The organism is Kitasatospora sp. NPDC051984, assembly GCF_044593455.1.
Taxonomy (GTDB): domain Bacteria; phylum Actinomycetota; class Actinomycetes; order Streptomycetales; family Streptomycetaceae; genus Kitasatospora.
This window is the reverse complement of sequence record NZ_JBIUCB010000010.1, coordinates 1-56,254: the sequence shown is the minus strand read 5'-3', so window position 1 is coordinate 56,254 and position 56,254 is coordinate 1. Positions and strand designations below refer to the sequence as shown.

The 56,254-nt window shown below is 71.8% G+C and carries 50 protein-coding genes, 1 tRNA gene and 2 pseudogenes (1 of these 53 cut by a window edge); 30 read left to right on the top strand and 23 right to left on the bottom strand.

Features of this window, described 5'->3' with window-relative positions; genetic code table 11:
• Positions 1–528: the 3' portion of a phosphoglyceromutase gene (locus ACIHEI_RS20875; protein WP_387643964.1), read on the top strand. Its footprint begins 231 nt before the window's first position; only the last 528 of its 759 coding nucleotides appear in the window; the start codon falls outside the window, past its left edge; the stop codon is at positions 526–528.
• Positions 529–795: 267 nt separating this feature from the next.
• Positions 796–1,383, top strand: a complete 588-nt coding sequence (locus tag ACIHEI_RS20870) for a lytic polysaccharide monooxygenase (protein WP_396607643.1) — start codon at positions 796–798, stop codon at positions 1,381–1,383.
• Positions 1,384–1,446: 63 nt separating this feature from the next.
• On the opposite strand, the gene ACIHEI_RS20865 is transcribed toward ACIHEI_RS20870, so the two are convergent.
• Together ACIHEI_RS20865 and phoU are read right to left on the bottom strand one after the other, a co-directional pair.
• The gene (locus ACIHEI_RS20865; RefSeq protein WP_387643969.1) at positions 1,447–1,629 is read right to left on the bottom strand and encodes a hypothetical protein; all 183 of its coding nucleotides are present in this window, start codon (positions 1,627–1,629) and stop codon (positions 1,447–1,449) included.
• Positions 1,630–1,782: 153 nt separating this feature from the next.
• Positions 1,783–2,457 carry a phosphate signaling complex protein PhoU gene (gene phoU / locus ACIHEI_RS20860; RefSeq protein ID WP_387643972.1) on the bottom strand — a complete coding sequence of 225 codons (675 nt, stop codon included), beginning with the start codon at positions 2,455–2,457 and terminating at the stop codon, positions 1,783–1,785.
• Between the two features lie 288 nt (positions 2,458–2,745).
• Between phoU and ACIHEI_RS20855 the strand changes: the two genes are divergently transcribed.
• The gene (locus ACIHEI_RS20855; RefSeq protein ID WP_387643975.1) at positions 2,746–4,011 is read left to right on the top strand and encodes a sensor histidine kinase; all 1,266 of its coding nucleotides are present in this window, start codon (positions 2,746–2,748) and stop codon (positions 4,009–4,011) included.
• Positions 4,008–4,700 (top strand): response regulator, encoded by a 693-nt coding sequence (locus ACIHEI_RS20850; RefSeq protein WP_380363657.1) that lies wholly within the window; start codon positions 4,008–4,010, stop codon positions 4,698–4,700. Before ACIHEI_RS20855 ends, ACIHEI_RS20850 begins: the two co-directional genes overlap by 4 nt.
• Before the next feature lie 66 nt (positions 4,701–4,766).
• Here the strand turns inward: ACIHEI_RS20850 and ACIHEI_RS20845 are convergent, their stop codons facing one another.
• The gene (locus ACIHEI_RS20845) at positions 4,767–5,411 is read right to left on the bottom strand and encodes a DUF461 domain-containing protein (RefSeq protein WP_396607642.1); all 645 of its coding nucleotides are present in this window, start codon (positions 5,409–5,411) and stop codon (positions 4,767–4,769) included.
• 374 nt (positions 5,412–5,785) lie between these two features.
• On the opposite strand from ACIHEI_RS20845, the gene ACIHEI_RS20840 reads away from it, so the two are divergent.
• The 7 genes from ACIHEI_RS20840 (at position 5,786) to ACIHEI_RS20810 (ending at position 12,539) form a co-directional block, all read left to right on the top strand.
• A complete protein-coding gene (locus ACIHEI_RS20840) occupies positions 5,786–6,268 on the top strand; it encodes a CarD family transcriptional regulator (RefSeq protein ID WP_014136563.1) in 483 nt (160 codons plus the stop codon).
• A gap of 221 nt (positions 6,269–6,489) precedes the next feature.
• Positions 6,490–7,251, top strand: coding sequence for a 2-C-methyl-D-erythritol 4-phosphate cytidylyltransferase (ispD, locus tag ACIHEI_RS20835; protein WP_387644963.1), 762 nt, complete (start codon positions 6,490–6,492; stop codon positions 7,249–7,251).
• Positions 7,241–7,747 carry a 2-C-methyl-D-erythritol 2,4-cyclodiphosphate synthase gene (gene ispF, locus ACIHEI_RS20830; protein ID WP_396607641.1) on the top strand — a complete coding sequence of 169 codons (507 nt, stop codon included), beginning with the start codon at positions 7,241–7,243 and terminating at the stop codon, positions 7,745–7,747. The genes ispD and ispF overlap by 11 nt, the downstream gene beginning before the upstream one ends.
• A 42-nt stretch (positions 7,748–7,789) precedes the next feature.
• A complete protein-coding gene (locus tag ACIHEI_RS20825; RefSeq protein ID WP_392949844.1) occupies positions 7,790–8,182 on the top strand; it encodes a PPOX class F420-dependent oxidoreductase in 393 nt (130 codons plus the stop codon).
• Between the two features lie 64 nt (positions 8,183–8,246).
• Entirely contained in the window at positions 8,247–9,641 is a 1,395-nt protein-coding gene (cysS, locus tag ACIHEI_RS20820; RefSeq protein ID WP_392949841.1) for a cysteine--tRNA ligase, read from the top strand.
• Between the two features lie 83 nt (positions 9,642–9,724).
• On the top strand, positions 9,725–10,714 hold the full coding sequence (gene rlmB, locus ACIHEI_RS20815) for a 23S rRNA (guanosine(2251)-2'-O)-methyltransferase RlmB (RefSeq protein ID WP_392949838.1): 990 nt from the start codon (positions 9,725–9,727) through the stop codon (positions 10,712–10,714).
• Between the two features lie 331 nt (positions 10,715–11,045).
• The gene (locus ACIHEI_RS20810) at positions 11,046–12,539 is read left to right on the top strand and encodes a DoxX family protein (RefSeq protein WP_396607640.1); all 1,494 of its coding nucleotides are present in this window, start codon (positions 11,046–11,048) and stop codon (positions 12,537–12,539) included.
• A 223-nt stretch (positions 12,540–12,762) separates the two neighbouring features.
• On the opposite strand, the gene ACIHEI_RS20805 is transcribed toward ACIHEI_RS20810, so the two are convergent.
• Complete coding sequence (locus ACIHEI_RS20805; RefSeq protein WP_387643995.1) at positions 12,763–13,200, bottom strand: hypothetical protein; 438 nt, start codon at positions 13,198–13,200, stop codon at positions 12,763–12,765.
• A 204-nt stretch (positions 13,201–13,404) separates the two neighbouring features.
• Positions 13,405–14,493 (bottom strand): ABC transporter ATP-binding protein, encoded by a 1,089-nt coding sequence (locus tag ACIHEI_RS20800; protein WP_387643998.1) that lies wholly within the window; start codon positions 14,491–14,493, stop codon positions 13,405–13,407.
• 279 nt (positions 14,494–14,772) lie between these two features.
• Here ACIHEI_RS20800 and ACIHEI_RS20795 point away from each other — a divergent pair.
• A tRNA-Thr gene (locus ACIHEI_RS20795) sits at positions 14,773–14,846 on the top strand.
• Positions 14,847–15,121: 275 nt separating this feature from the next.
• Here the strand turns inward: ACIHEI_RS20795 and ACIHEI_RS20790 are convergent.
• Positions 15,122–15,313, bottom strand: a pseudogene (locus ACIHEI_RS20790) (site-specific integrase); the annotation flags it as partial.
• 244 nt (positions 15,314–15,557) lie between these two features.
• Here ACIHEI_RS20790 and ACIHEI_RS20785 point away from each other — a divergent pair.
• The 3 genes from ACIHEI_RS20785 (at position 15,558) to ACIHEI_RS20775 (ending at position 17,074) form a co-directional block, all read left to right on the top strand.
• Positions 15,558–15,863, top strand: coding sequence for a transposase (locus tag ACIHEI_RS20785; RefSeq protein WP_387640897.1), 306 nt, complete (start codon positions 15,558–15,560; stop codon positions 15,861–15,863).
• A 5-nt stretch (positions 15,864–15,868) separates the two neighbouring features.
• Positions 15,869–16,771 (top strand): IS3 family transposase, encoded by a 903-nt coding sequence (locus ACIHEI_RS20780; RefSeq protein ID WP_396607748.1) that lies wholly within the window; start codon positions 15,869–15,871, stop codon positions 16,769–16,771.
• Between the two features lie 78 nt (positions 16,772–16,849).
• Positions 16,850–17,074 carry a DUF429 domain-containing protein gene (locus tag ACIHEI_RS20775; RefSeq protein ID WP_396607639.1) on the top strand — a complete coding sequence of 75 codons (225 nt, stop codon included), beginning with the start codon at positions 16,850–16,852 and terminating at the stop codon, positions 17,072–17,074.
• A 52-nt stretch (positions 17,075–17,126) separates the two neighbouring features.
• Here ACIHEI_RS20775 and ACIHEI_RS20770 read toward each other — a convergent pair whose 3' ends face one another.
• From ACIHEI_RS20770 to ACIHEI_RS20750, 5 genes and pseudogenes are all read right to left on the bottom strand, one after another.
• Positions 17,127–17,951 carry a hypothetical protein gene (locus tag ACIHEI_RS20770; protein WP_396607638.1) on the bottom strand — a complete coding sequence of 275 codons (825 nt, stop codon included), beginning with the start codon at positions 17,949–17,951 and terminating at the stop codon, positions 17,127–17,129.
• A gap of 19 nt (positions 17,952–17,970) precedes the next feature.
• Positions 17,971–18,867: an aldo/keto reductase gene (locus ACIHEI_RS20765; RefSeq protein ID WP_396607637.1), complete on the bottom strand. Its 897-nt coding sequence runs from the start codon at positions 18,865–18,867 to the stop codon at positions 17,971–17,973.
• Positions 18,864–20,052 (bottom strand): annotated as a pseudogene (locus ACIHEI_RS20760) (cupin domain-containing protein). The gene ACIHEI_RS20765 and the pseudogene ACIHEI_RS20760 overlap by 4 nt, the downstream one beginning before the upstream one ends.
• A gap of 13 nt (positions 20,053–20,065) precedes the next feature.
• Positions 20,066–20,206, bottom strand: coding sequence for a hypothetical protein (locus tag ACIHEI_RS20755; RefSeq protein WP_167574070.1), 141 nt, complete (start codon positions 20,204–20,206; stop codon positions 20,066–20,068).
• A 181-nt stretch (positions 20,207–20,387) separates the two neighbouring features.
• Positions 20,388–20,882: an ATP-binding protein gene (locus ACIHEI_RS20750; protein ID WP_396607636.1), complete on the bottom strand. Its 495-nt coding sequence runs from the start codon at positions 20,880–20,882 to the stop codon at positions 20,388–20,390.
• 203 nt (positions 20,883–21,085) lie between these two features.
• Between ACIHEI_RS20750 and ACIHEI_RS20745 the strand changes: the two genes are divergently transcribed.
• From ACIHEI_RS20745 to ACIHEI_RS20735, 3 genes are all read left to right on the top strand, one after another.
• Positions 21,086–22,399 carry a helix-turn-helix transcriptional regulator gene (locus tag ACIHEI_RS20745; protein ID WP_396607635.1) on the top strand — a complete coding sequence of 438 codons (1,314 nt, stop codon included), beginning with the start codon at positions 21,086–21,088 and terminating at the stop codon, positions 22,397–22,399.
• Positions 22,396–23,214, top strand: coding sequence for a class I SAM-dependent methyltransferase (locus ACIHEI_RS20740; protein ID WP_396607634.1), 819 nt, complete (start codon positions 22,396–22,398; stop codon positions 23,212–23,214). The genes ACIHEI_RS20745 and ACIHEI_RS20740 overlap by 4 nt, the downstream gene beginning before the upstream one ends.
• A 129-nt stretch (positions 23,215–23,343) precedes the next feature.
• On the top strand, positions 23,344–25,539 hold the full coding sequence (locus ACIHEI_RS20735; protein ID WP_396607633.1) for a hypothetical protein: 2,196 nt from the start codon (positions 23,344–23,346) through the stop codon (positions 25,537–25,539).
• Positions 25,540–25,859: 320 nt separating this feature from the next.
• Here the strand turns inward: ACIHEI_RS20735 and ACIHEI_RS20730 are convergent, their stop codons facing one another.
• The 5 genes from ACIHEI_RS20730 to ACIHEI_RS20710 form a co-directional block, all read right to left on the bottom strand.
• Entirely contained in the window at positions 25,860–28,763 is a 2,904-nt protein-coding gene (locus ACIHEI_RS20730; RefSeq protein WP_396607632.1) for a BTAD domain-containing putative transcriptional regulator, read from the bottom strand.
• 420 nt (positions 28,764–29,183) lie between these two features.
• Positions 29,184–30,530 carry a lanthionine synthetase C family protein gene (locus ACIHEI_RS20725; protein WP_387644004.1) on the bottom strand — a complete coding sequence of 449 codons (1,347 nt, stop codon included), beginning with the start codon at positions 30,528–30,530 and terminating at the stop codon, positions 29,184–29,186.
• 196 nt (positions 30,531–30,726) lie between these two features.
• Entirely contained in the window at positions 30,727–33,792 is a 3,066-nt protein-coding gene (locus tag ACIHEI_RS20720) for a lantibiotic dehydratase (protein ID WP_396607747.1), read from the bottom strand.
• A 171-nt stretch (positions 33,793–33,963) separates the two neighbouring features.
• The gene (gene lanA / locus ACIHEI_RS20715) at positions 33,964–34,116 is read right to left on the bottom strand and encodes an SCO0268 family class II lanthipeptide (protein WP_392949824.1); all 153 of its coding nucleotides are present in this window, start codon (positions 34,114–34,116) and stop codon (positions 33,964–33,966) included.
• 427 nt (positions 34,117–34,543) lie between these two features.
• On the bottom strand, positions 34,544–35,875 hold the full coding sequence (locus ACIHEI_RS20710) for a chloride channel protein (protein WP_396607631.1): 1,332 nt from the start codon (positions 35,873–35,875) through the stop codon (positions 34,544–34,546).
• Positions 35,876–36,051: 176 nt separating this feature from the next.
• On the opposite strand from ACIHEI_RS20710, the gene ACIHEI_RS20705 reads away from it, so the two are divergent.
• Both ACIHEI_RS20705 and ACIHEI_RS20700 read left to right on the top strand, forming a co-directional pair.
• The gene (locus tag ACIHEI_RS20705) at positions 36,052–36,276 is read left to right on the top strand and encodes a hypothetical protein (RefSeq protein ID WP_392949819.1); all 225 of its coding nucleotides are present in this window, start codon (positions 36,052–36,054) and stop codon (positions 36,274–36,276) included.
• 207 nt (positions 36,277–36,483) lie between these two features.
• Positions 36,484–37,035, top strand: a complete 552-nt coding sequence (locus ACIHEI_RS20700) for a methylated-DNA--[protein]-cysteine S-methyltransferase (RefSeq protein WP_387644015.1) — start codon at positions 36,484–36,486, stop codon at positions 37,033–37,035.
• A gap of 13 nt (positions 37,036–37,048) precedes the next feature.
• Here ACIHEI_RS20700 and ACIHEI_RS20695 read toward each other — a convergent pair whose 3' ends face one another.
• Entirely contained in the window at positions 37,049–38,119 is a 1,071-nt protein-coding gene (locus ACIHEI_RS20695; protein ID WP_396607630.1) for an ATP-grasp domain-containing protein, read from the bottom strand.
• A gap of 360 nt (positions 38,120–38,479) precedes the next feature.
• On the opposite strand from ACIHEI_RS20695, the gene ACIHEI_RS20690 reads away from it, so the two are divergent.
• On the top strand, positions 38,480–39,886 hold the full coding sequence (locus ACIHEI_RS20690; RefSeq protein WP_396607629.1) for a family 2B encapsulin nanocompartment shell protein: 1,407 nt from the start codon (positions 38,480–38,482) through the stop codon (positions 39,884–39,886).
• Between the two features lie 123 nt (positions 39,887–40,009).
• Entirely contained in the window at positions 40,010–41,092 is a 1,083-nt protein-coding gene (locus tag ACIHEI_RS20685) for a family 2 encapsulin nanocompartment cargo protein polyprenyl transferase (RefSeq protein ID WP_387644023.1), read from the top strand.
• A 65-nt stretch (positions 41,093–41,157) separates the two neighbouring features.
• Here ACIHEI_RS20685 and ACIHEI_RS20680 read toward each other — a convergent pair whose 3' ends face one another.
• Positions 41,158–42,153 (bottom strand): NAD-dependent epimerase/dehydratase family protein, encoded by a 996-nt coding sequence (locus ACIHEI_RS20680; RefSeq protein ID WP_396607628.1) that lies wholly within the window; start codon positions 42,151–42,153, stop codon positions 41,158–41,160.
• Between the two features lie 196 nt (positions 42,154–42,349).
• On the opposite strand from ACIHEI_RS20680, the gene ACIHEI_RS20675 reads away from it, so the two are divergent.
• Both ACIHEI_RS20675 and ACIHEI_RS20670 read left to right on the top strand, forming a co-directional pair.
• Positions 42,350–43,645 (top strand): DUF1254 domain-containing protein, encoded by a 1,296-nt coding sequence (locus ACIHEI_RS20675; RefSeq protein ID WP_396607746.1) that lies wholly within the window; start codon positions 42,350–42,352, stop codon positions 43,643–43,645.
• A gap of 28 nt (positions 43,646–43,673) precedes the next feature.
• On the top strand, positions 43,674–45,005 hold the full coding sequence (locus ACIHEI_RS20670) for a DUF1254 domain-containing protein (RefSeq protein ID WP_396607627.1): 1,332 nt from the start codon (positions 43,674–43,676) through the stop codon (positions 45,003–45,005).
• A 168-nt stretch (positions 45,006–45,173) separates the two neighbouring features.
• On the opposite strand, the gene ACIHEI_RS20665 is transcribed toward ACIHEI_RS20670, so the two are convergent.
• On the bottom strand, positions 45,174–46,745 hold the full coding sequence (locus tag ACIHEI_RS20665; RefSeq protein ID WP_396607626.1) for a hypothetical protein: 1,572 nt from the start codon (positions 46,743–46,745) through the stop codon (positions 45,174–45,176).
• A gap of 228 nt (positions 46,746–46,973) precedes the next feature.
• Here ACIHEI_RS20665 and radA point away from each other — a divergent pair, with 228 nt between their 5' ends.
• Entirely contained in the window at positions 46,974–48,494 is a 1,521-nt protein-coding gene (gene radA / locus ACIHEI_RS20660; RefSeq protein WP_387644037.1) for a DNA repair protein RadA, read from the top strand.
• A gap of 122 nt (positions 48,495–48,616) precedes the next feature.
• The gene (gene disA / locus ACIHEI_RS20655; RefSeq protein ID WP_380484244.1) at positions 48,617–49,723 is read left to right on the top strand and encodes a DNA integrity scanning diadenylate cyclase DisA; all 1,107 of its coding nucleotides are present in this window, start codon (positions 48,617–48,619) and stop codon (positions 49,721–49,723) included.
• A 7-nt stretch (positions 49,724–49,730) separates the two neighbouring features.
• Here disA and ACIHEI_RS20650 read toward each other — a convergent pair whose 3' ends face one another.
• Complete coding sequence (locus ACIHEI_RS20650) at positions 49,731–50,336, bottom strand: ArsR/SmtB family transcription factor (protein WP_396607625.1); 606 nt, start codon at positions 50,334–50,336, stop codon at positions 49,731–49,733.
• An 83-nt stretch (positions 50,337–50,419) separates the two neighbouring features.
• On the opposite strand from ACIHEI_RS20650, the gene ACIHEI_RS20645 reads away from it, so the two are divergent.
• Positions 50,420–51,688 (top strand): MFS transporter, encoded by a 1,269-nt coding sequence (locus ACIHEI_RS20645; protein WP_396607624.1) that lies wholly within the window; start codon positions 50,420–50,422, stop codon positions 51,686–51,688.
• Positions 51,689–51,734: 46 nt separating this feature from the next.
• On the opposite strand, the gene ACIHEI_RS20640 is transcribed toward ACIHEI_RS20645, so the two are convergent.
• Positions 51,735–52,439 (bottom strand): NAD(P)-dependent oxidoreductase, encoded by a 705-nt coding sequence (locus ACIHEI_RS20640; protein ID WP_396607623.1) that lies wholly within the window; start codon positions 52,437–52,439, stop codon positions 51,735–51,737.
• 126 nt (positions 52,440–52,565) lie between these two features.
• Between ACIHEI_RS20640 and ACIHEI_RS20635 the strand changes: the two genes are divergently transcribed.
• Positions 52,566–53,276, top strand: coding sequence for a TetR/AcrR family transcriptional regulator (locus ACIHEI_RS20635; RefSeq protein ID WP_387644047.1), 711 nt, complete (start codon positions 52,566–52,568; stop codon positions 53,274–53,276).
• Between the two features lie 4 nt (positions 53,277–53,280).
• Here ACIHEI_RS20635 and ACIHEI_RS20630 read toward each other — a convergent pair whose 3' ends face one another.
• Positions 53,281–54,144: a hypothetical protein gene (locus ACIHEI_RS20630; RefSeq protein ID WP_396607622.1), complete on the bottom strand. Its 864-nt coding sequence runs from the start codon at positions 54,142–54,144 to the stop codon at positions 53,281–53,283.
• Between the two features lie 133 nt (positions 54,145–54,277).
• On the opposite strand from ACIHEI_RS20630, the gene ACIHEI_RS20625 reads away from it, so the two are divergent.
• Positions 54,278–54,997: a rhomboid family intramembrane serine protease gene (locus tag ACIHEI_RS20625; RefSeq protein ID WP_396607621.1), complete on the top strand. Its 720-nt coding sequence runs from the start codon at positions 54,278–54,280 to the stop codon at positions 54,995–54,997.
• Between the two features lie 35 nt (positions 54,998–55,032).
• Positions 55,033–55,938 (top strand): A/G-specific adenine glycosylase, encoded by a 906-nt coding sequence (locus ACIHEI_RS20620; RefSeq protein ID WP_396607620.1) that lies wholly within the window; start codon positions 55,033–55,035, stop codon positions 55,936–55,938.
• A 65-nt stretch (positions 55,939–56,003) separates the two neighbouring features.
• On the opposite strand, the gene ACIHEI_RS20615 is transcribed toward ACIHEI_RS20620, so the two are convergent.
• The coding region (locus ACIHEI_RS20615; protein ID WP_396607619.1) for an IS30 family transposase at positions 56,004–56,254 on the bottom strand (251 nt) is incomplete at its 5' end.

Below are 56,254 nucleotides of genomic sequence, written 5' to 3'. Positions count from 1 at the left end.
CGCCACTGGATCCCGGTCCGCCGCAGCTGGCGCCTGAACGAGCGCCACTACGGCGCCCTGCAGGGCAAGGACAAGGCCCAGACCCTCGCCGAGTTCGGCGAGGAGCAGTTCCAGCTCTGGCGCCGCTCCTACGACACCCCGCCGCCGGCCCTGTCCGACGACTCCGAGTACTCCCAGGCCGGCGACGCGCGCTACGCGGAGATCCCGTCCGAGCTGCGCCCGCGCACCGAGTGCCTGCAGGACGTCGTCCGCCGCATGCTCCCCTACTGGTACGACGCCATCGTGCCGGACCTCGCCGCCGGCAACACCGTCCTGGTCACCGCCCACGGCAACAGCCTGCGCGCCCTGGTCAAGCACCTCGACGGCATCTCCGACGAGGCCATCGCCGGCCTCAACATCCCCACCGGCATCCCGCTCGTCTACGAGCTCGACGCCGACTTCAAGCCGGTCACCCCCGGTGGCCGCTACCTCGACCCCGAGGCCGCCGCCGCCGCGATCGAGGCCGTCAAGAACCAGGGCAAGAAGTAAGACCTCCTTTCCCGCTCAGCCCCCTGCCCGGTGCGACGAAGCTCCGGCCCAGGGGGCTGTTCCGTGTCCGGGTGCCGGGGCGTCAGCCGGTGGGTGGCGGCGGGTGGTTCAGACCACTCGGGGTGGTTCAGACCATTGACGGCGGTCGGTCGGGCTTCTAGCGTGGGGGCCAATGTCGGCGCGGGCATGCCAATGCTGGCCGCACCCCCACGCGGCCCCGCGCGTGCCCGCGCTCATGTACTCCATCCACCCCCACGGAGGAGCACCATGCGCAAGCGCAACATCCTGGCGGTCGGCTTCGCGGCCGCCGCGGCAGTCCTGGCGACGGCGATCCCCGCCAGCTCGCACGGATACATCACCACCCCGCCGAGCCGGGCCGGCCTGTGCGGGGCGGGCGTGGTGAAGAAGTGCGGCCAGATCCAGTGGGAGCCGCAGAGCGTCGAGGGCCCGAAGGGCTTCCCGGCGGCCGGGCCGGCCGACGGCACGCTGTGCCCGGGCGCGGACCCGCGCTGGGCGCCGCTCGACGACCCGCGGGCCGGCGCCTGGCCGACCACCAAGGTCACGGCCGGCCAGCAGCTGACGCTGACCTGGAGCATCGAGGCGCGGCACGCCACCACGTCGTTCCGGTACTTCATCACCAAGCCGGGCTACGACGCCACCACGAAGATCACCCGGGCGAACCTCAACCCGACCCCGTTCCTGACCGTGCCGATGGGCGGCAAGCAGCCCCCGGCCATGCTCAGCCACACCGCGACGCTGCCCTCCGGCCTGACCGGCCACCAGGTGATCCTGGCGGTCTGGGACATCGCGGACACCGGCAACGCGTTCTACCAGTGCATGGACGTCACCTTCTGAACCATCTGAGGCGCCGTACGACGAGGGCCGGGCACCATCGGTGCCCGGCCCTCGCTCATGCTGTCAGTGGCCGCCCCCGCAGCAGCCGCCGGTCGCGCCGCCGCACTGGCACGGCGCGCCGGACTGGCAGCCGCAACCGCAGCCCGGGCCGCAGCCGCAGCCCGCGGCGAGGACCGGCAGCAGCTTCGCCGCGGCCGGGGCGAGTGGGCTCGGCGGGGGAGTGGTCGGGTTGCCGGTCGTCTTCATCGCGCTGAAGCCTCCTCGTCCGGGCGGAGCCGGGCAGCCCGGTGGACGCCCGTCCCTTCGAGTGAAACGCCGTCCTGACGCGCCGTCAACGGGCGTGCGGAGGTGGGAGGTTCACGCGGCGTGCGCCCCCGGAGGGGCGCACTGCGAAAACGTTTACTCGGCCGAGTCCGCGGTGGCCATGAACTCGTCCACGTGCTCGCCGGTGACCAGGAACACCACGCGCTTGGCGACCGAGACCGCGTGGTCGGCGAAGCGCTCGTAGTAGCGGCCGACCAGGGTGACGTCCACCGCGGTCTCGATGCCGTGGTGCCAGCGGTCGTCCAGCAGGTGCGAGAACAGTTCGCGGTGCAGCGCGTCGATCGCGTCGTCGTCCGCCTCCAGCTCCAGCGCCTTGTCCACGTCCTTGGTGGCGATCACCAGGCCGGCCTTGGCCACCAGGCGCTGCGCGAGCTGCCCCATCTCCAGCACGATCGGGTGCAGGTCGTTCGGGACGGCGGTCTCCGGGTAGCGCAGCCGGGCCACCTTGGCGACGTGCCGGGCCAGGTCGCCGCAGCGCTCCAGGTCGGAGCTCATCCGCAGCGAGGTGACCACGATCCGCAGGTCGGTGGCGACCGGCTGCTGGCGGGCCAGCAGGTCGATGGCCCGGTTCTCCAGGTCGTGGTGCAGGTTGTTGACCTTCTCGTCGGCGGCGATCACGCTCTCCGCCAGCTCCAGATCCGCGTCCAGCAGTGCGGTGGTGGCCCGTCCCATCGCCGAGCCGACCAGGCGGGCCATCTCGACCAGACCGTCGCTGATCGAGTCGAGTTCCTCGTGGTACGCGTCGCGCATTGCTGTTCTCCTCCAGTACCGGTGTCGGTGGCGGTGCCGACCGGACGCCCCGTACCGGGCGGCCCGGTGCGGGGCCGACCGAACGGACGGCCGCTGCTGGTGGCGCGAATGGTAGCCGCGTCACCGCCCACACGGGCTTGCACGGCCCACACTGATCCGTTCGGGCGACCCCCCGCGGCATCAGCGGTGAATCGGCAGCATCGTGAAGGTGAATTCTCGGCAACGCCCGGCCGATGCCTTGATCGCACCCTTACGGAGCGCGCCCGGCCACCATTTACGCTGGCAAGCATGGACGTGAACGTGGCCGCCGCCGCTGCCAGCGCCATAGCCGGGCTCGGCGTCGGTCTCACCGCATCCATCGCCTTCCGCTGGAGCGAGCGCGAGCAGGGCCGGAGCAAGGGCAGCAGCAGTAGCGGCGGCAAGAAACCGGGGCCGGAACCCCTCCAGGAACCGGCCCTGCCGCCCGGCGTGGACACCGTGCTCTCGGTGCTGCGCTCCTGCGCGATCGTGCTCGGCGACGGGGACGAGGTGGTCAAGGCCTCCTCCGCCGCCTACTCGATGGGCCTGGTCCGCGGCGGCCGGGTGGCGGTGGACCCGATGCTCGCGCTGGCCCGCTCCACCCGCCGGGACGGCGAGATCCGGCAGATCGAACTGGAACTCACCCGCCCCGGGGCCGTCGCCCGGGCCGCCGAACCGCTGGCGGTCTCGGTCCGGGTCGCCCCGCTGGGCTCCCGGCTGGTGCTGGTGCTGGTCGAGGACCGCACCGAGCGCCGCCGGATCGAGGCGATCCGCCGCGACTTCGTGGCCAACGTCTCGCACGAGCTGAAGACCCCGGTCGGCGCGCTCTCGCTGCTCTCCGAGGCGGTCGCGGACGCCTCCGACGACCCCGAGGCGGTGCAGCGCTTCGCCGGCCGGATGCAGGTCGAGGCCACCCGGCTGGCCAGCCTGGTCCAGGAGATCATCGACCTCTCCCGGGTCCAGGACGACCAGCTGAAGGTCGACCCGGAGCCGGTCGCGGTGGACGAACTGATCGCCGAGGCGATCGACCGCTGCCGGCAGACCGCCGCCGCCAAGCAGATCGTCATCGCGGCGGGCGGCACCACCGGCCTGTACCTGGTCGGCAACCGCGGCCAACTGGCCGCCGCACTCGGCAACCTGGTGGAGAACGCGGTGAACTACAGCCCACCGCGCACCAGGGTGGCGATCGCCACCCGCCGGATCTCCAGCGCCGCAGCGCTGGGCGAGGCGGACGGCGAACTGATCGAGATCTCGGTGACCGACCAGGGCATCGGCATCTCGGAGAAGGACCGCGAGCGGATCTTCGAACGCTTCTACCGGGTGGACCCCGCCCGCTCCCGCCTCACCGGTGGCACCGGCCTCGGCCTGTCCATCGTCAAGCACGTCGCCGCCTCGCACCGCGGGACCGTGTCGGTGTGGAGCGTCGAGGGCCAGGGTTCCACCTTCACACTGCGACTCCCCGCCGGGCAGGCCCCGGTCGAGGACCGCGCATCCTCAGCAGCACCCACACTTCCTGCCCCGGAGGCCCGATCGTGACCCGTGTACTGGTGGTCGAGGACGAGGAGTCGTTCAGCGACGCCCTGTCGTACATGCTCCGCAAGGAAGGCTTCGAGGTGGCGGTCGCCGCCACCGGGCCCGACGCGCTGGAGCAGTTCGAGCGCAACGGAGCCGACCTCGTCCTGCTCGACCTGATGCTGCCCGGCCTGCCCGGAACCGAGGTCTGCCGCCAGCTGCGCGTCCGCTCCAACGTCCCGGTGATCATGGTCACCGCCAAGGACAGCGAGATCGACAAGGTCGTCGGGCTGGAGATAGGAGCCGACGACTACGTCACCAAGCCCTACTCCACCCGCGAGCTGGTCGCCCGGATCCGCGCGGTGCTCCGCCGCCGCGGCGAGGACGCGAACGGCGACGGCGCCGCCGCCCCCGGTGCGCTGGAGGCCGGCCCGGTCCGGATGGACGTCGACCGGCACGTGGTGACGGTGGACGGCGCCAAGGTCGACCTGCCGCTCAAGGAGTTCGACCTGCTGGAGATGCTGCTGCGCAACGCCGGCCGGGTGCTCACCCGGATGCAGCTGATCGACCGGGTGTGGGGCGCGGACTACGTCGGCGACACCAAGACCCTGGACGTCCACGTCAAGCGCCTGCGGGCGAAGATCGAGCCCGACCCGGGCGCGCCGCGCTACCTGGTCACCGTGCGTGGCCTGGGCTACAAGTTCGAGCCGTAAACCGCAGGTACGACAGACCGACGAAGGGGCCCCGCCGCGGCGGGGCCCCTTCGTGTGTGACTGGTGTCAGTGCGTGGCGGGAGCCGACGGGCTGCCGGCCGGGGCGCTCGGCGAACCGCTCGCGCTGGCGCCGGCGGCCGGCGAGGAGGCCGCACCCGGGGAGGCGGTGACGCCCGCCGACGGCGTGGCCTTGGCCGCCGGGCCGAAGCCCTGGTAGTAGCCGACGGCCGGCTGCACGTTGGCGTTGGCGGAGACGTCGCCGGCGCTCTTGAACGTGAAGGTGGTGTCGTTGTAGCCGCCGACCGTGACCTTGGCGTTCGGCACCTGGGCCAGCGCGGCGCCGCCCTTGCCGCCGATCAGCACCGACTCACCGGCGTGGATGACGATCTGCGAGACCTGCGCGCCGTTCTCGTCGGTCAGCGTCGCGGCGGAGCCACCGACCTTGACCCCGGTCAGCACCAGGTCGTCCTTCGGCGCGGTGTTGGCGATGTTCGCGGTGACGGCGACCGGGCCCGTGTACTCGCCGGCCGAACCCGCGGGGGCGACCACGACGATGTTGTTGAGCTTGACCGAGTTGTCGATCGAGGTCGCCGCGTTGTCCGGCTTGATCTGCAGCGTGTCGGCGTCGTTGCCTGCCGCGCAGGCGGACAGCGGGACGATCGCGGCGAGGACGAGGGCGGCGGCAGCGCCGCGTCGAAGGCTCCGGCTCACGGCGGCGACTTCTCCTTGGAGGGGACGATCCCACGGAAAAGGGATCACGGTCGGTGGTCGAGGGCCACACTACCGACCACACATATCCGGGAATCACGGGGTGGCCCCGTGTCGCAGTCCGATCACGATCCCGGCCGCTCGGCGAGTCGGAGGCAAAAACTCAAGATCCAACCATGGTTTCGGGAGCGTGACCAGAGGTTTCGCCGCCCAGGTCAGACCGCCTCCGACCTGCGAGAAGCCCCCGTCGAACACCGGTCGCAGCATGCGACGGGGGTGGTTGTCAAGCCCTGGAACCCGCCCTGACCTGCGAAAACGCCCTTCGGGTCAGCCGAAAAGCGTGTTATTCTGGAAAGCCACGGAAGGGGTCCTGTCACATGACGTTCAAGGTTGGCGACACGGTGGTCTACCCCCATCACGGGGCTGCGCTGATCGAGGCCATCGAAACTCGCCAGATCAAGGGTGTGGACAAGACCTACCTGGTGCTGAAGGTGCAGCAGGGAGATCTGACCCTCCGCGTTCCGGCGGAGAACGCCGAGTTCGTCGGTGTCCGCGATGTGGTGGGCCAGGAAGGCCTGGACCGCGTCTTCGAGGTGCTTCGCGCGCCCTACACCGAAGAACCCACCAACTGGTCGCGCCGTTACAAGGCAAACCTGGAGAAGCTCGCCTCCGGCGACGTGATCAAGGTCGCCGAGGTGGTCCGCGACCTGTGGCGCCGCGAGCGTGAGCGCGGCCTGTCGGCCGGCGAGAAGCGCATGCTCGCAAAGGCCCGCCAGATCCTGGTGAGCGAGCTCGCGCTCGCCGAGAACACCAACGAGGACAAGGCCGAGACGCTGCTCGACGAGGTCCTCGCCTCCTGAGGCAGGACAGCGCCCGGCTTGGCTTGACGTAGCGCCCGATGGTGCCCGAAAGGGCGCCTCGGGCGCTTCGCCATGCTCGGACGCAGGGCGGTACAGCGCGCCGTGAACGTGCCTGGAAGGGAGAGGCACGGTTGGGCGATGGCGGAAGGGGCGGCGCGGTTCCACTAACGTGCAGTCAGGAAGGGGGCCTGCCCGCTCGCGAATCCGCGTTCGGCACGGCCATACCCATCGCGACCAAGGAGCCAAACCTGAACGCCTCAGCACAGCTCGCGGCAGCGGTCGTCCCGGCTGCCGGCCGCGGCGAGCGACTCGGCCCCGGCGCGCCCAAGGCGCTGCGCGAACTCGGCGGCGTCCCGCTGCTGGTGCACGCGGTCCGGGCGCTGGCCCGCAGCCGGGCGGTCGGCCTGGTGGTGGTGTGCGCGCCGCCGGACGGCGTGGCGGAGGTCGTCGCGCTGCTGGACAGCCACGGCCTGGACGGCAAGGACGTCCGGGTGGTGCCCGGCGGCGCCAGCCGGCAGGAGTCGGTGCGGCTCGGCCTGGCCGCGATCCCGGCCGGCACCCCGGTGGTGCTGGTGCACGACGCGGCCCGCCCGCTGGTGCCCGTCGAGGTGGTGGACGCGGTGGCCGCCGCCGTCCGGGCCGGCGCCGAGGCGGTGGTGCCGGCGGTGCCGCTGGCCGACACCGTCAAGCGGGTCGAGCCGCAGCCGTCCGGCCCCGAGCCGGTGCTGGACACCCCCGACCGCTCCACGCTGCGCGCCGTGCAGACCCCGCAGGGCTTCGACCTGGCGGGCCTGGCCGCGGCGCACGAGAAGGCCGTCGCCGAGGGCATCGAGGTGACCGACGACGCCGGGCTGATCGAGCGCTTCGGCGGCCGGGTCGTCGTGGTGCCCGGCCACGAGGAGGCGTTCAAGGTCACCCGCCCGCTGGACCTCGTGCTCGCCGAGGCCGTACTCGCCCGCCGGAGGGCCACCGATGCCTACTGAGACCACCAGCAGCCCGGTCCTGCCGCGGATCGGCATCGGCACCGACGTGCACGCCTTCGAGGACGGCCGGCCGCTGCGGGTGGCCGGGCTGGACTGGCCGGGCGAGACCGGCCTGGCCGGTCACTCGGACGCCGACGTGGCCGCGCACGCCGCCTGCGACGCGCTGTTCTCCGCCGCCGGGATCGGCGACCTGGGCGCGCACTTCGGCACCGACCGCCCCGAGTGGGCGGGCGCGGCCGGCGTGGCACTGCTCGGCGAGGCCGCCCGGCTGGTGCGGGAGGCCGGGTTCGAGATCGGCAACGTGGCGATCCAGGTGATCGGCGTCCGCCCGAAGATCGGCAAGCGCCGCACCGAGGCGCAGGCCGCGCTGTCCGCGGCGGTCGGCGCGCCGGTGTCGGTCTCCGGCACCACCACCGACGGCCTGGGCCTGACCGGCCGGGCCGAAGGACTCGCCGCGATCGCCACGGCGCTGGTCTGGGAACGGCCCGCCCCCTAGCCTGACATGACAGGCAGTCAATTCTCTGGTGCGGGAGGAAACATGGGCGTCGAACTCGACGACAACGTGCGGAAGCTGCTGGACGAGAAGAGCTTCGCGGTGGTGTCCACCGTGCAGCCCGACGGCAGCCCGCAGTCCTCGGTGGTGTGGATCAAGCGGGACGGCGACGACATCCTGTTCTCCACCGTGCAGGGGCGGCGCAAGCACCTGAACCTGGTGCGGGATCCGCGGATCAGCGTGCTGATCAACCCGGCGGAGAGCCCGTACCAGTACTTCGAGGCGCGCGGCGAGGTCACCATGACCACCGAGGGCGGCCGGGAGCTGATCGACGAGCTGTCCCGCAAGTACCGCGGCCAGGACTACGCGTGGGACGGTCCGGACGCGGTGCGGGTGGTGGTGCGGCTCAGCCCGCGCAAGGTGGTCGCCAACTTCTGAGTGGGGCGCGCCAAGTGGCCGGAAGGTGGCGGGGCACCCCCCGCCGCCCACTACTCTGGACGCTGTGAGCCTTCGCCTGTACGACACCATGACCCGCCAGGTACGCGACTTCGTCCCGCTGGTGCCGGGCTGTGTCTCGATCTACCTGTGTGGTGCCACCGTTCAGGCGCCCCCGCACATCGGGCACATCCGGTCCGGACTCAACTTCGACGTGATGCAGCGGTGGTTCCGCTACCGCGGCTACGAGGTCACCTTCGTCCGCAATGTCACCGACATCGACGACAAGGTGATCGCCAAGGGGCGCGAGCAGTCCATCGAGTGGTGGAAGATCGCGCACGCCAACGAGCGTGCGTTCAACGAGGGTTACGACGCCCTCGGCTGCCTGCCGCCGAGCGCGGAGCCGCGGGCCACCGGCCACGTGCCGGAGATGATCGAGATGATGCAGGGGCTGATCGAGCGCGGCCACGCGTACGAGGCCGACGGCAACGTCTACTTCGCGGTCACCACCTACCCCGACTACCTGGCGCTCTCCAACCAGGAGTTGGAGAACCTGCGGCAGCCCTCGGGCGACAACGAGACCGGCAAGCGCGACGCACGCGACTTCGCGATGTGGAAGGCCGCCAAGCCGGGCGAGCCGAGCTGGGACACCCCGTGGGGCCGCGGCCGCCCGGGCTGGCACCTGGAGTGCTCGGCGATGGTGCACAAGTACCTGGGCAGCTCGTTCGACATCCACGGCGGCGGGCTGGACCTGATCTTCCCGCACCACGAGAACGAGATCGCCCAGTCCAAGGCGTACGGCGACGACTTCGCCAACTTCTGGGTGCACAACGCCTGGGTCACCATGAGCGGCGAGAAGATGTCCAAGTCGCTGGGCAACTCGGTGCTGGTCTCCGAGATGGTGCAGCGCTGGCGGCCGATCGTGCTGCGCTACTACCTGGCCGGCCCGCACTACCGCTCGATGATCGAGTACAGCGAGGAGTCGCTGCGCGACGCCGAGACGGCGTTCGCCCGGATCGAGGGCTTCATCGAGCGCGCCGTCGAGCGCTGCGGCATGGTCGACGCGGCGCCCGAGGTGCCGCTGGCCTTCGCCGAGGCGATGGACGACGACCTGGGCGTGCCGCAGGCGCTGGCCGTGGTGCACACCGCCGTCCGGCAGGGCAACAGCGCGCTCGGCGCGGACGACAAGGAGTCCACCGCGGCCCGCCTCGCCGAGGTCCGGGCGATGCTCGGCGTGCTCGGCCTGGACCCGCTGGACGACTTCTGGGCCGGCGGCCGCAGCCAGGGCGAGGAACTCACCGGCGTGGTCGACTCGCTGGTCAAGCTGGTGCTGGAGCAGCGCCAGGCGGCCCGCACCCGCAAGGACTTCGCCACCGCGGACGCCATCCGCGACCAGCTCGGCCAGGCCGGGCTGGCGATCGAGGACACCCCGTCCGGCCCGCGCTGGACGATCAACCAGTAGCCCTTCGGGGCGCATGGGGGCCGTACCTTTGTATGGGTGCGGCCCCCACGCACGAAGCAGACGCAGAGACAGGAAGTACAGCCATGGCCGGCAACAGCCAGCGCAGGAACCGCCGCAACCCCGGGTCGAAGAAGGGCGCGAGTGTCGGTACCGGCGGCCACAGCCGGAAGGCGCTCCAGGGCAAGGGCCCGACGCCGCGCGGCGAGGAGCGCAAGGGACACCCCAAGCAGCGCGCCGCCAACGCGGCGCTGAAGCGTGAGCGCGACGCCAAGTCCCGGGCCGGCATGCGCCGGTCCGGCGGCCCGCGCAGCGGCCGCGGTGGCGCGGGCGCGGCCGAGCTGGTGGTGGGCCGCAACTCGGTGGTCGAGGCGCTGCAGGGCGGCGTGCCGGCGAACACGCTGTACGTTCAGCAGTTCATCGACACCGACGACCGCGTCCGCGAGGCCTTCCAGGCCGCCAACGAGCGCGGCGTCCCGCTGATGGAGGCCCCGCGCGCCCAGCTGGACCAGATGACCGGCGGCCTGAACCACCAGGGCCTGGTGCTCCAGGTCCCGCCGTACGAGTACGCGCACCCCGACGACCTGCTGGAGGAGGCCGCCAACAGCGGTCAGGACGCGCTGATCATGGCGCTGGACGGCGTCACCGACTCCCGCAACCTGGGTGCCGTGGTCCGTTCCGCCGCCGCGTTCGGCGCGCACGGCGTGGTGATCCCCGAGCGCCGCGCGGCCGGTATGACCGCCGGTGCCTGGAAGACCTCCTCCGGTGCGGCCGCCCGGCTGCCCGTGGCCCGCGCCACCAACCTGACCCGCGCGCTGGAGGCCTACCAGAAGGCCGGCCTGATGGTGGTCGGCCTGGCCGCCGACGGCGAGGCCGAGATCGGCGACCTCGACGCGCTGAACGGCCCCGTGGTGATCGTGGCCGGCTCCGAGGGCAAGGGCCTGTCCCGCCTGGTGTCGGAGACCTGCGACCTGCGGGTGCGGATCCCGATGCCCGGCCACACCGAGTCGCTGAACGCCGGTGTCGCCGCCGGCATCGTGCTGTACGAAGCGGCCCGCATGCGCGCCAAGCGCTGACCGCCTGGGCGTAAGGCGCCCACTGTGGCACTGACGCACCGTCACGACATGTGACGGTGCGTCGTTTTTGCGCGTCAACCGGTCGGGTCCGGTCGGGCCCGATCGGATTTCTCATGATCACTTCAAAGCCCCGCCCGGAATCCACCCGGGAGAGTGTCCTCCGGGCCCGTCACCCGGTTAGAGGGGTGTGGACACCAGAACACCTCGGCGTTTCGGGCAGCGCTCCGCGGGGATAGACGACGGCCCGGGCCTCAACACGGTCCGGGTTCCGTCCGACCCGGCGAAGCTCAGCAGCACCCAGGCCAGTTTCCGGGTCAGGCTCTCCGGCCCGGTGACCGCATTGATCGACCGCCCCACCGGTGCCGCCTTCGGCGACCCCTACAACCTGCAGCACGGCACCCGCCCGCTGGTCACCCCGCAGGTCGTGGTGCCCGCAGCGACGGTGCCCACGCTCGCCGGGATCACCGCCGCCTCCGTCACCGGCACCACGCCCCGCCGCAAGCCCCGGGTGGTCACCTGGAGCGGCCAGGCCGCGCCCGGCGACACCGCCGCCACCCAACTGCTCGAAGCCGTCCGGCTGAACACCGTGCCCGCCCCGGCGAAGGCCTTCTCCGAGCAGGACACCCAGCAACTGCAGGCCGTTCCCCGGCAGTACGGGACGGGCTCCGGCGCGGGCGCGGGCGCGGGCCCGGGCTCGGCTTCGGGTTCGGACGAATCGTCGCGGGTCGGCGTCGCCGAACTGCTGGACGAGTCGGTGCGGGTCGGCGGGCACAGCTGGCACCCCGAGGGCGAGCTGCCCGAGACGCCGTCGCTCGGCGAGGGCTCCAGGCACGCCTGGTACCCCGGCCGCCGGGTCGACCTCGGCCTGGTGCTGCTGCCGCTGCGGGTGCTGCTCGGCTCGCTGTCCGTCTACGCCGGATTCAGCAAACTCTGCGACCCGGTGTACTTCGACGGTGGCGAGCGCGGCTCGATGATGCGCTGGCTGTCCTCGCTGCACCCCTGGAGGGTCGCCCAGCCGCTGCTGGACTTCGCGATGGCCCACCCGGTCGGCGCGGGCCTCGCGGTCTCCTTCGCGGAGATCGTGATCGGCGTGCTGTCCATCCTGGGCCTGTGGCAGCGGCTCGCCGCCGGCGGCGCGATGGCGCTGTCCGCCGCGCTGCTGTTCACCGTCAGCTGGAAGGCGGTGCCGGCCTACGACACCCCCGACCTGATCTTCCTCGCGGCCTGGAGCCCGCTGCTGATGGCCGGCGCCCCGTTCGCCTCGCTGGACGGCCGGATCGCCCTCGAGGCGTTCCGCCGCTACGGGCCCGCCGAACCCGGCGCGGTCCGGCGACGGATGCTGCGCCGCCGCTCGGTCGTCACCGCCGTGGTCGTCGGTCTGACCCTGCTCACCGGCTCGCTGCTCGGCGCCGCCGTCCGCACCGGCCGCACACAGACACCGGTGCACCCGCCGGCGGAGTACGGCACCCCGGTCTGGCCGAGCAGCGGCCCGTCGCCCTCCCCGTCCGCACCGACCACCCCGCCGTCCCAGGGCCCCACCAAGGTCGCGCCCTCTCCCTCGCCCAGCCGCAGTGGCAGCGGCAAGCCCAAGCCCAGCACCGGCCCGTCCGGCGGCACCAGCCCCGCGCCGCACGCCGGGGGTGGCAGCAGCGCCGGTACGGGCGGCTCCGCAGGCGGCACGGGCACCGGCGGTGCCGGGACGGGCGGCGCACCCAGCAGCCCGCGCTCCCAGCCCTCGCACGGGGTGATCGGCGGGCTGCTGGGCAGCGGGCCGCCGCTGCTGGAGCTCGGCATGCGGCCGGCGGCCGTGAGCGAGACGGCCTGACGGCCGGTCGACGTACGGCAGGGCCCCTTCCGGGAGATCTCCTCCTGGAAGGGGCCCTTCGGTTCGGTCGGGCAGGCGGGCGAGAAACCGGGGGCGCGGGGAACCGCGCGAAACGGAAGGCACCCGTCAGCAAGATCGCGAGCACGTGCAGGTCATTGCCCTGCGTCGCGATCTTGCTGACGGGTGCCTGGTTTCTCGCGCGGTTCCCGGTGGTGGCTGCTGTCTAGCCGACCACTCCGGCGGCGAAGGAGCCGTCGCAGACCGGGCGGGCGAAGGAGCGGGCGCGCTGGACGTCGCCCTGGTACTTCTTCACCGCGGCGCGGCCGAGGTCGCCGGCCAGGGCGCTGCAGTAGGGGGTGAGGGAGGGCTTCTCGCGCATGGTGCGCTCCAGCAGGTCGAGCGCGGTGCCCGGGTTGTGGTTCTTCAGCTCCTCCATCAGGTCGACCCGGAGCGCGTCCTGCGCGGCCAGGCCCTGGGTGTTGGGAGAGGTGGAGGTCCGGCCGATGGTGCCGTCCCCGCTGGAGGCCGCGACCACCTGCTGGTCCAGGGCCGTTGGCGGGGCCCATGGGACGCGGGTGACGGCGAGGGTGCCGGTGGTCACCAGGATCACCGGCAGGGTGAGGGCAACGGTCTGGCCGATTCGGCGAACGAGCTGTTTCACGCACAGGAGAGTAGCGGTGCGTGGCGGAATGGGCGCGCCGCGTTACCCCAACGAGTGATCGCTGTCCTGTTTTGTTCCGCCATCAGGTTGACGCGAGGGGCTGAAACGGCGGAACCCCCTGCCGACGGCCGTCGGCAGGGGGTTCCGGTGCGTTGGTCAGCGCGCCGCGTCAGCGGCCGGCGGCCGGCGGCCGGCGGCCGGCGGTCAGCGGCTGAGGCGCTCGCCGGTGGTGGCGAAGACGTGGGTCTCGTTGCCGACCGGGACGACGTGGATGGTCTCGCCGCGCTGCGGGATCTCCCGGCTGTGCACGCGGACCACGATGTCCTTGTCCTGGCCCGACACCTGGGTGGTGCCGTACACGAAGCCGTCCGCGCCGAGCTCCTCGACCACGTTGACAGTGACCGCGACGCCCTCGACACCGCCGGCCGGGACGATCTGGAAGTGCTCGGGGCGGATGCCCACCACGACGTTCTTCGCGGAGCCGGCCTTCGACAGGTCCTCACGGTCGATGTTGATCACCGAGCCGCCGAACTTCACGCCGCCGTCCACCAGCGGAACCTCGACCAGGTTCATCGCCGGGGAGCCGATGAAGCCGGCCACGAACAGGTTGGCGGGCTTGTCGTACATGGCGCGCGGGGCGTCGACCTGCTGGAGCACGCCCTTGTCGAGCACCGCGACGCGGTCGCCCATGGTCATGGCCTCGGTCTGGTCGTGGGTGACGTAGACCGTGGTGATGCCCAGGCGGCGCTGCAGGCCGGCGATCTGGGTACGGGTGGAGACGCGGAGCTTGGCGTCCAGGTTCGACAGCGGCTCGTCCATCAGGAAGACCTGCGGCTGGCGGACGATCGCGCGGCCCATCGCGACACGCTGACGCTGACCACCGGAGAGCGCCTTCGGCTTGCGGTCCAGGTACTCGGTCAGGTCGAGGATCTTGGCGGCCTCTTCGACCTTGGTGCGGATGTCCGCCTTGTTGACGCCGGCGATCTTCAGGGCGAAGCCCATGTTCTCGGCGACGGTCATGTGCGGGTACAGCGCGTAGTTCTGGAACACCATCGCGATGTCCCGGTCCTTCGGCGGCAGGTGGGTCACGTCGCGGTCGCCGATGCGGATGGCGCCGCCGTTCACGTCCTCCAGGCCGGCCAGCATGCGCAGGGAGGTGGACTTGCCACAGCCGGAGGGGCCGACCAGGACGAGGAACTCGCCGTCGCCGATCTCCAGGTCGAGCGCGTCGACCGACGGCTTGTCGGCACCCGGGTAGACGCGGGTGGCCTTGTCGTACGTCACAGAAGCCATGCTGCTTCGCTCCTTCACCGGCAGGAACGTGCCGGACGATCCGAGTAAAGGTTGGGTGGTCTCCACCGCCCCGAGTGGTCTGGACCATCGACCCCGGCGCGGCTTCTCGTGACGGTACCCGCCGACCCGTTCTTTTGTCAGCCCTCGCCCGCCCCCGACTTCCGCATCGATCCGATCACGGCCCACCCCCCGCCCGTCCCCTCAACCGCCCGCATCGCCCCGCCCCCGCCCGGTACACTGCCCACTGGTGCCGACGCGGATCCCGCGGACGGCTACCGCGCCTCCTTAGCTCAGCTGGCCAGAGCACCGCTCTTGTAAAGCGGGGGTCGTCGGTTCGAACCCGACAGGGGGCTCTCGTTTCCACCCTGGATGAGCTGCAGCTTTGGTCTTCTGGGGGCTTCGCCGCCGGCTCGGACGAGTCGTCCGAGGCCGTTTGCGTGAGCGATGCGTGAGCGGATGGCCTGGATGTCTTGTTGGCCGCCGTGGACTGGGCATCCTTGCGCGTCCTGTTCGCCCTCGGCACGAGCCGCGCGGCCGCCTCGGCAATCGCCCGGTCGACTTGCGGGAGCAGGGTTGTGTACGTGTCCGAGGTGATGCCGATCGAGGAATGGCCGAGCATCTCCTTGATCGAGTGCAGGTCCGCGCCCGCCGCGTGAGCGAGCGTGGCCGCGCCGTGCCGGAGGTCGTGCAGCCGGATCGGCGGCAGGCCGGCCTCCTCGGCCAGCTCGCGGAACCGGTCGGTGACGGCGGTGGGGTGCAGCCACTCGCCGTTCTCCTTGGTGAAGACCCGGCCAGTCTCGACCCAGGCCGTGCCCCACACCGCGGTCGGCACGCTGCCGCTCACGGTGTGCCTCCAGGACGGACACCGTCTCGGACGAGGGCGATCGTGCGGGCGCCCGCGTCCGTCTTCGGGTCTTCCTCGGAGACCGCCCAGCCGTCCACGACGAGCTGCTTGGCCACCGTGAGCAGTCCCGACTTCAGGTTGGTGTCAGCCCTGAGGTTCCCCCGCTGACCTGGACAGCTTGATACTGGGACGGATGGTCCCGGAGGAAGCAGCCCAGGTAGTGAGCAAGCAGAGCAACAGGAGCAAGCGGTACACAGCCGAGTTCAAGCGCGACGCGGTCGAGCTCGCGCTGTCCTCGGACAGGACTGTCACCGAGGTGGCCCGGGATCTCGGGGTCAGCTCCGAGGGGCTGCGGAACTGGGTCAACCAGGCGAAGGTGGACCGGGGCGAGGGCCCGACCGGCGCCCTGACCAGCGCGGAACGCGAGGAGCTGGCCCGGCTGCGGCGGCAGAACCGGGAACAGCAGCAGACCATCGAGCTCCTGAAAAAAGCCGCGGCCTTCTTCGCGCAGGAGACGCTGAAGTAGGCGCCCTGTGCGCCTTCGTCGACGCGGAGAAGGCCACCGAGACGAACCCCGGCGGCTTCAGCGTGGCACTTCTGTGCCGCGTCCTGGGTCTGCCGCGCTCCACCTACTACGCACATGCCGCCACCGCCCCGGCCCGGCGGGTTCGGCAGCGGGCCGAGGAGAGGCTGGTGGGTGAGATCCGGGTGCTGCACGCCGGCTCGCGCGGCGCCTACGGCGTTCCCCGGATCCACGCCGCCCTGGCGCGGGCCGGCCGGGTGGTCAACCGCAAACGCATCGAGCGGCTGATGCGCGAGCACGACATCACCGGCATCACCCGCCGCAGGCGTCGGGGGCTGACCCGGCAGGCCAAGCGGGCCGTGTTCGCCACCGACCTGATCGGCCGGGACTTCACCGCCCCCAGAGCCGGCATGCGACTGGTCGGCGACATGACCGAACTGGTCACCGGGGAAGGGAAGTTGTATCTGGCGACCTGCATCGACCTGGCCACCCGAGAGGTGGCCGGCTGGGCCTTGGCGGACCACCACCGCGCCGAGCTGCCGGTCGCCGCGCTGAGGATGGCGGCCGGACGCGGACAGCTGGAGGCGGGCTGCATCATGCACACCGACCGCGGCAGCGAGTACACCAGCAGTGAATTCCGGTCTGTGATAAGCGAGTTGGGAATGAGACAGTCGATGGGAAGGGTCGGCTCCTGTTACGATAACGCCGCAGCGGAGAGCTGGTTCGCCCTGTTCAAGGCCGAAATCGGCACCACAGTGTGGGCCACCCGAGCCCAGGCCCGGGCCGACATCTTCCGCTTCATCGAGGTCGAGTACAACCGCACCCGGCTCCGCAGGCACCCCCAGCTCGGGTACCTCACCCCATTTGAAACCCGGGCAAGACTGCGGCACGACTTCACCCCCGCAGCGTAGAAACCCGCTGTCCAAGATCAGGGGGGAACTTCAGCCCAGCGTTGACCGCACGCCTCGCCGCGTCGCAGCCTCCGGAAGGTGGAGCTGGCGAGGACAGGAGCGCTGCGTCGGTCCCTACTGTCTGCGGTGGGCATCTCGCTTCCGGACGAACTGGGCGAGGCGGACCCTGTTCTGACGGACGACGTACTCGATGCCGCCGCTGCCGCATGGTCCGCTCAGAGGATCGCCACTGGCACCGCCGCATGCCTTCCTGAGGTGCCCGAACAGGACATCGGAGGACGTCCAGTGGCCATTTGGTACTGATCCAAAGGCCAGCCTGCGTCTACGCGTACCAGGCGGCGGGTTTCTGGATCGCCTACCGGCCAAGCCCAGGTGATGGGTATGTCCCGGCAACCTTTGAGAGGCGGGCCCGTAGGGCGCCTTCCAGGTCGAGGTTGTCGCCTCGGGTGGTGGTCTGCAGTAGTTCGGTGATGACGACGAGTTCGGCGAATCGTCCGGCCGGGGTGTTGAGGATATGGTCCAGCCGTCGGCGGATCTGGGCGGCTGTTTCAGGGACGAGGAGGCTGTACGCGTGTAGGAGCGCTGCGTCGTAGCCTGCGGGTGCGATGCCCCAGCCTTCCCAGTCGAGCACTATGAGCGTCGGGCTGGTGAGGTTGGCCCAGTGCATGTCGCCGTGGGCCGTCGTCCAGGCGGGAACGATGGTGTCGACAGGGATGCCCAGGTATTCCGGCATGGCCCGGTCCAGATACTCCTGGCGGACGGCCACCCGGCCGCTGGGTACGGCGGCAATGGCATCGAGCGTGCCACTGAGATTTTCCCACCAGGTTTCGTCCAGGTCCGGTGCTGCCCGCAGAACAGGCTCGTGGGTGGTGATGGTGGGGGTCGTGACTCTGTCGTACAGCTCTGCCAGGTAGCCGTGTTCGGCCTCGGTCCAGGTGCGTCGTTCGCGTAGTCGGGGCCGGGGGACCGCAGGCGGCATGAGGCGTTCCGCCTCCTGCGGTCCCTCCCAGAGCTTCCCGCCGGCCGTGTTGGCCGGGGCAGACACCAAGCGGAGCCAGCCCTCGCCGGACGCCGTGGCCACCGGGCGGCTGAGGGTGCGACCGCGCCAGCCCCACGCCTCGCGCGATCCGATCGGCAGCACCTGGAGCGCCACTGCTGCCGCGGCGTGCATCTCGTGCATCCGCTTGGCGATATCCGGCTCAGGTTCCGAGTACATCAACGACCCTTCGTAGCAGGTCCTGGGACAACGGGGGCCGGCCAACAACGCCGGCGGCCTGCCTCCAGTGTTCCGGGTTCCCTGTCGACAGGAGTACGCGGTTCACTCCGGGGGCTGAGGCAACGACGGCGAGGGCGGCCTCTGCAGGCGTGCTATCGAGGCTGATCAGCTCGGCCAGCTCGCGGGTCACGATGTTGGGGATCTCGCCGCCGTGGAGCGGCGCGGAGGCGAAGACTTCCAGACCTGTATCCAGGGCCTCGGCCAACGGGCCTTGCCCGTCGAGGGCCTGGGCGACGGGTGCGAGATGAACGAGGGAGACCGGGAGTTGGATGGCTCGTAGGTGGTGGTTCGGGCCGCCGGCCTTGGTCGCGAGTTCGAGCAGGGTGGGCACGTCGAAGAGTCCGCTGCTGAAGCCACACCAGGTTGCGACCCCGTAGGCGCCGATCGCGTGTTGGCTGCACGCCTCCTCCAGGGCGAGGAAGGCGGCGTACAGCCGGTCGGCGATCTCGCCTTCCTGGCGGCCGTGTTCGGGGTTGTGCAGGAACACCAGGTCGGGGACTCGGCCGAGCATGCGTTTGCTGCGAGCGACCTGCCAGGCGATGTAGTCGGGCGCGAGGCAGTGTCCGGGCTCGGCGTCCTCGACGGACAGCGCGCCCGCACGCACGCCGAGGCGCCTGGCGCTCGGCGAGAGGAAGCCCGCCTTCGTGGAGACCCGCAGGTCAGGGTAAGCAGCCAGGGCCAGGGCCAGCGATGTCTCCGCCTGGCCGTTCTCGTAGTTGGGCGCTGTGTCCACCCAGTCGGCACCACGGGAGGCGGCCATCAAGGCGGCCTCGGCCACATCGAGACAGCGGTAGGTGCCCAGGCCCAGCCGTGCGGTCATCGCTCGCCCCCGATGGCGGCGACCTGGCCGTCGACCAACTCCGTCACGACACCGGCCGCCTGCGCGAGCGTGATGCCGGCGGCCTGTGCGATATCGGCCAGTCGGTGACTCTCCCCGTCGGCGAGGAGTGTGAGCATCGGCTGGGCCTTGGCCGCGAACGTCCACTCCTCGCCGCCTGTGGTCAGCCGCACCGTGTCCTCCGGCCCGGCGGTGAGCGCGGGCCGCGTGGTGACGAGACGCACCCGCAGATCCGCGTCCGGCGGAGCCGTCGTGATGTACGGCAGCGACGGGACCAACCTAGCCCGCTCGGTGGCATCGCGAGCGGCGGAGAATCGAGTGATCAGATCGGCACTCTCCAGCTCGGCCGCGACGAGCTTGCCGATCGTTTCGAGGAAGACGCGCTGCTCCTCGGCAGTTCCGAAGCGCGGAATGTCCGCCCGGATGGCCTCGTGGGCGCGCAGGACCTCCGATAGCCAGGTGACCAGGTCAGCGCCCGTCGTGCTCTGCAGCCCGCACGTGACGTGCAGCGAGTGCTGGCCCTCGGAAGCGGCGACAGCGTGCCACCAGCCCCGGGGCAGGTAGAGCATGTCACCAGCGTTGAGCACCAGGTCGGCGATGGGTTCGTCCGGCGGTGGCTCGGGCATTTCGACGTCACAGTGCATGGGGACCGAGCGGGTCGGTCCGTAGATGCGCCAGCGCTTCGCGCCGTCGAGCTGGACGACCACCACGTCATGGTCATCCCAGTGGACGCCGAAGCCCTCGGTGCTGGTCCACGAGGCGTACAGGTTGACCTGCACGCCGGTTCGCAGCCAGCGCTCCAGCTGGCCGGCCAGGGACCCGATGCCGGGGTGGAGTTCGTCGACGGGCGTCCAGGACCAGCGTGGCACCCTCGGCGAGGCGCTTGTGCAGCTCGGAGGGCTGGAGCTGGTACCAGACGGTGCTCCGCCGGGTGGTGATCGGCCGGGAGTAGGTGTGCGCAGGCACCTGCTCCCCGTTGGCGGCGAGGCGGAAGCGAGGCGGTTCGAACCGGTGGTGGGTCAGGATGGCGTTGATGTCATCCCAGCTCATCAGTTCAGCGAGCGACGCGGCTTCACCGCGTGCGACCTTGAAGCTGCGGCCGAGCGTCCGGGCGAGGAAGTCATCCCCGCCCAGACGCTCAACCACCGAGAAGTGCTCGGCGGTCATCGTGATGCAGCCGTCAGTCGTTGGTGTCGGTGCGGCCGGTGGAGCCGCCGTCCGACGGCTGCTCGCCACGCGAGCGGGCCGCGGCGACCTTCGTACGGGCGACCAGCAGGCCGTCGCCCTCCAGCTCGGTGCTGGTCGTCAGGTTCTCGGGCATGAAGCACTCCTTCGGTTTCATGGGGCGGGCCGACTGCGCGGCCCCGTCGTGGGTGCAGCGATGGATCCGTTGCCAGGGCAAGCCGTTGGCAAGGAACCTCAGGTGCTTTTGCCGCGTGGTTGTTGACCAGCGCGGCCACCTGCATCCCCCCAAGCCCGCGTCGGGGCGGGAGGAAGTCTTGTCAGGCACTGGTCGGGACGACGTCCCGTGCCTTCGGGGCCGCGGCCCTCACCAGCGCGGTGAGTCGCTCGTCGCCCGAGACGGCGGCGGTGGTGCCGACCTCGAACCAGATCCGTTTGCCAGCGGGGTCCGGCTCGGCGCCCCAGTTCGTCGCGAGCGCTGCCACCAGGAACAGCCCTCGCCCGTCGGTGGCGTCGAGATCGATCCCGCCGGCAGCCGGAAGGTCGTGGCCGATGTCCGTCACCTCAACGCGCAGCCGTTCACCGTCCCAGGACACGCACACGACGCACGGGGCGTGGGTGTGGGACACGGCGTTGGTGATCAGCTCGCTGGACAGCAACTCGACATCGCGGAGCGCGTCCTCCGCGAGCGGCAGGCCCCAACCGCGTACGGCCCGTATTACCCGCCGCCGGGCGTTCGGCACGGCCTCGGCACTGGGCAGCACGCGAAAGCCGAACGGGGCGGGGGCAGTGGCCTGCCGGGTGGCGACGGACATGAGCGCGGACCTTTCACCGGGACGAGGTCGGCAGCGGGCCGATTCGCGCCGGGATTCACCCGGCAGGTATCTACAGAACCGCCTCCAACACCGGTGAACCAGAGCAGAATTGAGGCGGCAACGAGGCATCCGTGCTGCAAACCCGGGCATGACCTGGCCTGTTACGGCTGCAGACGAACTGACGTACCTCTGGAGGACGCGGGATGGCATCCAGGAGGTCCCGGCTGATCCAGCGCAGGGAGGCGGTTGGCCATACCCAGGAATCCCTGGCTGAAGCCCTCGATGTGGACCGTACGACCGTGGGGCGATGGGAGAGCGGCAGGGGCGCCCCACAGCCCTGGATGCGGCCGAAGCTCGCCCGCGTCCTGAAACTCTCGGTCGACCAGTTGGCCGACCTGCTGACAGCACCCCCGGCAGCCGCCGAAGCAGTTCCACCGCCCAGCAGCGGCGGCGAGGCTTCGCCTCCTGTGCCTGCCCAGCGCACGGACCACGACAACGATCTCGTAGTGGCCATGGCAGCCGACTCGGCAGAGTCCGCACTCTTCCTTCGCTTCGCGAGCGCGTCCAACGTGGACGACACGCTGCTTGAACAGATCGACGCGGACATCGCGAGGCTCGCAGGGGACTACGTGAGCAAGCCGGTATCCGAGCTCTTCAACGACATCGGAGCCCTCCGGCGAGGAGTGTTCGACTTACTCCGAGGCCGCCAACACCCCTACCAGACAAGCCATCTCTACCTGCAGGCCGGACGCCTCTGTGGCCTGGCTACCCATGTCGCCCTCGACCTCGGCCAGTACGCAGCTGCGGCTACGCATTCGCGAACGGCCTGGCGCTGCGCGGAGTCAGCCGGCCACAACGGTCTCCGGGCCTGGATCCGATCCGTCCAGTCCCTGATCGCCTACTGGCAGCAGGACTACCACCAGGCCGCCGAGCTGGCCAGAGCCGGACTGCCGTACGCGGACAGCGGGACGATCGCAGGACGCCTGCTCAGCCTTGAAGCACGGGCCACCGCCGCGCTCGGCGACAGCGCGAGCGCGCTACGAGCCGTGGAAGCTGCCGAGGCGGCGCGGAGCACAGTAGCCGCTGTGGATCTTCCCGGCGTATTCACGTTTCCCGAGGCCAAGCAGTGGACCTACGCCGGCACCGCCCTCCTCGCCCTGGGCAGCCAGCGCCACGTGAACCGCGCTATCGAGGCGTCCTCCCGGGCCATCGCCTTGTACGAGTCCGCACCGCAGCAGGAACAGTCCTCCGGCGACCTGCTGGCTGCCCGCCTCGACCTCGCCAACGCCCACCTCGCCCACGGTGACCTCGACGGTCTGCAAGAGAAGCTCTCAGTGGTGCTGGGCGCCGCACCGGACCGGCGAACAGCGAGCATCTCCAGCCGCCTTCGGGCGCTGAGCACTCGTCTCGCCGAGCCTGCCTATGCGGGCTCCCCGATTGTCCTGAGTCTCCGTGAGAATGTCAGAGAAGCCTGCTCTCGACCCGCACTCACGAACCCTCCGGAGCTGCCCCAGTGACGAGCAACACCGCACAGCAGGACGCCGCAGTCGCCGACAAGACGATCCTCGCGAACAGCGCCTATGCCGACGGACGCCACCTGGCCGCCCGCCAGTCGATCTACCGGTGGCAGCAGCCGCAGTACGACCTGCCCGGGATCGTCGTCGAGGAGCTGGTCGGCACAAGCGGGATCGTCCTCGACGTCGGCTGCGGCAACGGCAAGTTCGTCGGCCGTCTGCACAAGGACCGGCCGGACCTGCAGGTCGTCGGGATGGACATCTCGGCGGGCATTCTCGCTGACGTCGAGAAGCCGGTCTTGGTGGCCGATGCCCAAGTCCTGCCGTTCTCCGACAACAGCGCCGACGCTGTGTTGGCGCTGCACATGCTGTACCACGTCAGCGATATCGAGGCCACGATCAGGGAACTGGCCCGCGTCCTCCGGCCCGGTGGCGTCCTAATCGCCTCGACTAACAGTGACACCGACAAGCAGGAGCTGGACCAGCTGTGGGCCAGGGCTGCGGGAGACGTCCTCGGGATCCCCGAGGGGCCAGCGAGGGTCTCCCTCAGCTCCCGCTTCTCCTTGGAGAATGCCCCGCGCTACCTTCGGGCAGCGTTCACGGAGATTCAAGTACGGGACCTGCCTGGCACGATCGAGATCACCGACACTGCGCCGATCATTGCCCACCTGGCCTCCTACGAGGCGTGGGCCGACCACTGCGGCGTCCCGTTTCATGAGACCGTCAGCAGGGCTGCCGAGATCGCGGCGGCCTCGATCAAGGCCGAAGGGTCGTTCAAGATCACCTGCCGAGGGGGAATCCTCATTGGTCAGCCGTAGAGTGGACGCATAGGGGTGAAACTTTTCCTCTTGGTCTGTAGCTGTGGCCTGGCGCTATATTGATGTTCCCAACTGTCATTTCCGTCGTCATGCAGATGACTTCGATCTCCCGAGCAGAGGTGCGGAACTGTGAACAGAGATAGATTCGAGCTGGCGCTTACTAGGCTCGGACCTGAGGACGGTGTGCTATTTGAGCAGCTGGCGTCAGCATTTGCTGCGCTGGAGTATGGGAACCTCCGGACGATGGCGTCTTTCGGTGGGGACGGCGGTAGGGATGCGATCCTCTATACGCCTGATGACGATGATGGCGTAGTATTCCAATACTCGGTCACCGTTGACTTCTCTGGCAAGATCCTGCGAACTGCAAAACGGCTCCAGAAGACCGTTCCAGAAGCACGTGAGATCATCTATCTCACCAGCCAGGTAGTTGGACCAAAGGGTGATGAAGTCAAGAAGAGGGTCCGGAAAGAATATCGACTCTCGGTTGATATCCGGGATCGCTCATGGTTCCTGGATAGAGTCAACCTCCATGCGCAGTCCCAGCAAGCCGCTGAATCGCTGGCTAGGATAAAGGTCGATCCGCTGATTTCCCGGATCGAGAGTGGAGCACCTGGTGTCCTGCCTGGTCTTACGCGCGAAGAAGAGGCAGAGGCTGCTTTTTTCCTTGAGGTCAACTATGGCAACGAGGATAGAAAGAAGGGTCTGACTAAGGCAAGCTTCGACTCGCTGGTTCGAGCTGCGCTACGTGGCACTGACTCGCAGAATAGAATTCCGAGATCCGAAGTTATATCGAAGGTCTCTCGGATGCTGCCTGGTGGACGCGACTACGCACCCCTCGTGAACTCGTCGCTTGCTCGCCTCAATAAGTCCGCGATACGCCACTGGCGGCCGACTGACGAGTTCTGCCTGTCTCACGATGAGGCTGAAAAGGTCAAGGATCGTGCTGCGCACTTGCTGCTGCTGCAGGAAGAGTTCAGATTCGAGCTGCTTCAGTTCGTTACGGCGGCCGAAGAGTTTCTTGGTCAGAAATTCTCGGCGGCTGATCAAAATCTAGCGGTTGAGATTGCCGAACATGCTCTCGATAAGATGCTCCTGGATCGAGGTAGAGCTTTTGCAGAGGCGGTCGCAGTGGACCGCGTATCTGACTATCAGTCTGAAAGTATTTCTCCGCTCATCGAGACCGCCATCACCAGCCTGGGGAGGAATCCCGCCCGGAAGGTCCGCGAAGCAGCTGCTTATGCCGTCGGGCTGATCTTTACTGCGCCATCAAATGGCGTGTCGGAATATCTGCATGGAAAGATGGAGTCACACACCCTCTTTGCCCTTCTTCAAGCCACGCCCGACGTTCAAAAGACGGTGGTGAAGCTATTCAGTGGTGGGCTTATTTGGCTTGATTCAAATCTGCTTCTCCCGGTGCTAGCGGAGGAGCTGGCAGAGGAGGAGTCTCGTAGCTTCACGAATCTTCTTCATGTGGCCCGAGACTGTGGAATTTCACTTCGAGTGACATCGGGAGTCACGGAAGAGCTTTCCATGCACATGCGCCGCTCGCTGGCCTACGCGCGAGTGGCACAGCAAGGCGGTGTCTGGGACGGAGATGTTCCATTCCTGGCAGCTGCGCATTTGGCTGCAGGCCGTCCTCTCGCCTCGCTTGGGGGGTGGCTGGAGAACTTTCGCGGCGCTGACCAGCCAATGGAGGATGTCGCAGAGTACCTCGAAGATGAGCATGGAATTCGACTCCAGGACTTGAAAGAAGAGGCTGAGCGCGCCGATATTGCTCTTCGGGGTGCCGTGCAGGAGATCTGGTATGAGTCGAAATCGCGTAGAGCCAAAAGATTTTCGCAAGAAACGGTGCAAACTCTAGTTAATCACGATGTTGAGTGTTATCTCGGTGTCGTCGTTCGGCGGAGAAGTGAGAATAGGAGCCCTCTTGGGTTTAATTCCTGGTGGCTCACTCTAGATTCCACGGCGTTCAAAGTTCACTCCATGCTTCGGGATCGGATCTCGGGAGAGGTTCCATCCCCTCCAGTAATGAGCCCTGACTTCCTTTTGAGATATCTTGAGATTGGCCCGCTGCGGGCGGAGGTGTCTAATAGCTCCAGGGCAAAACTTCCGGTGCTGCTGGATATTTCGTTCCTTGAGGGCGTGTCCCCGCAAATGATGGGTATCGTGGATGCCATTCGCCAGGAAAATGCTGCACTTCCCCAACGTGTGCTCCGGCGAAAGATCAGGGACACAATGAATAAGCTCAAGGCGGAGCGCGGCAGGATCTCAGAGGGCGGCGTAGCGCTTGTTGAGCAAGAGGTCTTGGACAGCATACGAGCCTGAGCCATTACGCCCCTGTCTGGCCGCATAGCCGCGGAGTTGTTGGTGATAGGAGCTGACGCTGCTGATAGCGGCGTGAGTGATGCGTGAGCGGATGGGATAGCAGGAGCCAAACCGAGGTGGATCGCCTAGCCTCCCGCGTGGCGCTGACCTGCAGGTTCAGCGCCACGCGGCATTAGGCGTCACGCCCCGTCATGATCCGGGTTCGTCTTGTAAAGCGGGGGTCGTCGGTTCGAACCCGACAGGGGGCTCCGGATGCAGAGGTTGACGGAGGGCCGGTCGCCGGGAGGGATCCCGGGGCCGGTCCTTCGGCGTTGGTGGGGTCAGGCGCTTTCGGTGGCGGCGATGAGGGCGTGGATTTCGGCGATCTGTTTGACGTCCGAGTTGGCGAGGCTGGTCAGGGCGGTGTGCCAGGCGGCGACGGCCTCGCGGGGGCGGCCGAGGTCGCGGAGGATGAGGCCGCGCAGGTGTTCGGTGAGGCCGGTGCCGTAGCCCTCGGAGATGGAGGTGGTCCAGTCGAGGAGTTCGTGGCAGGCCGTCAGGGCTTCGGTGAGGCGGCCCTGCTGGCGGAGGGTGTCGATCCGGCCCTTCGCGCTTTCGATGCGGATGCCCCAGGGGGCGGAGCCGGGCGGGAAGGCGAGGGCGGCGTCGAAGTGGCGGAGGGCGTCGTCGTGGGCGCCGATCTGGAGGTAGGCGAAGCCGATGTTGTTCAGGCCTGCGACCTCGGCGGCGGTCAGGCCGACACTGCGGCCGGCCTCGATGGCGCGACGGTGGTAGGTGATGGCGAGGTGCGGGTCGGTGGCTTCGAGTACGGTGCCGAGGCTGCCGAGGGTGGTGGCCGCGCCGTGGGCGTCACCGTACTCCTGGGCGAGTTCGGCGGCGCGTTCCAGGACGGACCGGGCTTCCTCGGCGCGGCCCAGGGCGAACAGCAGCGTGCCGCGGTTGGAGGTGGCGTTGCGTTCCCGGCATCGGTCGCCGAGTTGTCGCCACAGCGCCTCGCTCTGCTCGACGAGGTCGAGCGCGGACAGGTAGCGGCCCATGTCGAAGTGCGCGCAGGCCAGGTCGCCGAGTGCGTGCGCCTCGGCGGTGTCGGCGCCCGCCTTCCGGGCCACCCGCACGGCGGTGCGGTTGAACTGGGCGAGCTCCGGGTGGCGGCCGCGGGCGCGGAGATAGGGGAAGAGCCCCCGCACCACCGGGAGCAGGTACTCGGCGGCCCACGGTTCGGCGGCGAGCCGGTCCACCAGGACCAGCAGGTTGCCGTACTCGGCGTCTCCGAAGGCCAGCGCGGCGTCCCGGTCGAGTTCGCGGCCGGGGGCGATGGCGGGCAAGTGCCGGTCCGGGTGCTTGGCCGCGTCCAGGGCCAGTGCCACGGCGGACACGGCGCCCAGGTACCACTCGAGCGCCGCGCGGGTGAGCCGGACGCGCTGCTCCGCGTCGGCGGTGAGTTCGCGGGCGTAGTCGCGGACCAGGTCGTGCGGGACGTAGCGGTCGAGTCGCGGTTCCTCGAGGAGAGCGACCTCGGTGAGGCGGTCGAGGGCGGCGGCGGCCTGGGTGGGGGTGAGGTCGAGGACGCCGGCCAGCAGGGGGGCGGTGTATTCGGGGAGGTCGAGGGCGCCGACGGCGAGGAGGGAGTCGGCGGCGCGTCGGTCGGGGCGGCGGGTGGAGTCGCGGAGTGAGTCGTAGGTGAGGGCGAGCGACTGGCGGATGCTCAGGTCGTCGAGTTCGAGTTCGTCGAGGCGGTCGGTGCCTTCTTCCAGCCGGCCGACCAGGCCGCGGACCGGCAGGGTGTGGCGGGCGGCCAGGCGGGCGCCGACGATGCGCAGGGCGAGCGGGAGGCGGCCGCAGAGGTGGACGAGCCGGGTGAGGTCGGCCTGTTCGATGGCGACGACGGTGCGGTCGGCGGTGGCGCGGCCCGCGGTGCGTTCGACCAGGGCGATGCTTTCGCGTTCGGAGAGGGTGTCGAGGCGCAGGTGGAGTGCGCCGTCGAGGGCGAGCATCGGGGTGCGGCCGGTGATCAGTACGGCGCAGCCCGGTCCGGCGGGCAGCAGGGGGCGGACCTGGGCGAGGTCGGCGGCGTCGTCGAGGAGTAGCAGGGTGCGGGTGCCGGAGAGGGTGGTGCGCAGCAGGGCGGCGGCGGTGTCGGGGTCGTCGGGCAGTGCGGACGATTCGATGCCGAGGCCGCGGAGCAGGGCGGTGAGTGCGGGCAGGGTGCCGAGTGGGGTGAGGCCGGGGGTGGCGCCGCGCAGGTTCAGGAACAGTTGTCCGTCGGGGAACTCTTCGCGCAGCGCGTTGGCGCAGGTCAGGGCGAGGGCGGATTTGCCGACGCCGGCCATGCCGCTCAGTACGGCCGTGGCGGGCCGGTCGGTACGGCTCAGCAGGGCGGTGCGCAGGGTGTCGAGCTGGTCCTCGCGGCCGAGGAAGTGGGCGGGCGGGGAGGGGAGTTGGGCCGGTCTGGGGCGGGTGTTGGAGGTTTCGGCGGCGGGGGTCTGCGGGTCGGCGAGGATGCGCCGGTGCACTTCCTGGACGGCGGGGCCGGGTTCGATGCCGAGTTCGTCGACCAGGGTGCGGCGCAGTCGCTGGTACACGGCGAGGGCCTGGGCGCGGCGCCCGGTCAGGTCGAGGGCCTGCATGAGCTGGCCGTGGAAGGCCTCGCGCAGGGGGAGTTCGCCGACCAGGCCGGTGAGTTCGGCGATCAGGCCGTGCGGGCGGCCCTGGCGCAGTTCGGCGTCGAAGCGCCATTCCAGGGCCTGCAGCCGCTTCTCGCGCCACTGTTCGAGTTGGGCGGCGTGGTCGGCGGCCGGTTCGGGGACGTCGGCGAGCGGTTCGCCGCGCCAGAGTTCGAGAGCGGCGGCGGTTTCGGCCAGTACCTGCGGGAGGTCCCCGGCCTGGTGGGCGGCGTGGGCCCGGTGCACGGCCTGTTCGAAGCGGAGGGTGTCCAGCTCGTCGTCGGTGACGTCCAGCCGGTAGCCGCCGGGGACGGCCCGCAGGCGCTGGCCGGGTTCGTCGCGGAGTGCGCGGCGCAGCCGGGCGACCAGGTTGCGCAGTGAGGCTTCGGCGGTGGCGGGGGCGTGGGCGCCCCACAGGGTGTCGATCAGGCGGTCGAGCGAGACCGGCCGGTTGGCGTGCAGCAGCAGGACGGCGAGCAGGACGCGGGCCTTCGGGCCGCGGACCGGGCAGTCCTGCCCGCCGTCCTGCGCCAGCAGACTGCCGAGCAATCCGAACCGCACCCGTGTGCTCCCCGTGCCGCGTGCAGGTCTCCGCCGGCTCCCACCGGTGCACGTGAGGGAGATGTTAGCTGCCGGTTATCGGCCCACCGCAGGCTGTGCTCATCGGAACGCGACCGGGTCGAGGTACTCGGACCGACGACCGAGTCGTGGACCGTCCACCCGCCGGCGGCCGGCCCACGGGCCCGCCGTTTCCCCGGCTGTACCGAGCTGCTCCGGTACCGCAGGGGGTCGACGGAGGGGGGTAGCGCACGGCGGCGACGGGGGGATCGCCGTGCTGGGGGGCGCTGGAGTGGTACCCGCGGGGGGCGGGTACCACTCCGAAGCGCGTTGGCCGACGCTCGGCCTTGCCGGCGTTCAGTGTTGGCCGGTGCTCAGCCTTGCCGGCGTTCAGTGTTGGCCGGCGCTCAGCCTTGTCGGCGTTCAGGAGAGCAGCAGCGGCATGTCCCAGTCGTGCGGGGTGCCGCCGGACGCGTAGGAGTCCAGGGCGAGCGCGACGCCGGCGGCGCCGTCCAGGTAGCCGGAGACGTCGGACGCGAACGGCTTGGCGGTCATGCTGAAGCGCAGGCCGAACGGGGCGTCCGGGTCGAACGAGTCGATCAGCCGGGCGGCGATCAGGTCGCGCCGCTGCTCGATCCGCGGATCGGCGAAGTGTTCGTTCAGGCGGCCCAGTTGGTGCAGGGCGCCGGCCCAGCCGTGGCAGAGCGCGTGGTCGGTCATGCCCCAGTCGTCGAGCGGCCGGGTGAGCAGCCGCTCGACCGAGTCGCGGGCGGTCGCGGTCCAGTCGGGGCGGTCGAGGACCGCGCCGGCGACCTGCAGGGCGCGGGAGACGCCGGGCGCCCCGTAGCACCAGGACGGCCAGCTGGGGGGCTTCCGGTAGGCGTCGGGGCCGGCCAGGTACTCGGTGAGGTCCAGGAAGCCCGGCCAGTACGGGCCGTGTTCGTCGCGCACCGCCCAGCGGACCATCAGCTCGGCGGCGCTCTCCAGCGCCTCCTGGTGGCCGGGCAGCCGGATGCCGTCCCGCCAGGCCAGCGCGAGCAGCATCAGCGGGCCCGGGACGCCGTGCGACAGGCCGAGGTTGAGGTGGCCGTCGGGCAGTAGGTGTTCGGAGCCGATCCGCGGCGCGTCCAGCGCCCACCAGCGCGGGACGCGTACGCCGCGGTGCTCGGTCTCGCCGCGGGCCAGTTCGATCAGGTAGCCGAGGACGGTCTCCAGTTCCTCGCCGCAGGTCTCGGCGCGGGCCAGCAGGTACCGGCCGACGCCGGTCATGCCGCGCACCACCTCGTAGTGGCCGATGGTGGCGAGCGGCCCGTCCGGTACGGCGGGCATCGCGGTGTGCACCAACTGCCGCTGGTAGGCGTCGAGTCGGTGCAGGGCGGTGGTGTAGCCGCCGGTGGCCCGGTTGGCGATCAGTACGGCGAACGCCAGCGCCCCGGGGCCCTTGAAGATCCCGCTGGGGGTGGTCTTCCCGTCGGCGGCGGCCCGGGTGGCGACGGCGAGCCAGCCGTGCGCCCGCGCCGTCCGGTCGGTGCCGGGCCGGGCGCCGCCGCTGAACGCCAGCGACAGGCCCGGGCTGCCGCTGCCGAGCGTCAGTTCCGCCCACACGCCCTCCGCGACCCCGTCGTCGGCGGCCTCGGCGGGGATCCGGGTGGCGGCCATGGTGGCGGCGGGGTCGGCGAGCCTGTCGAGGATCCGGTCGGACATCACCCCGGCCGCTTCGCGCAGTTCGGCCCGGTGTGAGGGCGCGGCGGTGGGTTCGGTGACGGTCATGAGGAGCTCCGGGTGGTGAAGAGAACGGTGGCAGAGCGGAGGCGGCGTGCCGTCATGAGCGGCTCCGGGGACGTCCGGGCGAGGAAGGCCGAAGGCGCGTCGCCGGGCGGCGCAACGGGCCGGCGACGCTTCTGGCCCCGCGCAACTCCTCCGGCTCCGGGTACAACGCCGCCGAATCCCGGTGGCTGACGCCATGTCACTGCGTGCCGCCCGCGTGGGCCCGGCGGCCGAGCAGGGAGCGCGCCGCGCCGCGCAGGACGGCGTAGCCGCGGGCCTCGGCGGCCGGGTCGCTGCCGAACAGCCGGTTGTGACGCATGTGCAGCAGCGACATCAGCGCCTCGTCGCGGTCGGCCTCGGGCGCGGCCAGCAGCAGCCGGCCGAAGGCGCGCGGCGCGGGGGAGTCCGTCCAGAGGGTGGCCAGGGCGGGGACGCCGAGCAGTTCGGCGGCGTGCCGGGCGGCGTCGCCGGGGCGGATCAGCCGGTCGGTGAGGGCGCGGTGGCGCTGGTAGACCTGGTGGTCGGGGCCCTTGCTGAACAGGTGGTCGGCCCAGCCGCACCAGTCCCAGTCGCCGAGCGAGTCCAGCAGCACGGCGTGGCCGACGGCGGCCAGCACCTCGTCCGGCACGGCGGCCGCCCCGGCGCGGCGGGCCTGCAACTGGAGGACCGCGGACTGGCTGTCCGTCAGGAACAGTTCCTCGGCGGCCTGCTGGGCGTCCGGACCGAGGTAGCGGTCGGTCTCCGGCCGGTACACGTCGAGCGCCATGGTGCGCAGCGCGCCGGTGCCGATCAGCTGCCGGACGCGCGCGCCGAGCGCGGGCAGCACCCGGGCGTTCAGGACGGCGGGGTCGCCGTGCAGGCGCAGCCGCAGGTGCGGTTCGGGGTCGCGGTAGCGGAGGAAGAACCAGCGGTCGATGTTGTCGCCGAGGTCGGTGAGCAGCGCGGGCAGGTGGTCGGCGAGCAGCGTCTCGTGCGCGGACGGGTCGGCGTACAGCTTGACGAACAGCCAGTCCTCGCCGGGCAGATGGACGGCGGTCGGGGCGATGCGCAGCGCCGACCTGGCGAGCGGCGGGCGGTCGTCGGCGGCGGGCTCCGGCGCGGGGGCGCGGAACAGCGGGACGACGATCTCGGTGCTGTGGCCGTGGTTCCAGCCGAGGCCGGCGCCGTCCGCGGTGAGGTCCTGGTAGAGCTGGAACCGCGGTTCGGGGGCGGTGAGTTCGGCGCGCAGCAGGTCGGTGTCCCAGGTTTCGCGCAGGTCGATCGGGAACATCCGGTCGTTGCTGGCGATCTGCAGCCGGTCGGGCACCCGGAAGCGTTCGCGCCACTCGCGCAGGCCCTCCGCCCAGGCGGCCGGCCCGGCGGTGCGGGCGGCGTCGCGCAGGCGGCGGCCGGGCAGCCAGCGGCGCGGGGTGGTGAGGACCCGGCCGTAGCGGACGGCGGGCAGGTAGGGCAGCGTGTCCAGGCCCGCCCAGTCCCAGCCGGACCACACCCGGGGGCGGGCGGCGGCCAGCTCGGACAGGAAGCGGGCGACCGGCGGGGCCTGTGCGTCCAGGGCGAGCATGTGCGGGAAGACGGGGACGATCTGGCGGCCGGTCTCCGGGTGCAGCAGGCGCAGCCCGTCCTCGCCGGCGGCGACCAGCAGGGTGCGCCAGTCCAGGCAGTGCGGGTCGCCGCGGTCGGCGGGCACCCCGATCGGCAGGCGGTGCGGCAGCAGCTGCGGCACCTGGACGATGTTCAGCGAGCGCGGGTCGCGCGGGGCCAGCTCGACCTGGACGGGCAGTACTGCGTTCCCGGGGGACCCGGCGGACTCGTCGGGCCCGGCGGCGAGCGCGGCGAGGCCGTCGGTCAGGCCGGCCAGGTCGGCGAACCGGCCGGCGGTGGCGCCGGCCGTCCAGGAGCCGATGTGCGGGCTGCCGAGCAGCAGGAACTCGCCGCGGTCGAGGGCGGCGGTGGAGTCGGCGAGCAGCTGGAAGCAGAGTTCCAGGGTGCGCGGCGGCCGGCTGCTGCCCGGGGTGTGGCCGGCGGCGTCGGCGAGCCGGGCGATGTCGGCGTCGTCCAGTTCCAGGTCGCGGCCGGACATGACGGCCTGCTGGACGAGCTCGGCGACGGCGTTGCGACGGGAGCGGTCGGCGTCGTCGCCGGGCCCGGAGCGCGCGTGCGTGGGCAGCGCGCCGCCGTACTCGGCGGGCAGGCCGAGGCCGCGGTGCGGGTCGGCGAGGTCGCCCAGCGGGACGGCGCTCGCGGTGCCGTAGCGCTCGACGAACCGCTCCCGGTAGTCGCGCATGTGCTCCAGCGTGGTCCATTCGGGCGTGATCGCCCAGATCGCGGCGGCGTACCGGCGCACCTCCTCGCCGATCGCCTCGGGCAGCACCAGGTCGGCGGGCATCCGCAGGTCGACCTGGACGGGCGGCCGCTCCCCGGCCCGGTCGGCCGGGTCGAGCGCCCGGACCTCGTCCAGCAGGGCCCGCCAGGACTCCAGCCCCTCGCCGGGCCGGTCGCGTTCGTGGGCGGCCGCGGCGGCGCGGACGGCGCGCAGCCCCTCGGCCGCGCCCGGCACCACGCCGTCGACGGCGGACTCGATCCTGGTCAGCAGCGCGTCGTCGATCCGGTGCGGGGTCAGCGAGGTGAGCAGGAAACCGTGCTGGACGAGGCCGGCCAGCAGCGCGTCGATCCGCTCGGCGGGCAGCTGCGGGAAGCGCCCGGCCAGGTCGTCCAGCAGCGCCGCGTACCCGACCGGCCGGGCCGCCAGCTCGCGCACCCGGGCCACCAGCGCGTTGTCGCGCACCGAGAGCTCGCGCTCGCCGGTGTGCCGCAGCAGGCGGCCGTCGCGCAGCACGGAGAGGTCGTCCAGCACCACCTCGACCCGGCGGCGGACCTCCGGCACGGCCAGCCAGGCCAGCACCCGGCGGTGCAGCCAGCCGCCGTCCAGGCGCACCCGGACCTGGCCGGCCCCGGCGGGCGAGGACTTCGCGGCGGCCCCGAAGCTCGCCCGGCCGACACCCGCGAACAGGCCGAACGGCGTGGGCCGGCCGCCCGAACGGCGGGCGTAGCGGGTCAGTGTGCGGGCGGCGCTGACAGTCCGTTTCCGGCCGAGCGCGGCCGCGCCGTCGGGCTCGCCGAGACGCTGCAGGCTGAGCGCGAGGCTGCCGCTGGCGACCTCGACGGCCTGCCGCAGCAGCGGGTTCGCGGCCAGCCGGCGCACCCCCGGGACAGGGTCGTCCGGGTCGATCCGGGCCTCGGCACCGGTCCGGGGCGTGCTGGCCATCCGCACCAGCACCGGCTCGCGGATCTCGAACAGGTCCTGCTCAGGTCGCACGTTCGTGGTGTCCCTCACGGTCGGAAACGGCGGGCAACTGCGGCTGCGGGAGACTGCGGAGAACGAAGAACGCGGGGCGGGCCGCAGCCCGCCCCGCGCACGTGGTCTACCGACGTGACGTCAGCAGCACTTCGGGCAGCGGGTGCCGATCGCGTAGCTGCTCGGAGAGGTGAAGGTGCCCTGGCCGAACGCCTGGGTCTCGTCCGAGACCTCCGCGATGCGAAGGTCGAGGTCGAGGTCGCTGTCCTGCTGCACGAGGATCTCGGTACGCATGTTCCCCTCCAGAGGGCTCGTCGGTTCGGCCGCAACGGTGTCCCGGCCGGAGTGCCTGCTGCGAACGGGGGTTCGCTTTCGGCGCCGAGGCCAACCTTTTCCCGGCTTCCCACCATGTGGTGAGTGCCGGACTGGCCAACCTGCCGGCAGACGATCGCCGGGCGCCCGCCGAACGCCGCCGCGACCCCCGCCACCTGCGGTTCGTCGCTGACCGGCCGGTCGGTCGGGCCTGACCGGGCGGGCACGCACGCTGTCCATTTCCGAGGTGTGTGCGGGTAGAGGGGTTTCAGTAGTGAAAACGATGAACACTCCTGCTCCCGGGTGGTGGGAGGGGGAGCGGTGTGGCCGGTGCGACAGGAGTCCATGACCGGTTCGACGAACCTTCACCGTTTTGACTCAAACTTTGCCGCCCGGGGGTGGTATTCGGTCAACCGGCCGTGGATGCCGAGTCCGACCGGCCCTCCGACGCGTCCGCCGCCACCCGGTGCACGAACGTCGCGGTGAGGAACGACACCACCACGCAGACGATCACCAACGGCAGCGAATCCGCCGCCTGATCACCCAGCAGCGCCGCCGCCAGCACCGTGCTCGTCACCGGCAACCGGGTCACCGCCGCAGTGCTCGCCGCCAACCCCGCCGCCAGGCCCGCCGCCACCCCCAGCCCCGGCAACCCGCCCACCGCCACCCCGAGCGCCGCACCCAGCAGCACCGCCGGAAAGATCGGCCCACCCCGCAATGACCCCAGCGCCACCCCCCAGCCCAACCCCTTGAACACCACCAGCGCCAGCAACGCCCCCACCGACCACGCCTGCGGATCCGCCGCCAACTGCCCCAGCGTCGCCTGCCCCGACAGCGCCGCCTCCTCCGGCGACCGGCCCGTCGTCACCGCGTACCCCGTCACACACAGACCCACCAGCACCGCACAGATCACCGTCCGCACCGCCGTGCGCTGCGCCGTGAACGCCGCGAACCGCTGGCCCAGCGTCTGCCCCGCGACCATCAGCACCGCGATCACCATCGCCAGCGGCACCCCCCACAGGAAGTCCGCCGCATCCGGCAGCGCCGCCTTCGGTACCTCCGGCAGCCGCAACGCCCCGATCGTCAGCCCCGTCCAGTGCCCGAATCCGGTGAACACCAGCGCGCCCACCCCCGACGACAGCAGACACGGCAACAGCAGCAAGGTCAGCTGCGGCCCGCCCAGACCCGCCGCCTCGATCATCAGCACCGCCGCCACCAGCGGACTTCCGAAGATCGTCGAGATCGCCGCGGTCGATCCGGCCGCACCCAGCATCGGCACCAGCAACGGACTGGCCTCCGGCCGCGCCCGGCCCACCGCCAGCAGCGCCAGGCCACTGCCCAGCGCCATCAACGGCGCCTCCGGACCCAGCACCGCGCCCAGCGGCAGCGCCGCCAGCGCCGCCAGCACCACCGAGGGCACCTCCACCGGCAGCGTCGGCGGCCCGCCCAGCCCGTGCACCGGCACGTGCCCGCCCCGCCCCGGCATCCGGGTCACGATCGGTGCCAGCAACAGACCCGCCAACGCCAACGCCGGCAACGGCCACCACCACGGCGCCCGCCCGTACCCCAAGGCCTCCGGCGCCGACTCCCACACCCAGTGCTGCAACTCGTGCTCCAGGCTCACGAACCCGAAGGCCGCCAGCGAGACCGGCACACCCACCAGCGCGGACACCAGCAGCAACCGCAGGTAACCGGGACTGCGGAGCAGCTCACGAATCCCGGGTGTCGCCCGCTCTGCCATCTGCGCTCCCCTGCCTCACCCGCACACACCTCCTCCGACCGTCCTGCCGCCCGCCACCCCCGGCCATCCGGGCGCGCCGAACGGGCGAGCGGCGCTCGCGCGGGCCCACCGCACCGGTCGTACCGTGGACAAAAGGGGGCCCAGCCACCCGGGGGGACCGACCCGAGGAGAACCCGATGCCCGGCTCCATGACCATCGGCCACACCGACGCACTCGTGATGCTCAGCCACACCGACGCCGAACGGCTCGCCGGCGTCCTCTCCGGCCTCTCCCGCCTCGCCGCGACCGGCCAGCTCCCCGCCGCCGCGACCGCCGCCCTCTCCGGCGGCGACCCCCCGGACCGCGCCGAACTCGCCACCTGGTGCCACCACCTGGCGGACTACCTCCGCGACCACCTCTGAGCGACAGCAGGCGGGCGCGAAACCGGGGGCGCTGGGGGTACCCCCGAGCGAAGCGAGGGGGCGGAACTGCGCGAAGCGGAAGGCACTCGCCGGAAAGATCGCGACGCAGGACAATGACTTGCACGTGCTCGCGACCTCACGGACCGGTGTGCGCTTGTCGCGCAGTTCCCCGCACCCGCCCTCCCCCGAAGCCGCTAGGTTGAAGGCATGGAGCTGTCGTGGGTGACCGTGGCCACGCCGCTGCCCAGTGGCCCGATGAAGTTCGGCGTGACGGCGGACGGGGTGGCGGCGGCGACGTACGCGGGGGAGACGTTCGCGGGACGGCCGGTGGGCGTGCCGGAGTGCGGGGACGCGCGCAAGCGGTCGCTGGTGGAGGCCCGGGTCGGCGAGTACTTCGCCGGGCGGCGAACGGAGTTGGAGCTGCCGATCGACTGGCGCTTCACGACCGGACCCCAACTGGCGGTGCTGCGCTGCCTGTTGACCGAGGTGCCGTACGGCCGCACCACCACCTACGGCGAACTCGCCACCCGCAGCGGAGTGTTCGACGACCTGCCCGAGCCGGGGCTGCCGGCCCGGACGGTCGGGCAGATGATGGGGGCCAATCCGCTGCCGTTGCTGGTGCCGTGCCATCGGGTGGTGGCGGCCGACGGGCTGGGCGGGTTCGGTGGCGCATGGCACGGGGTGGAGGTCAAGCGCTGGCTGCTCACCCTGGAAGGCGTACTGCCGCCGACCCTGGACTGGTCCGGGCCCACGGACTGACCGCAAGGGGGAGCTACAGCAGCGCCCCGTCCAGCCGCTCCAGCGCGGGGGCCGCGGCCTGGCGCGGCAGGACTGCCTGGACGCCGGACACCAAGGTGTACTCGCCGAGCGCGAGTTCGTCCACCTCGGGCAGCAACGGCCGTGCGCCGAGCGCCAGTTCAAGAGCCGCGACAGGCAAGTTGAGCCCGCAGAGCCGGAGTTGGTGCAGTCCGCCGGACGGCCGGGTGTTGATGTCGAGCACGACGGGACGGCCGTCCGCCTCGTGCCGGAACTGGACGTTGGAGAGGTGCCCGACGCCGAACTGCTCGACCAGCCGGCGGGCCGGCTCCAGGTAGCGGGGGTCGACGGTGAAGCTGCGGCGGCGGCCCTGCTTGGTGCGGCCGACGGCGGCGAGCAGTCGCCCGTCCTGGTCGGCGAGGCAGTCCACCGACACCTCGGGGCCGTTCAGGTAGGGCATCACCAGCAGGTCGGCGGGCGTGGTGGAGGACCTCAACGCGCCCATCACCTGGTCGAGTTGGACCCGCGCGTCGACGTACCCGGCGAGCCGGCGGAGGCTGAACGGTTCGCGGGTGAGGATCCGGAAGCCCTCGCCGCCGGCGCCGCTCGCGGGCTTCAGGCAGGCGGGGGCGCCGGTGGCCTCGATCTCCTCGACGGCGACCAGCAGTTGGGCCGCGGTGTCGGCGTGCCGCCACAGCGGGGTGGGCAGGCCGGCGGCGTCGAGGGCGCGGTAGCCCTCCGCCTTACTGGTGAACAGCGCGATCGCGGGCGCGGGCGGGCAGATCAGCGCGGTGCCGAGTACCTCGAATTCGCGGCGGCGCAGCGATATCGCCAACTGGTGCAGGCGGGGCAGGAATACGTCGATCCGGTGGCGGGCGCAGAATTCCAGCCCGAATTCCACGTAACTCTCGGCGGAGAGCCGGTCCGGTTCCAGAAACCCGAGGTCGGCGGCGGCGAGCACCGGCGAGTCCGGGTCGACGTGGGTGGCCAGGACGTGCACCGGGCGCGGCGCGGACCGCAGCAGCTCGATGAAGAAGACGTTCTCGGCGTAGGTGCGGTTCAGCCAGACGCGGACGGGCGCGGTCACGGAAGTCTCCCCGGAGGAGGGCGTGCCAATGGGAGGTCATCACCGACCGGTTCGCCTGCGCTGTGGCGGCGGTCACCATGCGGTGTGGGGGCCACCTTAGCGCTGTTCCGGAGCGATTCGAACAACGGGCCGGTGAGCTGTGCGGATGCTTCGAAATCCGCTGTCCGGCAGGGCCTTTCGGGGCGTGCGGGAAGGCGTCGGGGGGCTCGCGCGGATCGAACGATGATCGATCCAGTGCGCTGGTCGCACCATTCGCCTCGCACACCTGATTCACTCGCACGAGTGATTGCCGCGCTACCTGACCGGGCGTCAGCATGGTTGCCGAAAACCGCCGTCGACGCGATCACGAGGCCCTCGGACATGACGACCGAAACCACCGCCGGAACCGCCCAGTCGAGGCCGCAGAGCAGCCTCTCGGTGGCGGCGGCCAAGAACCTCGCGTCGACCACCAAGTCGGCCCCGCAGATGCAGGAGATCAGCAACCGCTGGCTGCTGCGCGCGCTGCCCTGGGTGGAGGTCTCCGGCGGCACCTACCGGGTGAACCGGCGGCTGTCGTACGCGGTGGGCCGGGGCCGGGTCGGCTTCGCGCAGACCGGCCGACAGGTCTCCGTCGTGCCGCCCACGCTCCGCGAGGTGCCGGTGCTGCGCGGCTTCGAGGACGACGAGCTGCTCGTCGAGCTGGCCGGCCGGTTCGTCCAACGGGACTTCGCGGCAGGCGAGTTGCTGATCGAGCAGGGCCGCGAGATCGACGAGGTCTACCTGGTCGCGCACGGCAAGGTCGACAAGATCGGCACCGGCCGGTACGGCGACGCCACCGTGCTCGGCACCTTCGCCGACGGCGACCACATCGGCGACGAGGCACTCACCGTCGCCGACCGCCGCTGGCCCTACAGCGTCAAGGCGAGCACCGCCGGAACGGTGATGGTGCTGTCCTGGCCGGCCTTCCAGGAGCTCGCGGACCGCTCCGAGGCGCTGCGCGACCAGATCCTCGCCTTCGTCGCGGACTCCCAGCTGCCGCAGAACCGCAAGGGCGAGGCGGAGATCGGCATGTCGGCCGGCCACGAGGGCGAGTACGGCCTGCCCACCGCCTTCGTCGACTATGAACTCACGCCCCGCGAGTACGAGTTGAGCGTCGCCCAGACGGTCCTGCGGGTGCACAGCCGGGTCGCCGACCTCTACAACAAGCCGATGGACCAGACCGAGCACCAGCTGCGGCTGACCATCGAGGCGCTGCGCGAACGCCAGGAGCACGAGCTGGTCAACAACCCGGAGTTCGGCCTGCTGGCCAATGCCGAGTACAGCCAGCGGATCCAGACCCACTCCGGCCCGCCCACCCCCGACGACATGGACGAACTGCTCTGTCGCCGCCGCAGCACCAAGTTCTACCTCGCCCACCCGAAGGCCATCGCCGCCTTCGGCCGGGAGTGCAACCGCCGCGGCCTGTACCCGGAGACCGTGCAGGTGGACGGCAAGACGGTCCCCACCTGGCGCGGCGTCCCGATCTACACCTGCAACAAGATCCCGGTGGTGAACGGCTCCACCTCGATCCTGGCGATGCGCGTCGGCGCCGACAATCAGGGCGTGGTCGGCCTGCACCCCGGCAAGCTGCCCGACGAGGTCGAGCCCGGGCTGAACGTCCGCTTCATGGGGATCGACGAGAAGGCGGTCATCTCCTACCTGGTCAGCGCCTACTACTCCGCCGCGATCCTCGTCCCGGACGCCATCGGCGTGCTGGAGAACGTGGACGTCGCCAACTGGCACGACTGACCGGCACGACCGACCGCGGCGGGCCCGCCGTCCCGGGCCCGCCCGCCGACCGCGCCGGCACTCGGCCGACGCGGAGATCCGCCGCGCCCCGCACCCGGGGCGGGCCCAGGGGGAGGACTCACCATGGCCATCACCGTGTCCGAACGCGGACAGCACAGCGAGAACACCACCCCCGTCGAGGGCGCCCGCGACACCGCCGAGGCGCTGGCCCTGCTCGGCCGGGCCCGCACCGTGGTCGACCCGGCGCTGCGCGCCGCCGTGGACACCCTCCCGGACTCGATGCGGCAGATCGCCGGCTACCACTTCGGCTGGCTGGAGTCCGACGGCACCCCGAGCGCGGCGGGCGCCGGCAAGGCGATCCGCCCCGCCCTGGTGCTCGCCGCGACCCAGGCCGTCGGCGGCCGCCCGCAGGACGCCGTCCGGGCCGCCGCCGCCGTCGAACTCGTCCACAACTTCACCCTGCTGCACGACGACGTCCTCGACCGCGACCACACCCGCCGCCACCGCCCCACCGCCTGGCGGGTGTTCGGCACCACCGGCGCGATCCTGGCCGGCGACGCCATGCACTCCCTCGCCCTCCGGGTACTCGCCGAGGACCCCCACCCCGCCGCCGCGGCCGCCGTCCGCCGCCTCGCCGACTGCGTGGTCGAACTCTGCGCCGGCCAGCAGGCCGACTGCTCCTTCGAACAGCGCTCCGACGTCACCCTTGCCGAGTGCCTCGCCATGGCGGAGAGCAAGACCGGCGCCCTCCTCGGCTGCGCGTGCGCCCTCGGCGCGCTGTACGCCGGCGCGGACGCCGCCACCGCCGACGCGATGGACGCCTTCGGCCGCGAGATCGGCCTCGCCTTCCAGCTGATCGACGACCTGATCGGCATCTGGGGCGACCCCGCGGTCACCGGCAAGCCGGTCGGCGCGGACCTCGCCGCCCGCAAGAAGTCCCTCCCGGTCGTCCACGCGCTCTCCTCGACCACCCCCGCCGGCGCGGAACTCGCCACGCTCTACGCCTCCGGCCGCCCCCTCAGCCCCGCAGACCTCGCCGCCGCCGCCACCGCAGTCGACCGCGCCGGCGGCCGCGCCTGGGCCCAGGGCGAGAGCTGCGAACGCATGGCCACCGCCATCAGCCACCTCGCGGTGGCAGTCCCGGACCCGACCCGCACCGACGAACTGCTCGCCCTGGCGGAGCTGGTCACGCGCCGCAGCTACTGATCGGGGAAGCACAAACGGGGGCGCGGGGAACTGCCCCGGGCCCCCGGTTTCGCACCCGCCTGCCGTCACCCCCCGAGCAGCGCCTCTTCCTTCTCCCGCTCGATCCCCAACGGAGTGTCCAGCTGCCGGTAGCTGACCTCCTCACGCCCACCCGACTCCAGCCACTCCCAGGTGTCCCGGACGGTCTCCGCGAGCGGCCGGATCCGCAGCCCGGCCGCCAGCGCAGGCGCACTGTCCGCGTGCCAGGTCCCGTGCCACCCCTCCACGACCGGCGCCCAGAGCGGGAGTTCGACCCAGGGCGCGACCTCGGCGGCGAGCAGCGTCGCGTCGGGGGTCCAGACGAACTCCGCGTCGGACCCGGTCGCGGAGCGACACGCCTCCAGGAGCTCGCCCATCGTTGCCGACCGGATCGGCGAGGTGGTGACGAACCGCCCGGTCGCGCGCTGTTCGGCGAGGTCGAGGCCGAACGCGGCGAAGTCCCGGGCGTCGATCAGACTGAGCGGGTTCTCGGGGGCGCCGGGTGCGAGCACGCGGCCGCCGCGGGCGATCCGGTCGAGCCACCAGGGGAGGCGGCCGATCGGTTCGTGGGGGCCGATCAGCAGGCCGCAGTTGAGGATCGTCGAGGGGCCGAAGTTGTCGAGCAGGGCGCGTTCGCAGCCGGCCTTGAGGGCGTTGGCGAACGGCTGGTCCGGCCCGACGTCGCCGGCGCATTCGAGGGTGGGGGAGTCGGCGTCGACCGGGAGGGCGGGCCAGTCGGCGAAGGCGTGGACGGAGGAGACGAAGCCGTAGTGGCCGGCCCGGTCGCGGAGCAGCCGGGCGGTGGTGGCGACGTCGTGCGGCTGCTGTCCGGAGGTGTCGATCACGGCGTCCCACTGCCGGCCGTCGACGAGCCGGTGCAGGTCGTCGAGCGAGGTGCGGTCGCCGTGGACGGCCTCCACGCCGGGCAGGTCGGTGCGGCTGACACCGCGGTTGAAGGTGGTGACGCGGTGGCCGCGGGCGAGTGCCTCGGCGGCGTAGGCGCGCCCGAGGAACTTGGAGCCGCCGAGCAGAAGGATGTCCATGGCCTCAGGGTGTCCGCTCCGGCGGCCGGTCATCCGCACTCTTAGCTACGGGCAGAGCCGGAACGTCCGCCGACGGGGGAGGTCCCCTGACGGCCGGTCGGAGGGTCGGGGCGCCGGACGGGCGGTGGGCGGCATAGCATCCCCGGTGTACCGGTATGTCTGAATGATCCCTTTCGCGGGGAGATGGGTGGACGGCATGGGCGGCCCGGCCAGGGTGGATCCGGCGGCGGTCCGGCGGACGGCGGCGCAGGCGTGGATCTGGGGCTACCCGATGCTGGCGAACTACGGGACGCTTCACCCGCAGGCGATCGACGAAGCGGACCCCCGGTACATCGGGGGTTTCGGGGTGTTCCGGCACTTCTCGCGCCCGTTCACCCCCGCCGACACGGACGTGGTGACGCCGAACAACGACACGCCGTACTCGTGGGCATGGCTGGACCTGCGGGCCGAACCCTGGGTGCTGGAGGTGCCCGCCACCGACCGGTACCACGTGCTGCCGGTGCACGACCTGGACACCGCGTACGCGGGCTTCGTCGGCACCCGGACCACCGGCAACGGCGGCGGCCGCTACCTGATCGCCGGCCCCGGCCACCGGGCCGATCCGCCGGCCGGCTTCGACGGCGTGGTGCGGACGGACACCAACCTGGCGGGCATCGTCGGCCGGACGTACCTGGCCGGGCCGGCCGACGAGCCGGAGCTGCGACGGGTGCAGGCCGGGTACCGGCTGATGCCGCTCAGCGAGCACCTGGGCACCCCGCGGCCGGTGGCGTCCGAGCCGGTGTGGCCGGTGTGGCGCGGCGAAGAGGTGCTCGGAACGCTGGAGTTCTTCACCTTCCTGGACTTCCTGCTGAGCTTCGTCCCGGTGCTGCCCGCCGACGCCGAACTGCGCGAGCAGCTGGTCGAACTCGGCGTGGGATCAGGGGACTTCGAGCCCGCCGCGCTGTCCGCCGAGGCCCGGGCGGCGATGCTGGAGGGAGTGGCGGACGGCCGCGGGCAACTGGCCGGGGCGGCGCGGGGCGCGGCCGACGGCGCCGCGCTGTTCGGCACCCGGGAGCAGCTCGGCACCCGGTACCTGGACCGTGCGTGCGGCGCCCTCACCGGCCTGTACGGGCTACCCGCCGAGGAGGCCTGGTACGGGGGTTGGGAGTCCGAGGCGGGCGGCCGGCTGCCGGCCGTGCTGCGCTTCGGGCCCGGGCAGCTCCCGCCGGCCCGGTACTTCTGGTCGGCGACCATGTACCGCTTCCCGGAACGGCAGCTGGCGCCCAACGAGATCGACCGGTACTCGATCGGCGACCGCACCCCCGGCCTGGTGTACGGCCCCGACGGCTCGCTGACGCTCTACCTCCAGCACGAACGCCCCACCGACCCCGCCGAGTTGGCGAACTGGCTGCCCGCCCCGGCCGGCCCGTACCAGGTCGTGGTGCGCGCGTACGGGCCGGAACCCGCGCTGCTGAACGGCAGTTGGCAGCTGCCGACGCCCACCCCCCGCTGAACCCGCCGAGCAGAAAAGGACGTTCGCCATGGTTGACGCCACGCCCGAGATGCTGGCCGCCGAGGCCTTCGTGTACGGCTACCCGCTGGTCGCCGACCTGACCATGGTGGACACCATCCACCGGCGGGGCATGGGTTCGATCCCCCCGACCGCCTGGAACACCTTCGGGCACGGCACCGAACTGGCCACCCCCGACTCACACTTCGTGTCGGTCAACAACGACACGGTGTACTCGGTGGCCCCGCTCGACCTGTCCGGCGGCCCGCTGCTGCTGCACGTCCCGGACTCCGCCGGGGCCTACTACGTGCTCCAGTTCATCGACGCCTGGACCAACAACTTCGCCTACCTGGGCCGCCGTTCGTCCGGCACCGCCGAGCAGACCTGGCTGATCACCCCGCCGCACTGGCGCGGCACCCCGCCCGAAGGCGTACCGGTGATCACCGCACCGACCACCGTCGCGGCCGTCGCGGCGCGCCACGCCTGCGCCGGACCCGAGGATCTGCCCCGAGTGCGGGCGCTGCAACGGGAGTTGACGCTCACCCCGCTCGAAACGGGCGCGGAACTCGCCGGGCTGCCCGAGCCGACCGCCGGCATCCCCGAGGAACTGGGGTTCCTGGAACGGCTGCGGGTGTGGGCGGCGGCGTTCCCGCCCGCCCCCGCCGACGTCGAGTTCCAGCACCGCTTCGCCCCGATCGGAATTCTCGACCGGGGCCGCTCCCCGTACCTCGACGGCCCCGCCGAGTGGGCGCAGGCGCTCGCCAAGGGCCTGGCCGCAGGCCGCGAACGAGTGGAGGCGGCGAGCACCGGCACCGTCGAACCCACCGGCGAATGGACCGTCAACCTCCACCTGTTCGACTACAACCTCGACCACCTCGGCCCCGGCACCCGCGACGAACCACAGTGGAAGGTCGCCGACCGCCGCGCCACCTACCTCACCCGCGCCGTCGCCGCCCGCACCGCCCTGTGGGGCAACCACGCCTACGAAGCCGCCTACGCCACCACCTACCACGACTCCGACGGCCACCCACTGGACGGCGCCCGCTCCTACACCCTGCGCTTCGAACAGCCGCCGCCGGTGGGGGCGTTCTGGTCGGTCACCATGTACGACACCCCCGAGTACCTGCTGGTCCCCAACGACATCGACCGCTTCTCCATCGGCGACCGCACCCCCGGCCTGGTCCGCGCCCCCGACGGCTCACTCACCCTCCACCTCCAGCACCGCCAGCCCACCGACCCCGACGAGTTCGCCAACTGGCTGCCCACCCCGTCCTCCGGCTTCCGCCCGATGGTGCGGATGTACCAGCCACAGGACGCCATCCTCGACGGCACCTACCGCCTCCCGCCGATCCACCCACGCTGACAACCGGGGCGCTGGGGGTACCCCCAGCGAAGCGAGGGGGCGGAACTGCGCGAAGGGGAACGCACTCGTCGGCAAGATCGCGACGCAGGACAGTGACTTGCACGTGCTCTCGACTTTGCGGACAGGCTTCGCGCTTGTTGTCGCGCAGTTCCGCACCCACCCGCTACGTCAGGACGGCGACGCGCTGGGCGTTGCCGACGGACTCGGGCTCTCCGTGGGAGACGGCGTGGCGTCGGGCGAAGGCGTCGGCGTCGGCGTCGGCACCCCACGATGCTCGGTGCCGCCGCCTTCCAGGGTGACCACGGCAGTGGACGGCGGCAACGCCAGTCGCGCCGTCCACCGGGTCTGCGGGGCGCGCGTCTCGTCCACCGTCACGGTGACGGTGATCCGCTGTCCCGGCGCGAGGATGCCGTCGTCCCGGCTGAGCCGCAGCCAGTCGACGTCCAGCACCGCGTGCCAGATCAGCGCGGTGTCGCCGGAGTTGGTCAGCGTGAGCACCGTGCGGCTGCCGTACGCGCGGGCCTCGACGGTCAGCTGCTCCCGGGTGGCGTCCGGCGTGGGCGCAGGTGTCGGCGTCGGGCCGGACAGCCGGGACGCGCCGTGCGCGGGCATCGTCACCGCCGGACTTGGAGCCGTAGGCAGGGACGTTTCTGCGGCCACCGCGCCGGCCAACTGCAGGGAACTCATCGCGGGCGGCAGCACCACGGCCGGCTGCGCCTCCTGAACCGGCGCGTCCACCCGCACCGAGGACACCGCCGCCGCCCGTCCCTCCCGGTCGCCGCCCTGGTGCGCGCTCCACAGCGCCACCACCGGCGCGGCCAGCACCGCCGCCAGCACGCCCGTGGTCACCACCCGCTGGCGCACCGCCGAGCCGCGCGACGGCACCACCACCCGGTGGCGGGGGAAGCCGCGCCGGTCGAACTGCGGCTCGCCGCCGGCCAGCCCCCGCACGGCCCGCCGACCGGCCGCCGCGCCGGACAGGAACGCGGTGCCGCCCGTCGCCGGAGCGGGGCGCAGCCGGGCCGGCGCCGTCAGCAGCGGCAGGCCGGGCAGCCCGGCCAGGCCCTGCCCGAGCTGCCCGGCCACCCGCTCGGCGGTGCCGCGGCAGGTCGGGCACTCCTCCAGGTGCAGCACCAGCTCCCGGCGCAGCGCCGCGCCGAGCACCCGGCCCGGCCCGGACTCCGCACCGACCCCGCCGACCCCGCCGAGCTGCGCCAGTTGCGGGCAGGAGCCCACGCCGAGCACCAGCAGTGCCGTCCTGGTCCTGCCGATCTCGGCGCCCGCGGCGTCCAGCAGAGCGGCCGCGGCCTCGGGGGTGAGGCCGAGCACCGCCGCGACCTCCCCGGCGTCCAGCCGGTGCCGGACCGCCAGTTCCAGTGCCTCGCGCTGCTCCGGGTCGGTGCCGGCCGCCTCCGGCCAGGCCAGCGAGGCGAGTTCGCGGCGCCGCTCGCGGAGGACGTCGGGTGCGGGCGCCGCCTCCGCGGCGGGGGTGCCGGTGCCGTTCAGCCGGGTCAGGCAGCGGTTCCGGGCCAGCGCGTACAGCCAGGCGCGCAGCAGCGCCGGTTCGGTGAGCCGGTCGCCGTGGCGGCGGGCCAGGTCGCGGACCTCCAGCACGGCCGCGGTGGCGGCGTCGTGGTCGCAGAGTACGGACAGGCAGTAGGTGAACAGCCCGTCGACGCAGGCGCCGTACGCCCGCAGGGCCGGGGACGGGTCGACGGGGTGGAGCTGGCCGGTGGTCACGTCATCGACCGTAGGCAGGCCAAACCCTCCGCCCGGTGGGTTTGGACCGCTTGTCCTTCTTTCGGGTAACACCACCGCTCCCGTGTTCGCCTGGTTGACGCCAGCCGTTGACACCCCACGTTGACACCCCGCGTTGACGCCCGGCCCGCCGTCCGAACGCCGTCCACCCGCCGTCCGACCGCCGCCGCCCGCCGGGCACTGTCGGTGCGAGGCGCTACCGTGGCGCGCATGGCTGCCCGTACCAAGACCTCCGCCAAGCCGCGCCCGGCGTACCGCTGCACCGAGTGCGGCCACCAGCTGCCCAAGTGGGTCGGCCGCTGCCCCGAGTGCAACGCGTGGGGGACGGTCGAGGAGTACGGCGCGGTGCCGATCCGCACCACGGCGGCGGGGCCGGTCTCCGCGCCCGCCAAGCCGATCGCGCAGGTCGACGGCCAGGTGGCCACCGCCCGCTCCACCGGCGTCCCGGAGCTGGACCGGGTGCTCGGCGGCGGCCTGGTGCCGGGCGCGGTGGTGCTGCTCGCGGGCGAGCCGGGCGTCGGCAAGTCCACCCTGCTGCTGGACGTCGCGGCGAAGGCCGCCACCGACCGGCACCGCACCCTGTACGTCACCGGCGAGGAGTCCGCCGGGCAGGTCCGGCTGCGCGCCGACCGGATCAACGCGCTCTCCGAGCACCTGTACCTGGCCGCCGAGCAGGATCTCGGCGCGGTGCTGGGCCACATCGAGGCGGTCAACCCGGGCCTGCTGATCCTGGACTCGGTGCAGACCATCGCCTCCGCCGAACTCGACGGCGCTCCAGGCGGCCCCGCCCAGGTCCGCGAGGTGGCGGGCGCGCTGATCCGGGAGTCCAAGCAGCGCGGCATGGCGACCCTGCTGGTCGGCCACGTCACCAAGGACGGCCAGATCGCCGGCCCCCGCCTGCTGGAGCATCTGGTGGACGTGGTGCTGTCCTTCGAGGGCGACCGGCACGCCCGGCTGCGGCTGATCCGCGGTGTGAAGAACCGCTACGGGGCGACCGACGAGGTCGGCTGCTTCGAGCTGCACGACGAGGGCATCGTCGGCCTCGCCGACCCGTCCGGCCTGTTCCTGACACGCCGTGACAAGCCGGTGGCCGGCACTTGCCTGACCGTCACCCTGGAGGGCAAGCGCCCGCTGGTGGCGGAGGTGCAGGCGCTGATGGTCGACTCGCAGATCCCGTCGCCGCGGCGCACCACCTCGGGCCTGGAGTCGCCGCGGATCGCGATGATCCTGGCGGTGGTGGAGCGGCACGGCGGTGTGAAGCTCGGCAAGCAGGACATCTACACCGCCACCGTCGGCGGCGTGAAGCTCACCGAGCCGTCGGCGGACCTGGCGATCGCCCTCGCGGTGGCGTCCTCCTCGACCGACACGCCGCTGCCGAACAACCTGGTGGCGATCGGCGAGGTCGGCCTGGCCGGCGAGGTGCGCCGGGTGACGGGCGTTCAGCGTCGGCTCGCCGAGGCGCACCGGCTCGGGTTCACGCACGCCCTGGTACCGCCGGACCCGGGCAAGGTGCCGCCGGGCATGAAGGTGGTGGAGGTCTCCGACATCGGCGAGGCACTGCGCGCGATCCCCGGCCGCCGCTCCCGTTCGAAGCCCCGTCAGGATGCCGCGCCGCAGGGCGTTCCGGCCGGCCGGGCCCCCGCCCGGGAGCGCGCCGCCGCACCGGTTCCGGCGTACGCGGACGAGATGATGGCGGGCTGGGAGCCGCTCGACTCGGACGAACTGGCCTGACCCTCGTCCCGCCGCTGCCGCACGCAGTTAGACTGCACCTGCTAATTGCCGTCAAGTGCAGTAATAACAGACAGACCGTCGGGCATCGTGGCCACACGGTCCGGGTCGGCCCAAGGAGTCACGTGGCAGCCATCGACCGGGCGGACAAGTCCCCCCGCGAGGAGGCCCTGCTGCGGGCTTCCCTGAGTGCGGTCGCGCCGGGCACGGCGCTGCGGGACGGGTTGGAGCGGGTGCTCCGGGCCAACACCGGAGGCCTGATCGTCCTCGGCTTCGACAAGAGCGTCGACGCGCTGTGCACCGGCGGTTTCGTGCTGGACGTCGAGTTCACCGCCACCCGGCTGCGCGAACTGTGCAAGCTGGACGGCGCGGTGATCCTCGACAAGGACATCACCAAGATCCTGCGGGCCGGCGTGCACCTGATGCCGGACGCCAACATCCCCACCGACGAGACCGGCACCCGCCACCGCACCGCCGAGCGGGTCAACCGGCAGACCGGCTTCCCGGTGGTCGCGGTCTCGCACTCGATGCGGCTGATCGCGATGTACGTGAACGGCACCCGCCGGGTGCTGGAGGACTCCACCACCGTGCTGTCCCGCGCCAACCAGGCGCTGGCCACCCTGGAGCGCTACAAGCTGCGCCTCGACGAGGTGGCCGGCACGCTGTCCGCGCTGGAGATCGAGGACCTGGTCACCGTCCGGGACGTCTCCGCCGTGGTGCAGCGCCTGGAGATGGTCCGGCTGATCGCCGGTGAGATCGCCGGCTACGTGCTGGAGCTCGGCACCGACGGCCGCCTGCTGTCGCTCCAGCTGGACGAGCTGATCGCCGGCGTCGAGCCGGAGCGCGAACTCGTGGTCCGCGACTACTTCCCGGACCGCGCCGCCAAGAAGGGCCGCACCGTCGCCGAGGTGCTGGACGACCTGGAGGCGCTCACCCACGCCGAGCTGCTGGACCTGCAGACCGTCGCCAAGGCGCTCGGCTACACCGGCACCCCCGAGTCGCTGGACTCCGCGGTCTCCCCGCGCGGCTACCGGCTGCTCGCCAAGGTTCCGCGGCTGCCGAACACCGTCATCGAGCGGCTGGTCGACCACTTCGGCGGCCTGCAGAAGCTGCTGGCCGCGTCCATCGACGACCTGCAGACCGTGGAGGGCGTCGGCGAGACCCGGGCCCGCTCGGTGCGCGAGGGGCTGTCCCGGCTCGCCGAGTCCTCCATCCTGGAACGCTACGTCTGAGCGGCCGTCAGCCCCCGTCGGGCGGCTGCACCGCGTACATCAGCGCGAACAGGGTCACCTCGACGGCGTCCGGCCCGGTGGACTCCGGCTCCGAGAACAGCTCGTCCAGCACCTCGTCCAGCCGGCCGCGCAGCTTCCGCAGCCGCTCCGGGGTGAGCCGGGTCGTGGTGTGCGCGAACTTGCTCGGCAGCTGGTTGCCCTGCGCCGCCGGGGTCAGGTCGATCCGGCCGGCCAGGAAGTTGCGCCGGAAGTCGGTCCGTACCAGGTCCATCGCTGCCAGCATCGCGTCCAGCGCGGCCGGCGGCTGGCCGCCCTCCGCGTAGACCTGCGGCGACAGCCGCAGTGACTGCTGGGCGGAGCGGTAGCGGCTCTCCACGATCCCGGACACCAGCCGGGTCTCCGCGACGAACACCAGCCCGGTCTGCTCCAGCTGCTTGACGTGCCGGTACAGCTTGGTCGGCGCCTCGTCGAGCTCGGCCGCGATCTCCTTCACCGACATCGGCTCCGGATCCCGCTTCATCAGCGCGCCGAGCACCGCCAGCCGGAGCGGATCGGCCAGTGCCTTCAGCGTCGCGACGTCCGTGACCTCGCGCTCCTTCATCTGATCAACCACGTTCACATTCAGCCACAGCGTTCATCCCTTGTGCAATCATTCGCGTCCGTGCAATCATTCACGCAAGCGTGAATGGTTGCACGATGCGTGAACGGGGTGGAGAGATGACGGTGGCCGAGAGCCCGACGAAGACCGTGTCCGAGGCGGTGCCGCTGCGTCGCAACCGGCGGTTCCAGACGCTGTGGGCCGGATCCGCGGCCGCGATGCTCGGCACCTGCGTCGCCGACACCGCGTACCCGCTGCTGCTGCTCGCCATGACCGGATCGCCCACCCTCGCCGGGGCGTTCGGCGCCGTCCAGTTCGGCGCGTCCGTGGTGTTCGGCCTGCACGGCGGCGCGGTCGCCGACCGGCACGACAAGCGGCGGGTGCTGATCGTCGCCGACACCGTCCGCCTGCTCACCGCGCTCAGCGTGGCCGTCGCCCTGTTCGCCCACCGGCTGACCGTCCCGCACACCCTGCTGGCCGCCGCCGCCATCGGCGCCACCATGGCCTACGGCGGCCCCGCCCGGATGCTCGCGCTGCGCGCCGTCGTTCCGCCCGAGCAGCTGCGCCAGGCGCTGTCCCAGGACGAACTCCGGGTCAACGGCGCCGCGCTGGCCGGACCGCCGCTGGCGGGCTTCCTGCTCGGCCTCGGCCGGGCCGTCCCGTTCCTCGCTACCGTGCTGGCCTCCGCGGCCGCGCTCGGCGCTTCCCTCGCCGTCCGTTTCGACACCGAACCCGCCGAGGACCCGGCGGGCGCCACGAAGGAGAAGGGCGCGGTCTTCGCCGGGCTGCGGTACCTGTTCGGCGACCCGACGCTGCGCGCCACCGTGCTGGTCACCGTCGCGCTCAACCTGGCCGGGTCCGCGATGCTGCTGGCCGTCATGGTGCTGCTGCGCGACCACGGCACCTCCGAGGCCGGCACCGGCCTCGCCCTCACCGGCGAAGCCGTCGGCGGCCTGTTCGGCGCCCCGCTGGTCACCCGCCTGCACCGCACCCTCGCCCCCGGCACGCTGCTGCTCGCCGTCGCCTGGATCGCCGCGCTGCTGTTCCTCGTCCCCGCCTTCGCCGCCGGCCCGGCGGTGGTGTTCACCGCCCTCGCCGCGATGTCGCTGGGCGTGCCCGCCCTGCGCGTCATGCTCGACGTCCTGGTCTTCCAGCAGGTCCCCGAGGCGATGCGCGGCCGCGCGGTGGCCGCCACCATGACCCTGCTGATGGCCGGCCTGCCCGTCGGCACCATGACGGCGGGCCTGCTGCTCGACCACCTCCCCGCCACCACCGTCCTGCCCCTGCTCGCCGCCGTGCTGGCCGCCGGCCTGCTCCCGCTCACCCTCGGCCGCTCGCTGCGCGGCACGAACTGGCCGAAGGCCTAGCCGGCACCGGCCCCGGGCGTTCACGACGCCCGGGGCCCTTGGGCGTTCAGTACCCGGCGGTGAAGCGGCGCTGCACGTGACGGGGCAGTTCGGCCTCGTCGACCAGGGCGATCGCGGCGTCCTCGGCGGAGATCCGGCTGCGGCCCTCCGCGTCCAGCACGGGCTGGTCGCCACCGAGGCGGAAGCGGCCGGTGCGCTCGCCGGGTCCGATCTGCTCGGCGGGGCTGAAGTACGTCCACAGCCGGTTGGAGGTGCGCAGCACGTCGAGCGCGTCCCGGTGGCCGCGGACGGCGGCGGCGTACTCGCGCGGCAGGCCGAGCTCGTCGAGGGCGGCGTGCAGGAGCTCGTCGTGGTCGGCGCGCACCACGCCCGGTGCGAGTTCCAGGCTGCCGGCCCCGCCGATCACGATCAGCCGGAGCCGGGGGCGGCCGTCCAGAGCGGTGAGCAGCGACCGGGCGGCCTGCGCGTAGACGCCAGGGTCGGCGATCGAGCGCCGGACGGTGTCGTGGAAGTCGAGCGACGCGTTCCCGGGCTGGAAGCCGCTGATCAGCACGTCCAGGCCGGGCGGCAGGGCGGCGGCGACACTCGCCGGGTCCAGTACGTCGATGCTCGCCCAGTCGAGGTTCTCCCGCCGGTCGGTGATCGCGGACGCGTCCCGGCTGAACGCCGTGACCCGGTGGCCCCGGCCGAGGGCCTCGGTGACGATCCGGCTGCCGATGGTGCCGGTGGCTCCGATGACGCCGATGTGCATGGTTCTCCCCTGATGTCATGCGTGCGGTCGGAGGCGGGCAGCCACGTTCGCTGCACGCCGTGCAGTGACTATACGGCGTGAAGTTTTCGCACGGCAATCAGGACGGTGACGCTGTAGATTCGACCCGTGGCAGCCACCTCCAGCACCGGACGACGCGAACGACTGCGCGCCGAGACCACCGCCGAGATCAAGCGGACCGCCCTGGAGCTGATGCGCTCCGGCGGCCCCGACGCGATCACCCTGCGCGCGATCGCCCGCGAAATGGGCATGACCGCGAACGCCATCTACGGCTACTTCGCGACCCGCGACGACCTGGTCACCGCCCTGATCGCCGACGTCTACACGGCGCTGGCCGATGCCGTGGACGCTGCCTGGGCCGACTCCGCGGCGGACACCCCGGCGGCCCGGATCCGGGCCTGGGCATGCGCGTTCCGGGCCTGGGCGCTCGCCAACCCCGAAGGCTTCCGGCTGATCTACGGCGACCCCGTCCCCGGCTACCGGGCCCCCGACGGCGGCGCCGCGCCGGACGCCGCCCGGCGGGTCTGCGTCGGCATCGCGGCACTCGCGGACGCCGCCGGTCCGGGCGCCGAACCGGCCGAGGAGGGTGCGGACTTCGACTGGGACGACTTCGACCCCGGCCTGCTCGCCAAGGTCCGCCCGGCCTTCCCCGCGCTGACCCCGGCCGGCGTCGCCCTGGCGCTGCGGATCTGGGGCCACCTGCACGGCCTGGTCGCACTGGAGGTCTACGGCCACCTGGGCGCGCAGACCGCCTCGCCCGAGAAGCTGTTCCGCCTCGAACTTGCCCAGCTGGTCAGGTCGCTGGGCCTGGCCGGCTGAGCGGTCAGCCCTCCAGGCGGACCGAGGTGCGGGCCGACAGCGGGCCGCCGGCCGGGCCGGTCAGGTCGGCCTGGACCAGGTAGTTGCCGGGCTGGGCCGGCGTCGGGTCGGCGCTGGCGCACTGCGGCTTGGAGCGGCTGCGGTCCCAGCCGAAGGTCTCGGTGACGCCGCTGTTCCCGGCGATCTGCGCCCAGGCGTCGACCTTCTCCGGGATGCAGTCGGCGGACGACCAGATCCGCTCGTTGGTGCTCGAGGTGATGGTGAGCGCCGAGTTCTCGTGCGAGAGGTTGACCCGGCAGCCGGAGCCCGAGGAGTTGCGGATGGTCAGCGCGAGACGCGGCTTGTCCTTGGCGGCGAACGGGTTCTGCGCGGGAGCCAGCTCCAGCGACAGCTGCGAGGTGGCGCAGACCGGGAGGGCCATCACCTCGGGCGTGTTGACGGCCGGCGAGGGGCCGGGCGAGGCGGCGTGCCCGCCGCTGCCGCCGTTCGAACCGCTGCCGCCGCCGTTGCCGCCGCCGCTGCCGTTGCCCGAACCGCCACTGCCGCCGTTACCCGAACCGCCGCTGCCGCCGCCCGTCACGTTCAGCTCGCCGGCCGCGCCGCCGCCCGAGCCGCCGCCGTTGCCGCCGGGGCGGGTGGTGATGGCGGGGCCGCTGGGGGAGGCGCCGGGGGTGATGGACTGCGCGGGGGCGGGCTGCGGGCCGGTGGTCTCGGCGGCCTTCTGCTGCTTTCCGCCGTCCCCGCCGGTGCCGAACGCGAGCCAGCCGACCAGCAGCAGAACGACGGCGAGGGCAACGAGGACCGCGACGCGGCGCCGCCAGTAGATCGAGGCGGGCAGCGGTCCGACGGGCTGGCGCAGAGAAGGCACGGGCAAACTCTACGAGACCTTGTGCGTCCGTTGACGCATCAACACCTCAGCGGGGGCACTTCTTTCACATGATCCGCCATTTGCTCCGGTAGAGGGACTCGACACGACGGTGCGCCGCCCTATAGTCGCCCTCATGGCCTCCCTGCACGACTCCGCTCCCGGCACCGCGACCCTCGACCCCGCGCAGCTGATCGCCGAGGCGCGCAGGGCGTTCTTCACCATGTTCGGCTTCCTCTGCCTGATCTGGGTCGTGCAGGTGGCGAACTGGCTCATGGACGAGCAGATCGCTCTCCAGCACGGCATCCGCGCGCACCAGCTGGACAGCCTGCCGAACCTGCTGACCGCGCCGTTCCTGCACCTGAACTGGCAGCACCTGGAAGGCAATTCGGGCCCGCTGTTCGTATTCGGCTTCCTCGCCGCCTACCGCGGCGTGCGCAAGTTCCTCGCCCTGACGGCGCTGCTGGTGGTGACCAGCGGCATGGCGGTCTGGCTGTTCGAGCGCGGCGACGTGGTGACGGTCGGCGCCAGCGGCGTGATCTTCGGGTACTTCGGTTACGTGGTGCTGCGCGGCCTGTTCGACCGCAACCTGATCGACTCGCTGATCGGCCTGGTGATGGGCGCGTCCTTCGCGTACCTGCTGACCACGGCGATCCCGGGCACCCCCGGGGTGTCCTGGCTGGGACACCTCGGCGGCCTGGTCGGCGGCCTGGCCGGCGCCTGGATATTCCGCATCCGCGACCCGAAGCCGACGGCGGCCCCTGCTGCCGATCTGGTTTCGTCCGCCGGCCCTTCCACCGCCACGGCCGGTTCCCGGGCGGACCTGCTGAAGGAGCTCGACGACCTGGGGCTTTAAGCCCGCGCGGCACCTCGTGGCAGGATCGAGGGGCCATGGTTGCCACTGCTTCGACTCTCGCCCCCGCCGCCGTACAGGCGCTGCACTCCACCGTCATCGGCTGGTACGAGGCCCACGCCCGCGACCTGCCCTGGCGGACTCCGGACGCCTCGCCCTGGGCGGTGATGGTCAGCGAGTTCATGCTTCAGCAGACGCCCGTGAAGCGGGTGCTGCCCGCGTACGCGGCCTGGCTGGAGCGCTGGCCCGCCCCCGCCGATCTGGCCGCGGACGCGCCCGGCGAGGCGGTGCGGATGTGGGGCCGGCTCGGCTACCCGCGCCGCGCGCTGCGGCTGCACGCGGCGGCCACCGCGATCACCGAGCAGCACGGCGGCGTGGTGCCGGACGACCACGCGGCGCTGCTGGCCCTGCCCGGGGTGGGGGAGTACACGGCGGCCGCGGTCGCCTCGTTCGCGTTCCGGCAGCGCCACGCGGTGCTGGACACCAACGTGCGCCGGGTGTTCGCCCGCGCCGTCACCGGCGTCGAGTACCCGGCGAACGCCACCACCGCCGCCGAGCGCCGCACCGCGCACGAGCTGCTGCCGGCCACCGACGAGCGGGCCGCGACCTGGGCGGTCGCGGTGATGGAGCTGGGGGCCCTGGTGTGCACCGCGCGCGGCCCCGAGTGCGGGTCCTGCCCGCTGCTGGCCGAGTGCGCCTGGCAGCGGGCCGGCCGCCCGCCGTACCAGGGCCCGGCCCGGCGCGGCCAGACCTACGAGGGCACCGACCGGCAGGTGCGCGGCAAGCTGCTGGCGGTGCTGCGGGACGCCCACGGCCTGGTCACCCAGGGCCAGCTGGACGTGGTGTGGCCGGACGCGATCCAGCGCGCCCGGGCCCTGGACGGCCTGGTCGCCGACGGCCTGGTGGAACCCGTCGGGCCCGGCACCTACCGACTGCCGCAGTAACGGACGAGAACGGCCCGGGACCAGTCGGCGGTTTCTAGCGGTCGTTGCAACACGTGGTCGGTTGTCTAGGCCGCGACGAGTTTAGCGAGACGCTCGGCTGGGGTTTCCCAGCCGAGCGTTTTGCGTGGGCGGCCGTTGAGTTCGGCCGCGACCGCGGCGAGGTGCTCGGGACTGTGGACGGACAGGTCGGTGCCCTTGGGGAAGTACTGCCTCAGCAGGCTGTTCGTGTTCTCGTTCGAGCCGCGTTGCCAGGGGCTGGCCGGGTCGCAGAAGTAGACCGGGACGCCGGTGGCGACGGTGAACGCACCATGTGCGG

Bases quoted from the DNA above. Each gene is read 5' to 3' on its own strand.
- ACIHEI_RS20645 (WP_396607624.1), top strand. From the start codon at position 50,420: ATGCGTGAACGGGGTGGAGAGATGACGGTGGCCGAGAGCCCGACGAAG.
- ACIHEI_RS20670 (WP_396607627.1), top strand. From the start codon at position 43,674: ATGGTTGACGCCACGCCCGAGATGCTGGCCGCCGAGGCCTTCGTGTAC.
- ACIHEI_RS20725 (WP_387644004.1), bottom strand. From the start codon at position 30,530: ATGACCGTCACCGAACCCACCGCCGCGCCCTCACACCGGGCCGAACTG.
- ACIHEI_RS20765 (WP_396607637.1), bottom strand. From the start codon at position 18,867: ATGACCGCACGGCTGGGCCTGGGCACCTACCGCTGTCTCGATGTGGCC.
- ACIHEI_RS20865 (WP_387643969.1), bottom strand. From the start codon at position 1,629: ATGAAGACGACCGGCAACCCGACCACTCCCCCGCCGAGCCCACTCGCC.
- ACIHEI_RS20755 (WP_167574070.1), bottom strand. From the start codon at position 20,206: ATGCCCGAGAACCTGACGACCAGCACCGAGCTGGAGGGCGACGGCCTG.
- ACIHEI_RS20700 (WP_387644015.1), top strand. From the start codon at position 36,484: ATGGAGCTGTCGTGGGTGACCGTGGCCACGCCGCTGCCCAGTGGCCCG.
- ACIHEI_RS20680 (WP_396607628.1), bottom strand. From the start codon at position 42,153: ATGGACATCCTTCTGCTCGGCGGCTCCAAGTTCCTCGGGCGCGCCTAC.
- lanA (WP_392949824.1), bottom strand. From the start codon at position 34,116: ATGCGTACCGAGATCCTCGTGCAGCAGGACAGCGACCTCGACCTCGAC.
- ACIHEI_RS20720 (WP_396607747.1), bottom strand. From the start codon at position 33,792: ATGGCCAGCACGCCCCGGACCGGTGCCGAGGCCCGGATCGACCCGGAC.
- ACIHEI_RS20690 (WP_396607629.1), top strand. From the start codon at position 38,480: ATGACGACCGAAACCACCGCCGGAACCGCCCAGTCGAGGCCGCAGAGC.
- ACIHEI_RS20825 (WP_392949844.1), top strand. From the start codon at position 7,790: ATGGGCGTCGAACTCGACGACAACGTGCGGAAGCTGCTGGACGAGAAG.
- ACIHEI_RS20675 (WP_396607746.1), top strand. From the start codon at position 42,350: ATGGGCGGCCCGGCCAGGGTGGATCCGGCGGCGGTCCGGCGGACGGCG.
- phoU (WP_387643972.1), bottom strand. From the start codon at position 2,457: ATGCGCGACGCGTACCACGAGGAACTCGACTCGATCAGCGACGGTCTG.
- ACIHEI_RS20840 (WP_014136563.1), top strand. From the start codon at position 5,786: ATGACGTTCAAGGTTGGCGACACGGTGGTCTACCCCCATCACGGGGCT.
- ACIHEI_RS20685 (WP_387644023.1), top strand. From the start codon at position 40,010: ATGGCCATCACCGTGTCCGAACGCGGACAGCACAGCGAGAACACCACC.
- ACIHEI_RS20620 (WP_396607620.1), top strand. From the start codon at position 55,033: ATGGTTGCCACTGCTTCGACTCTCGCCCCCGCCGCCGTACAGGCGCTG.
- ACIHEI_RS20770 (WP_396607638.1), bottom strand. From the start codon at position 17,951: ATGCACGAGATGCACGCCGCGGCAGCAGTGGCGCTCCAGGTGCTGCCG.
- ACIHEI_RS20625 (WP_396607621.1), top strand. From the start codon at position 54,278: ATGGCCTCCCTGCACGACTCCGCTCCCGGCACCGCGACCCTCGACCCC.
- ACIHEI_RS20855 (WP_387643975.1), top strand. From the start codon at position 2,746: ATGGACGTGAACGTGGCCGCCGCCGCTGCCAGCGCCATAGCCGGGCTC.
- ACIHEI_RS20870 (WP_396607643.1), top strand. From the start codon at position 796: ATGCGCAAGCGCAACATCCTGGCGGTCGGCTTCGCGGCCGCCGCGGCA.
- ACIHEI_RS20800 (WP_387643998.1), bottom strand. From the start codon at position 14,493: ATGGCTTCTGTGACGTACGACAAGGCCACCCGCGTCTACCCGGGTGCC.
- ACIHEI_RS20750 (WP_396607636.1), bottom strand. From the start codon at position 20,882: ATGTCCGTCGCCACCCGGCAGGCCACTGCCCCCGCCCCGTTCGGCTTT.
- ispF (WP_396607641.1), top strand. From the start codon at position 7,241: ATGCCTACTGAGACCACCAGCAGCCCGGTCCTGCCGCGGATCGGCATC.
- ACIHEI_RS20640 (WP_396607623.1), bottom strand. From the start codon at position 52,439: ATGCACATCGGCGTCATCGGAGCCACCGGCACCATCGGCAGCCGGATC.
- ACIHEI_RS20710 (WP_396607631.1), bottom strand. From the start codon at position 35,875: ATGGCAGAGCGGGCGACACCCGGGATTCGTGAGCTGCTCCGCAGTCCC.
- ACIHEI_RS20745 (WP_396607635.1), top strand. From the start codon at position 21,086: ATGGCATCCAGGAGGTCCCGGCTGATCCAGCGCAGGGAGGCGGTTGGC.
- rlmB (WP_392949838.1), top strand. From the start codon at position 9,725: ATGGCCGGCAACAGCCAGCGCAGGAACCGCCGCAACCCCGGGTCGAAG.
- radA (WP_387644037.1), top strand. From the start codon at position 46,974: ATGGCTGCCCGTACCAAGACCTCCGCCAAGCCGCGCCCGGCGTACCGC.
- ACIHEI_RS20705 (WP_392949819.1), top strand. From the start codon at position 36,052: ATGCCCGGCTCCATGACCATCGGCCACACCGACGCACTCGTGATGCTC.